The organism is Paenibacillus xinjiangensis, assembly GCF_059686975.1.
Genome location: NZ_JCAALS010000016.1, coordinates 57,672 through 115,342, shown reverse-complemented (window position 1 = coordinate 115,342; position 57,671 = coordinate 57,672). Strand labels below are relative to the sequence as shown.

Genomic DNA, 57,671 nt, shown 5'->3' with positions numbered 1-57,671 from the left:
CCCGACAAATTCCACCTAAAATCATATAAAAATATGCGGTAGCCGCCAGTAGCTATTTTTCATATGATTTTTCTACAAAAAATACGGTATCCGCACGTCCACGCTCGTGCAAATACCGCATTCTCAACCTAATTATTCTATGTTTTTCTTTATTTGACCGGATTGTGCTTGCTGCCTGACTTCATGATTCCTTTGAAGGAGGACGGGGATAAGCCTTTGTACTTCTTGAATTTGCTATGGAAGTAATCCACATTCGCATAACCGACCAGCTCGGACACCTGATGCACCTTGAGACCCTGCTGCAGCAGCTCAATCGCATGCTGAATCCTAACCTGATCGAGATACGTATTGAAATGCTCGCCTGTGAAATTTTTGAACATCTTGCCCAAATAGCCGCTGTTATAGTTGAACAGCTCAGCTAACGTCTCCAGCTTCAAATTCTCCGCATAATGACGCTCAATGAAATCGGTCATTTGCTTGATGACCGTCACATTGCTGGAATTGCCAAGCCGGAATGCCAGCTGCGACAAGCGCTCGCTCAAGTGCAGCATCATATCGCCGTAATGGGTCTGTTTGTATAGGTCAGTAATCATTCGAAGCTCATCCTGCACCGACAGCTGTACGTGAACAGCGGTCAGCTTGTTAATAACGATGGTCAGCATCTGGGCGAAGCTCATCTTAATCCGCTGCTCCGAACGGTTATGCTTGCATATCTGCGTCCCTGCTGCTTGGAGCGTCTGCTGCACGCCCTCCTGACTGCCGATATCCAGCGTATAGAATAGCTTCTGCGCAAGCTCCTCTATCGTCGACTCTCTCGTCACGTCAGCATGCTCGTCATCGCTATCAGAGGATTCCCTAGAGCCCAGATGAATCTCACCAGGAGTCAGCATGAAGCTGTACTTCATGCTCCCGACCGCCGTCTCGAAGCTATGCGGCAGATCAGCTAGAAGGCGGACAGACTCTCCCGCCACAGCTGTAAAGGTTAAGTCCGGCTGAGCCGCTTGCTCCAGCCATTGCTTCAATAGTTCACGCGAGCCACTCTGAACCAAATAATCCTTCAGCAGCACAGCGGTATATGTGGAATAGCTGAACGTCCATCCGATACAGCCATCCTCAACGGATTCGGTCAGCTTGCGCTTCGCTTCGGATATGGCGGCAGTATGCTGCTCATCTGCAAGAGACCACTGGATAAGCAGCAGCTGATAGGTTTTGATCGATTCCCCCAGCAGCCCATTCAATTCCGCTAGCTCGGCTTCATTATTCCCATCCAGCATAACCGTCTGCAGCAGCTCTTCACGGCGCAGCGCATTCGTCTGCCCTTGGCTAAGCTCTTGTACGAATTGCTTATTAATGATCGTACTGATTCGCTGTGCATACTCATACAGCTCATCATCATCGATAGGCTTCAGAATATAACCATCTACACCATGTACAATAGCTTGCTTGGCATAAGAGAAATCAGCGTAGCCGCTTAGAATCAGAAAGTGGCACCTAGCGTCTCTTTTTCGAATTTCCTCAATAACCTGCATCCCATCCATACCGGGCATTCTTATATCCATTAAGATCAGATCTGGAGCCAGAGCTTCGTGCTGAGCTATCGCATCGATCCCGTTAGCCGCCTCGCCTACCCACTCGAAGCCTAGACTGTTCCAATCAATGATCGATTTCAGCCCTTCCCGGATCATCGGCTCATCATCTACTATTAACAGCTTATGCATCCTACAATCCTCCCCCTGGTATTCGGAATGATATCGTCGTCCCAATGCCCTCTGGACCACTCTCGATGAGGAGTCCACAAGCCTCGCCATAGAGCATTACCAGCCGCTGATGAACATTACGAAGTCCAATGCGATATTGCTCTTCTTCCTCCATATCATCCAATGACTTCAGTATTTCAATTAGCTTATTAGGCTCGATACCAACACCGTTATCGGACACCTCAACGAATAGCCAATTACCGGCGAATTCTGTTGTAACGGACACCCTGCCGCCCTCCCCGATATTCTCGAGACCATGCACCACAGCATTCTCAACCAGAGGCTGTATAATGAGCGGAGGAATTTCAATCAGCTGTGCCGCCGGGCTCAATTGCATATCGAAGGTCAGGCGTTCATTCCCATAGCGGAACTGCTGAATTTCCAGATAACAGCGTATAATTTCGAGCTCTTCCTTAAGCGGAATTTGGCGTGCCCCGATCTCCAGATTGCGACGGATCATCTTGCCCAGCATTCGGACGACCGAAGCGATCTCTGTCTGTCCATTAACATGTGCCTTCATCCGAATCGATTCAAGTGCGTTGAAGATGAAATGCGGATTAATCTGGCTTGCCATCATTTTCAACTTAATTTCTTTCTGCCGCAGCTGGAGCTGGCCTTGTACCCTTTGGGACTCCGACACCTCATCCATCAGAGCTCGAATATTGTTCACCATGTTGTTGAACTGCCTTGATAGCATGCCGATCTCATCATTGCCTTTAATTGTGGAGATGACATGAAGATCTCCTCGAGACACTCTGTTCAAGTCTTTGTTCAGCAAGAGCATTCTCTTAGCCAATATGCCGGAGAAAATATAGATAAGCACACATGCAATAATTAGCGCTAAGCCAATTACCGTAAGGCCCAGCCTGCTAATTCGATTAGCTTCGCTTACGATGCTATCAATCGTGAACACGGATACAACTCGAAGGCTATTGCGGCTAGCTGCCGGCTGCAGCTCTTCAATGATGATTTTGGAACGCTCGCCTTCGTAGTCGAACTCATACGTTCCTGCAGGCTTGTGCGTCAGCTCATTCGCGAAATCAATATCTGCTATGTTAAGACCGACACGATCCGTCTGGCTGGCTGCAATAATATTGCCGCCTTCGTCGAAGATCATCGTATCGAAAGGCTCTTGGCTCAATATAGCATTAAGCTCGTCCTGATTGATTGCAATAACGAGCACGCCGCTCGTTCGATAAGATGGGAAGGAAATTTTGCGCACGAGGCTAAGATATTTATTATTGCTCTTCGTCTCATCCGGTGCATAGATCCAGTGGATGCCATCCTCCTGAATCGCTTCTACATACCATGAGGATAAGCTGACCTCATCATTAATGTTAATAAACTCCCAATTGTTGAGCAGAGTCTTATTTGTTGTATAAAAGCGGATGTTATAAATTTCGCTGTACAATCGCATATAATCTTTGAAGTCCCTATAATCCCATAACGCCTTGGTAACCTCAAATGTCGTCTCATACTGCGTATTCACGACTTGTGTCAATCTGCTGTCCACGAGCAGCTTCTCCGATATTTCAATCGGCATGCGGATCGTATCCAGCGTCTGTTTCTTAATCTTCTCCACGTTATTGAGCGTCTGCTCCGTCGCTTGATCGAGTACGTTCTGTCGGTAAGCTGCCGTCAGCAGAAGCCCCACCACGAGCACCGGGACACACGCCACCAGTATAAAAGTAAGAATGAGCTTGTTCTTTATGCGGACATCATTCATTCTCTGCGAGAGGGAAGAAAGCTTAATCATTCGTATGCTGCCACCTTTTGCTATAAGGAAAGCGTTTTCTATTAAATCTAAGCAAGCCTTCGCTTACTCGCTTGCTTGCTGTAAAGACATTGCCACTCATTATAGAACGGTTTATGAACATTCGTAAACAGGTAAGCAGTACCGGTTTCTTCATCCTAGTGAAGCATTTCAACAAGAATGAATAGGATCTTGGTTCATATGGAAAAACCTGCCCCATTAAGCAGAGGCAGGTTCATTACATGCAAATTAGAGATTGAACTTGAAGGTGCTGAGCCTAGCTGTCCCACCCACAACAATATAGACATCCGAAGCTTGCTCGGTATTCATCAGCTCTGCTGTAATAGTCTCCCATTGTTGCTTACCGCTCGACTGCACATCGATAGCAGCGACAGGCTCACTATCGAGTGAACCGATCTTCACCGCAACCGTTCCACCATCAGCACCTCCGCTTACTCGAGCCTCGAATGATTGTGGGCTTCCGCTCCAAGCAATCGTCGAGAACTGAATCCAGCCCTGCACGCCGGCCTCAGCAGGAGTAACGCAAGTACCGCCCTCCTTGCTCTCATCCAGTATAACCGCAGCGTAATCATCGTAATTGTCCGCACGTGTCTGATCCGTCACCACTCGTGCTGGAATCGTCTCCCCTTCAATCGATAATGCTCTCGACAGACGAATATCAGCTGAGCTGCTGCCTGCCATGAAGGTATAGCTGCCTGCTTCCAAGCAGAAGCGGTCACGTGTAACATCCCATAAGGCAAGCTCGGATGCGGATACTTGAAGCTCGGCGGCTATAGTCTCCCCAGGCTCGAGATGTACGCGGACGAATCCGACCAGCTGCTTCGCTGCACGCTTCACTCTGGAGGAATCGACGCGGACATACAGCTGAACAACCTCGTCCCCCGCCTTCGCACCTTTATTCGTTACCTGAATGGTTGCTCTCCACTCTCCAGCACCAGCCGGTGCAAGGTCCAGACTGCCGTATTCGAACTTCGAATACGTAAGACCATGTCCGAACGGATACAATGGCGTCCCTTCGAAGTACATATAGGTCCGGTTGCCTTTAATAATATCGTAATCCATAATATCGCGAAGCTCCTGCTCGCTGTTCCGATACCAAGTCATGTTCAGACGGCCTGCTGGCGCGTAATCTCCGAACAGCACGTCGGCAACCGCATTGCCAAGCTCCTGTCCAGCATGAGACAAATAGAGGACAGCCGGAATATTCTCCTGTATCCAATTAAGCTCCAGCGGATAACTGCCGATAACGACCACGACGGTATTCGGGTTAACCGCGAACACTTCCTTCACCAGACGCTCCTGTGATTCCGCGAGTGTGAGGCCAGGGCGGTCACTGTCCTCTTTGCCGTTAATCATCGGATTATTGCCAACGAATACAATAGCTGTCTCTGCTTCGCGTGCAGCGGCGATCGCTTCGGCAAGACCATCCGCCTTCACATCCACAATGAACTCACCTGCAGCAGCAGTGACACCTTCCTCTGCCACGATTAGCTTGTTATCTGCGGATACCGTAATCGGCTTGCCATCCCATGTACGGAATGCCGTTGTCCCTTCACCTGCTTCTTCAAGCCGCAGAACCTCTTTAACAAACCAGCCGAATGGCTCATCTGCAGCAGCAGCGACATGCTTGTCATCAGCCGTCGTTGCATATTTGCCGCTCGTGGTGCTCTGAAGCGTGAAGCTCCCCCAGCCCCAATCCGTTACCTCGAACAATTGCTCTACACTGTCTGGCTTTCCCTGTAGAACACCGTCTTCGCCAAGTGCAACAGCTGCTCCGCTGGCTGCCAGCTTCAAGGCTGCCAGATCATTACCGCTGTTGAACGATACGTGCTTGCCATCCAGCTTCGCCTGAATCGCTTCGAACGGAGTGACTTTGTAAGGGAAGGAACCCGAATACCAGTCCCGATATACGACATTGCCTAGCGGCCCAATTACAGCTGTATTGGCACATTTATTCTTATCGAGCGGCAGCATGCTGTTCTCATTCTTCAGAAGAACGATCGACTCGCGAGCAGCCCTTAGAGACAGCTCCGCATGCTCAGGTGCGCATAGCTTCGATTCCGGCATATTCGCGTACGGGTTCTGCTCTTCGGTGTCGAATTCCCCAAGACGGAATCTTACGCGGAACGTATTGGTCAGCGCTTGATCCAGATCGGACTCTGCAAGTAAGCCTTCAGCCAGCGCTTCACGGATCGCTTCGCAGGACTTGTCCTTGTCATCGGTTATGCTGTCAATTCCAGCCTTGATGGAATGGGCAACCGCCTCTTTGTAGGTGTCATAATAGTGATGGTCATTGACGATACCAAGCAAATCTCCCGCATCGCTGACAATGAAGCCATTCATCCCCCATTCACCCTTAACGATCTTGTTAACGTCTTCGTGCAGAATCGTTGGAATGCCATTAACGGCATTATAGGAGGTCATCATGGAATAGGCTCCGCCTTTAACGAAGGCAGGCTCGAATGCGCGCTGGTAATATTCCTTCATATTGCGCGGGTCGATGCTCGCAGAACAGCTGCCACGATTAATCTCATTATTATTGCCGATAAAATGCTTAAGCGTCGCAACCGCTTTGTAATACAGCGGATGATCACCTTGAATGCCTTGTACGAGCGAAGCGGTGAGCTCACCGGTCAGCTTCGGATCTTCGCCGTATGCCTCTTCCGTTCTGCCCCAGCGAGGATCGCGCTCCATATCAACGGTTGGTGCCCATAGCGTTAAGCCATTCACTTCCGGATTCTTCTGATAGTAGACACGAGCCTCATCGCCAATAACAGAGCCGATTTGTTTCATTAGTTCCGGATTCCACGTACAGCCAAGTCCGATCGGCTGTGGGAAGGTTGTGGCTTCCCCAAGCCAAGCAATACCATGTGCTGCTTCTGTTCCATGTTTGTAAGGCTTCACACCGAGACGTTCAATGGCCGGCTGGTACTGCACCATGGATTCAATCTTCTCCTCAAGTGTGAACCTTGAGACTAGATCAATCACCCGCTCCTCTAATGGAAGCTTCATATCCTCGAAAGGGTACCTTTTCGTAATCGACATTGTCCTATCACTCCTTCTTATTCAATCTATCTATCTATGTTTTCGTTTACTTGAGCTTAATGCTATACACTTGGCCATTGCGCTGCACATCATAATCGTTCTGCCGATGCAGCCTGCATAGCGCCGTATCATGTGTAGCTGCTATATTAGCTGAGACCAGTTGATGATTGGCCCATTCGATATCTACGATGAAGCCGCCTCTCGCCCGCAGCCCTCTTACATAACCGCTCGGCCAAGCCTTCGGCAGAGCAGGCAGCAGATGAATCTCATCCAGATGGCTCTGCAGCAGAAGCTCAGCAATCCCTGCTGTACCGCCGAAGTTGCCATCAATCTGGAAAGGCGGATGATCGTCGAATAAGTTCGGATGCGTAGATCTGGACAGCAGCGTCTGGATAAAATAATACGCCTGCTCAGGCTCATACAATCGAGCGTACAAATTAATGAGCCAAGCACAGCTCCAGCCCGTATGACCGCCGCCGCTCTCGATTCGGTGCTGAAGCGACAATCTTGCAGCAGCCGTAAGCTCTGGCGTATCTCTATCATTAATAAGGCTGCCAGGATACAGGCTGTACAGATGCGAGACATGACGATGTCCAGGCTCATGCTCCTCATAATCGTCCAGCCACTCTTGAAGGCGTCCGCCAGCCCCGATTAAGAATGGCGGCAGCTTGCTGAGCGCTGTTGTCCACTGCGCGGCTAGGGCTTCATCGATCTCGAGCAGCTTTGCCGCCTGTACTGAGCGGCCAAGCAGCTCCTTGATAAGTGAAATATCCATCGTGGAGGCCTTCGTTACAGAACAAGCTCTTCCGTCAGACAGCTTGAATTGGTTCTCAGGGGAGGTAGACGGCACTGTAATCAGCATGCCGTCAGCTGTCTCTTGGAGCCAATCCAGTGCGAACAATGCCGCACCCTTCATAAGCGGATAAGCCTGTTCCCTTAAATATTGTACATTCAGATTGAATGCGTAATGCTCCCATAAGTGAATAGCCAGCCACACTCCTCCAAGCGGCCAGAAAGCCCAGCTCGGATGACCGGCAGTCGGCGTAGAGGTTCGCCAGAGGTCGACGTTATGATGCGCAACCCAGCCCCGAGCGTTATAATGAATAGCTGCTGTTCGGCTGCCTGTCTCACTCAGTTCATCAATCATATTCAGCAACGGCTCATGACATTCGCCTAACCCGCAAACCTCCGCAGGCCAATAGTTCATTTGCGTATTAATATTCGTCGTATAATCGCTATTCCAAGGCGGCTGCATTCGGTCATTCCATATCCCCTGCAGATTAGCCGGCTGCGTACCAGGGCGCGAACTCGCCATCAGCAGGTAACGTCCATATTGAAAATACAGCGCTTCTAGCTGCGGATCATATTCTCCTTGCTTATATAGCTCCAGCCGCTCATCTGTAGGTAGAGAAGCGTTAGGTGTCTCTCCAAGACTGAGATCAACACGGCGGAATAAATGCTGATGCTCTTCTACATGCCTCCTTCTTAGCTCCTCATAGCCTAATCCCTCTGCCGCCTTCAATTGGATATCGCATCGATTGGATAACTGATCGCCTGGTGGTGTCGGCATCATGTCGAAGCGTTCGAAGTTTGATGCTGCCGCCAGCAGTATCGTAACGGTATGTGCGTCAATAATCTCGAGCTTCGCCTGCTCCCCACTACCAAGCCTTACTTCTCCACCTTCACAAGCAGCAGCAAGTCTAGTCTCGAAGGAAAGGCCGCGGCCATCCTCAAATTGAACAGGTCTCGGATGATCCCCCATGTAATTGTCAGCAATATGTGTCGGGCACATTCCGCGCATCACTAACATTCTCGACCCTTCAACTGTTGACTGATGGCGAAGAGGAGAAGTCAGCGATGCTGAGAGAAAGAGTCTCGCACCTTCGCCAATTGCTGCATATCGGATACACAGCACTTGATCCTTCGCGCTAATGAATGCTTCTCGGTGGTACTCTATAGAGCCAACTCGATAGCTTGTCGTGGTAATGCCCGTGTCCAAGTCAAGCTCTCGCCGATACTGCAGCGCTTCCATCTCTACCGTTGAAGAAAGCTGATGCTCCACATACAAATCACCCATAGGCTGATAGGACTGCGTGTTGCTGCCAAGCATTCTGGCTTCCACCAGCTCCTCTGCCTCGGCATATTGCTCGTTATAGATAAGCTCTCTTGCCCTGCTCAAATATCGCAATGACTCATAATTATTCGTATCACGCGGGAAGCCTGACCACAGCGTGTCTTCATTTAATTGAATATGCTCGCTCCGTACTCCTCCGAATACCATTCCTCCAAGCCGACCGTTCCCAATCGGAAGTGCTTCTTCCCAGTTGTCGGCAGGCTGCTTATACCAGAGCTTCCACGGGTTATTAGGTGCTTCCATTGTCTCATCCTCCTGCACTTCCCGTATTTTCATAGGAGAGCTGCTATGTTACCGCTTACATATAATCATATAGGAGAGCGCTTACTCCGATATACCCTCATTATTACGCACAAAGTCATATATAAATTAGGCACATCGCCAAAAAAAAGAAGCGGCGGTCCAGGATCATTCCTGTACCGCCACTTCTGCCCAATGCTTATTAGAGCAGCCTCATGCTGCTTATTGTTTCTCTACGGTATAGCCTTGCTCCTCCAGCTGCGTTACAATGCCTGTTTCTCCAATCATATGGGCAGCCCCGACAACAACAAAGTACGTTTTATTGTCGCTGCTGTTCAGGTAGCCTTCAATCTTGTCTACCATTCCATCATTGCGATCAGTAATCATCGCCTTGTTCAGCTCATCATTGCCTGCTGCGCTATTAATGATAGCCAGCAGCTTCTCCTCATCACCTGTTACCCACATCTCCGATAGTTCATCGATTCCAGAATCCTCTTGATAATAGTTCGCTATCGATTGCAGCAGCATCTCTTCTTGGAGACTTGCAGAGAAGTTGTCCATCATGCTTAACTGGAACTCCCATGATTCAAGCTCAACAATAGGAAGCTTCTTCTCAATCGCCTGATTCAGGAAAAAAATATCAATGCCAATATCACTCTGATACTCCGACTGCAGCAATTTCAAATAATCAATTGTAGAGGATATGCTCCATACCTTGAAGGTATCAAGTGCTCCGGGCTGAACGCCATTCTCTGTTAGAATCGCATCCAGCTTACTGTATGTATCTGCTGAGATATGGTCCTTCAGAGTCGAGCCATCAGAATAAGTGCTCATGCTTGCGACTAGCTGCTGTACGTCAGGTTCTCCTGATTTCGTAATATCAGCTTCAACAACCAAATAATCCGAAAGATCAAAAGCCTGCTGAATAGCTGGGCGCAGAGGGTACATCGCGCTGCTTGCTACATGGATGGAGCCGAGCAAATAGACAGTGTTGCCGCCTTTTTGCGTTTTCCATAGGAAGCCCTCGCTTGCTACCTTAACTTTGATCGAGATAGCCTGCTTCTTGCCATCCCAATCCACTTCATAACCAGCGGCTTCACTAATGAAGCGAACAGGTACATAAGCAACATCATCGACTAGCCTAGGCGCAGCCAACATCTCTACCTCTTGACCGTTCACCGTAGCTTGCTTGCTGCCGATTTCAAGTGAGAGGGATAGCCCTTCTTTGGATGCGGTCAGTGTCTGGTCATCCCAAGCTGCTGTAAGCTTGAGCTTATCCAGCAAAGGCTCGGCAGGTACAAGTGTTGTACCACGCTCAACAATAGGTGAGCTGTCCTCCAGCTGGACTTGCTCCCCTTCTACCCATAGTGACACCGGCTGTGCTTCTGCATATGCACTAGTCACGAATGACAAGAGTAGAGCTAGGGACAAGAATAAGACTGATACTTGTTTCTTCACAATAATGGCTCCTTTTCTGGTAGATTTCCAATTACCAGCCATTATACGTACTCAAGCTATTAATAGTTTCATAATATTATCCTTTATTGGTTAATTGGACCATTCTATGAAAAAGAAGGCACCGCCTATAGTAGCGATGCCTGCTCTATTATGAGCTATTGTTCCTTGCGCAGCTTTTTTTCCAGCCAGAAGGTTGCGAATGGGATAAAGGATGCAATAAATGCCCCAACAACACGCCAGAAGGACCAGCGTCTAGTAAACCAGACAACGAGAAGCGCAACGATATACATAGTAAACAGTGCTCCATGTGCAGCACCTACGATCGTCACATAGATAGGCAAATCAGCAAAATATTTAAGCGGCATAGCAATTAATAGTAGAATTAGATACGATACTCCCTCAAGAAAAGCAATTCCACGAAACCAACCAACACTCGATTTCAACAAGGCGGCAGCCCACTCCTTCATCATCAATCTATATTCATTCCTATTATATAGGTCAACGAGCACATAGTAAAAAAATGAAGCCAATGTTCACAAAGATGCTATATTCTCAATCCTCAACAAAAGCAGCCATCGTTCATAGGAACGAATGGCTGCCTCGTTAAACCAAAATTCTAGCTGATTTGCTCGTTGTAAGCTCTCAATAGCGTATAGCGGTTCAGACGAATCCGATGTGCTTCTCTCAGACTCCTGTTCAGCAAGTCAGCGTCAATGTCCAGCTGCTCTAATGTCGATGGACCACCAACCTTGTTCAATAAGCCGCGAATCGTCTGTTCATCCGGAATATGTCCAATTTCCTCTTCAATCACTTGACGGTACTGCTCATCTACAGGCAGTAATGCGTCGTCCTTCAACTGATGATAGAGCTTCGATATTTGTGCGCAAGCAACGCCAACCTTAGCTCCATGCAGAATTTGTCTTCTTCCAGTACGGAGAAATTCCATCTCCCAATAATGGGACAAATGATGCTCTGCGCCTGAAGCCGGATGCGATTGTCCGAATAGCAGCATGGCGAAGCCTGACTCCAATAGCGCAGAGGTTAACAGCCGAATTCCTTCCTTGCTGCGGGCAGCGATCGCATCAACATGCTCAACGCATTGCAGCAATGCACTCCTGGTTAGCGATGCCACTTCATCCGAGTAAGGCTCGCCTCCTGCAATGCTGCTGAACCTCCAATCGAATAGCGACGTGTACTTGCCGAGCATATCGCCGAAGCCTGCAGCGACCATAGCAGTCGGGGCTTCTGTCAGGATGTCAAGATCAGCGAATATCGCATTCGGGCCAATAGTCACAATGGTCTGCTTGTCCCCACGCAGAATAAGTGGCGCACCCTTCGAGTTAAATCCATCAACGGACGGTGCAGTCGGAACAGAGATGAACGGAATGCCTACTGCATAAGCAGAGAATCGAGCTGTATCATGCAGTGTACCCGAACCAACGGCAAGAACGACATCCGCGCCTTGAGCTTTCAGATCTAGAATGAGCTGAACGAGCGATGCCTCATCGGCAATGACATCCTCCTGTGCATTCGGTTTAATAATTGTCGTATGAACTGCAATATCTGCTGCCGTAATCGCTTGTTCAACGAGCCGACCTGCTATTTCATACGTTTGATGATCCGCTACAATGCTCACTTGGCGGTAACCCTCTGTGTTCAGATAGGGAGCAATCTGCTGTATCGCTCCTGACTCCAGCACTACTGGTCCCATATCCAATACACTCGTATCGATTCCCATGCGGGATGCTGCTTCTTTCATTCGGTCTATGATATCCGTCATTATGAATCCCCTTTTCTTCTTAATGTCGCGGTACATGCCTAATCGTATGTTAGCCCTATATCGTTATCTCAATAATTACCTTATCTCTATATTCTCTTATCGCTTACCTTCAATTGTCAACCTATGATTACTAACCTCTCCATAAGGCAGCTTGTATCACTATATTAAGCGCGTCTAGTCCCTTGACATAGTCATCCCAATCTTTATCGAGATTTTTGCTGCCTGTTACGAATTGAAGTGTATTCTGATCCATGTAATCCGTAATATTCGTCTTCATCATGCTCGCCTCGTCGGCAGAGGATGGATCTATCCAGATCGCCCAGCTTGGGCAGCTGACCTTCTTGCGAATAAATATAGTTGAAACGATCTTCATGCCATACCTCCTCCCATTGGTAACGCTTACAATTAAATGTTCAAACATCTCCAGCTCTATTCTACTCCACACTCAGCCCCCTCGACTGCTCCTTATCCATTCTCGCCCCTCGATATTCAGTTGGAGTGAGGCCGGTCATCGCCTTGAAGGCACGAGAGAAATAATGAAGCTGCATGCCAATCTCACTTGCAATCTCGGAGATGCTCCGATTGGTTATGAGCAGCGCCTTCGCTCTATCCATTCTACGTTTCATAATATATTGAATAGGAGAGGTGCCTACCATGTTGCGGAAAAACTTAATAAAGTAGTTCGGATGATAATGAACAAGTCTCGCAAGCTGCTCGACCGTTATTTCCTCTGACAAATGAACATCTATATAATGCATGACCGTATCGATTTTCTCAAAAGCAGCAGGAGCCGCGGATAAGCTAATATCCGATTTCGTTCGTTCCATATAGAAGCAGACCAGCTCGATCAGCAGCGATTTCACTCGTAGTGCTGCCGTCCAGCTCTCATGATGCTCCCAAGCAATTAACTGCTCAAAGATCGCTGTTACGTATTTGTCATCCTCTACATCCAAGAATGCTGGCGGACGAATAAGCTTGAATAGACTCGTATCTCCTATAATAGCGGTGAAGTGACACCAGAACTTGGTGAAGGAATTGTCATTAATAACCGCAAAAGCGAGCGGTGTATCGGCTGGCAGCAGGAACAGCTGTCCTGGCTTCGGGTAATAAATCTGATCTTCAATCTGCACCATCCCCTCTCCGTCCTTAATATAGTACAGACGATTGTATGGTGAGCTGAGCTTATCCTTCCAAGTAAGCGGCACTTTCGTATAAGCAGCTACCTGCATGTGGAACTGGGCATTAGCCAACATATTTTGTATAGAATGATTTCTATTCGTCATATGCGTACTCCTTTGTATACAACCAGGTTAATATTGTGCAATTTGTCATTAGTTCTCTTTATTTAAATAGGGAACGCTCCGAGCTAAACTAAACATGCAATCATTCATATTCATATAGGAGGGCCACAATGAGCAGCAGACAGCAAATCTTAATTCTGCATTTGGAACATTCGGATCTAGCATCTCAGGCAGTAGCATGGGCTTTATATGACGGAGCGAGTGAGCAAGAGATGAACACAGGGGACTCGAATACGCCTCCCTACTCTTCCGTATTGTCGGCAATGAGAGATGGCTGGCGTGTATTCCAAATACCTAGATTGCCTTATTACTTCAATGGATATGAGCATCAGACCGAGCATTTGCTCTATGAATATGCGCTTGAGAGGAACGTGATTGTCAATGAGTAATGTTGAACGCAAGCATCTTCTAACTGCTGCACAAATGGCCCGATTCGTCTCTGATGGCTATTTGCTGCTCGACGAAATTGTACCTCAACAATATAACGCAGCTATTAATGAAGAGCAACAGCTTAATGAGAACGCTGGATCTCATTTCTGGGACCAATCGGAGAAGCTTCGCGAAGCCTTCGAGCTGCCTGAGGTGAAGGGTGCCTTGCAGAGCTTTGTCGGAGCTAAGCCTGTCTACGATCATTCCTTCCTGCACATTGTAAGAGCCCAACATCTGAAATCTCAGAATTGGCATGCCGATTCTATCTTGGATACACGGCCACTCGGCTTCGACATTCAGGCCTTCTATTTCTCCCATGATACACCGATTGAGATGGGTCCAACGATTGTGCTTCCAGGCTCGCATCTGCGGAGGACGAATACAACAAGCATAGGCCGTTATAAAAATATCATTGGACAGAAGCAGCTGGCCTGCAAAGCCGGAACAATCGCTATTATGCATCATGGCATCTGGCATGCTGCAATGCCTAACTTCAGCGACCGCACACGCTACGTGTTCAAGCTTCGTCTACGGCCTGGCTGCGAGCAGCGCAATCTGTTCAACACGGACGGTTATGATTCGCAGGAGGTTCAGGATATGATTAGACAAGCCTACCAGCCATGGCAAGGCGACGAGTCTCGCCTCGAGCATGTGCAGCGTGCCAAGCTGTGGCGCTATGTCGTCGGCAACGACTCGGTGGATGTGTCGTTCGAGGGCTCGCTTACTCGGATGGGGATATAGGAAGAGGGGCTGCCCTAATGGGCAGCCCCTCGCCTAATTGCATTTATGAAGAATGATCAAGTGAATAGTGAGCTCGTATAGCATCATATTCGCTTTTAGTTATCGGTATAACCGTTCCATGGCGAGGACTGCTGGGCAGGTCATATTCTGCAGAGACTGTCCATTCTCCCGAGTCCAAGTCTGTCGTTTCGAGCGGTACATAACCTCTTCCCCCAAATTCATCTGCGAACAAATACCATTTGTCTTCCGTATTGGATTTGAATACAGTCGGGCCTTCTACCCCCTTAACGCCACCGATACCTTCTTTAATCATCCGATAAGAAGGATCAAATACGGAGTCCAGCGCCTCCTGAAACACCATTTTGCCGTAAGGAGCTGACAGATTATGCTCCCTCTCGTCTTTCGTGAATCGATAAATTTTTCCTTTATGACCAATCATCGTTGTATCAATAATGGAGTAGCCCAGATCCATATACACCTGCGGTTCCGTAAAAGTATGGAAATCCTGGGTTGTGCTGAACATCATTTTTTGATAAGCATCTCCATTATGGCTCTCATCCGAGAACAGCTTCGAAGCCCAGAACACGACATACTCCCCTGCTGCTTCATCGTAGAAAGCCTCAGGAGCCCAAGTATTGCCTGCTTCCGGAGGAGCAATCTCGACCATTCTTGGCTCAGACCACTTCACAAGATCATCTGATTCCCATACTAGAATGGATCTGCTGCCTTGCCGCTGAGCACGGTCCCAGTTCCAATCTCCGTTAATTCTCAGATCCGTCCCAAGCATGTAAAACTTGTCGCCTTGTGGAGACCGGATTATAAAGGGGTCTCTCACCCCCTGCTCACCCATTGTTGAAGTAAGTACTGGCTTGCCGCCATTAAGCTCCTTCCAATGCAGTGGGTCATTCCCTTCACTAATTGCCAAGTAGATCTGCTCGCCATCCGACGTTCCTTCCCCTGTGAAGTAAGAGAAGAGGTAACCCGCATACTCCTGTTGGATAGAGTCGTCCTCCTTCATCACACTGACTTGCTCGGATTGAACGATCCCCGCTGCTCCTCCTCCCGTCAACGTAACGACGGAGTAAGCTGGCACCACCGCTTCGAACGTTTGATTCTCCTGAACAAGAACGTCCTCTCCTCGAGTAAGATCCTTATTAGCAGACGTTGTATATGACTCCATCAACTGAATGCTGCGATTCGGGTCCACACCGCTCAGTGAAAGCTGAATACGCTTCTCCACCTCGCTGTCATTAACGAATACTGCCGTAACCGTCTGCTCGCCTTCATGCACATAGGCCGATCCCAGCAAGCCGCTACGCGCTTTATTATCCAGCCCCGTCAAGGAGATACGCTCCGCTCCCGGACGTATGAATTTGCTGTAATTGCCCAGTGCCCACATGATTTTGGAGGTCAGAATATTTTGCTCGTCGCCCGCTTCTGTATAATCGGTATAGATTAGTCCGTCCTTGTAATCAACCTTGGATACCGCCGTCCACCACTGCCATGCGGCCGCATTCGCCTCCGTCAGGTCAAAATGAATGGTACGCGCCACCTGTAACGCAGGCTCCATACCAAGATCGCGACCAGGACCGTAATCGCCAAGAATACAATATTCCGTCACCCAATATTTCGCTTCCGCATCGTATTGCTTCAGATTGGCATCCAGCAAATCTCTTAGCTGGCCCAGCCGATCATCACCTGGATTGCTGTAATCGGACCAATAGGAATGCGAGGCTATCTTATTGCCAATCGCTTCCTTAAGCTCGGGATCACCTAGTAAATCTTTAATATACTCACGGTATTTCCCTGTGCCAAGATTGTTCGCCCCGCTCGTATATTGCCCGCCGCCGGCGAAGCTCTGATAATACTCATCGTCCAGCAAGGAGGTAATCTCGACACCGTCGGGAGCACTAATCTGCGCATCCACACCACTGTCCTTCAGCTGGCGGTGCAATTCGAGAATGACGCTCTTCAGATCATCATTGTTATAGCGATTGCCTTCTTGCTGCGACCGGTTCCAATCCCAGGTCGGCTCGTTAATTGGGCTAATATATTGGAACGCCAGCCCTTCCTCTCTAAAGTGCTCCAATACATCGATTAAAAATGCTGCAAATTCATCCTCATAGCCTTCTTTTAGATTGGTAGAGCCGACGCTAGAATCCGGCTGAGCATGGCCGTTCTTCGTCATCCACACTGGTGGACTGTTCACGAATGCAATCAGGGAATCTACTCCACGATCCTTAGCTGCCTGCAGGAACCACTGCTGCCCTGACTGCTTGCTCCAATCGTAATCGCCATCCTCTGACTGCTTGAACGCTTCCGCTCGCCGCCATGGATCAGGAATAATAGACTGATCTGTTTCTGTTGAGCCTGCACCAATATTGAAGCGCCAAGCGGATAACCCGATCCCTTTCTCTCTTGAGAAGAGCAGGTCTGCTACCGTATTTTTATTGTCTTCTGTCCATTCCTTGCCTATAGGGTCCATGGACCAGGCGTCAGATGCCCCAAAGTTATCAATCGTTTGATAGCGAATCGATCCATCAAGCGATACATAGGCATCCGGCGACTTCATCTGCTGCACGGGCGCTTCCTCCTCTTTCCTGCTGTTATAGCTGTCGGAGTTACCCGACGTTAATGCGAAGTACAAGCCTGTAACCGATAGAATGGCAATAAGGACCATAACCGTCCATTTCTTATTCATCCTAACCGACCAACCCAGATCGTTCGACGCTCTCCACAAAATGTCTCTGCACGAACAGATACATAATAATAAGCGGGAGAATAGCCATCAGCACACTCGTGTTCATCATCATAGACATGAAGAACGGATCCTGAACGTACGATGCTGTCTCCGCTTGTCCTCCACCGCTAAGGAACGTCGCGATTGCATAGCCGGAGGAAGCCATCATGGATGACATGACCTTGGGTTCATTCAAATACATATTGGTGAAGAAGGAATCATTCCACTGCCATACGAACGAGAAGAGCATGACTGTCACCATCGAAGGAATTGCGTTCGGCATAATAACCCTCCAGAAGGTTGCAAAGTAGCCAGCTCCGTCGACATAGGCGGCCTCTTCAATTTCTCGCGGAATTCCTTTGAAGAACTGACGAAAAATATAAACATACAGGCCCGTTTTCACACCCATGCCTAGCACTGCGGAAATAATAAACGGCCAGTAGGTATTAATTAGATTAGCTGGCTCCCCCTTAATCAGCTCAAACAATCCGAACAGATCGAAGTTTTTGAAATTCAAATAGAGCGGAATCATAATCGTATGGGATGGTACCAGAATGGTGAAAATGACTCCTGCGAATAAAAATCCGCTTCCTCTGAACTTCACTCTCGCAAATCCATAGCCAGCCAGCACGCAGGTCATTGTCTGCAGCAGCATGACCATGGAAGAGAGAAATAAAGTATTGAGCAGCACGCTTGGGTAATTCATTGCATTGAACACGAGCTTGAAGTTCTCGAGCGTGATCATCTTTGGTACCCAGATGACCGTAGAGTCGTATAGATCATCCATGCTTTTGAACGCAATCGACAGCTTCAATAGAATCGGGTAGATAATAACGAACGCTATGCCAAATATAAGCACGAATCGAATAAAGCTCCACAGCCATTTCTTAGTGAATTCGACCCAATAGGCAGCGGATTTCATCCGATGCAGCCGCTCTACTCGTGTTGAATGCTGCTCTACTACGGATTCCGTCTTCATGTAACTCCTCCTTCAGACCGCTAATCTTGATAAAAGACCTTACGCGACACAATCGCCGTTGTAACCCACAGCACCAGCGCTATGACGGCAAAGTACATCCAAGCCATTGCGGCGCTAAGGCCAAAATCAAAGTTTTTGAATGCCGTATCCACGACTAGACGGCTTGTTTCATCGCTGATGAAGCTGTCGATAATGGTATACACCAGATTCGTCAAGATCAGCGGACTGATCATGGGGAATGTTATTTTCCAAAAAGCCTCATAGCCGGTTGATCCTTCAATCTTGGCAGCCTCGTACAGGGAGGGAGAGATGGATTGAAGCCCTGCAAGGAAAATCAGAATCTGTACACCGGATTGACTGACGATCTCATAGATTCGGCTAACGGCTCCAGTCAAATATTCAACAAGAGTAATATTCATGCCCGACTGGACGAGCATAACGGTCAGCTCCAAGTTCTTCATAATCGATAGACCGCCACCGGTTGTATCGTTCGCGCTTCGAACGACCGACTGCATCAAATCCCCGTTCTCAATGCTGGCGATAATGCCCGACGCCAGAATAACGGGAAGGAAGAAGATCGCCCGGGCAAGCACTCGTCCTCTGAACTTCTGATTCAGAAGCACTGCAAAAAACAAGCTGAATATAATGATCAGCGGTGTGTTAACTCCGATATCTACCACTGATTCCGTCAATATTCGGACGTAAGACTCATGCGACAGCAGTGCTTCCCGGTAATTGGACAGGCCGATAAAGTCCAAGCTGAAGCCATCATTGGTAACCTGTAGATTGCTCAAGCTGTATCGGAACGAGGACAGCAAAGGAACAAGAAACAGGAACAAGAAACCTATAAACCAAGGAAGAATGAAATACAGTCCGTAATATCTGTTTTTTTGTTCAAGCGAAAGCTTCTTGAGCCTCATCACTGTGTGCCACCTCCAGCCCAATAATTCTTCGCATCAACTGTTATTCCGTTCACGTTCACTGCCGCCTCATTATAATTGACGATAACCGTTTTGCCCTGCTCGAATATCGTCTGATACACGCCCTCTGCAAGCTTCTGATGGTCGATGATCGTTTGCGAATGCACCTCATGAAGCACCTCATTCAGCTCGCCATACATCGTTGCCGCTTCATCGATCCATTGCCTGTAATCAGCCGAGTACAAGTCATCGAATTCTGTCATCTTAATGGCAGATGAATCAGCATGGAACCACGTGTAATGCAAAGCGGAGCCTGTCTCTAGTGCCTTCAAGAAGTTGAATGTAGAATCCTGATCATCCGCCATGTTCCAAGCGCTGCCGGCATAGTCAACGTAACCGTGATAGACCAGCTGGAAGAAAGGAATGCTCTCATCGGTCAGATTAAAGCCGCTGCTGGTCATCGGTGCATTCACGATATGTCGTGCATAGCCGGCTGCATAGGCATTGCCGCCCTCCATTAATAGCTCTTCACTCGAGTCGCTCAGCTGCTTCAGCTGCTCATCGGCTATCTCCTTCGCTTCTTCGCGATTGATAACGTGGGAACGGTTGAAGTCGGAATTCAGCTTGCTGCCTAGATCACGCAGAGACAATCCGGTCAGCTGAAGCTTGTCGTAATCGTCTACGAATCCATCTACGATTGTCGTCAGCGAGTTGGGACTCAGCACATAGCCCGGCTCCTGATCATCATCCTGCCTGAAGTTGGCAGCGTAGAACGGGTATAGCTGCGCAGGCTTGCCAGTGATGAACCGCGATGCTTGACTCGACCTTTTGAAGCCATCCGCCTCAGGGTACACCTCAAGAAAGGCTACATCAGGAAACAGCGAAATATCATTCGCGTCAGCATATGCTCGCAGCTCATTTAAGCCTTTTTTTCCACCCAGCTTCTTATCGACACGAATGGATGTAGGAAGATCATGCCGGATACCGTCATTGAACCAGCCTGTATATCGGAGCTTAATGCTGCCGATTCCCAGATCGAGCATTTGGGACAAGATCAACTCAGCCTCATCGAAGGTTGTGAGCGGCTCATAGGCGTTATAAGGGATACCTAGGAAAAACTTCTTTTTCGGTATACCGCCGATAAGCTCCATATAGAACGGAATGTCAGCTTCCTCCGTCAGCCTCGTAATGCCCATCTGCTTAATTAGATAGTCGCGATAATGCGCCGCCATGCCAGAATAGCTGGCTTCCTCAGCACCAAGGAATCCATAGCGGACGGCAATATCACCTTGGAAAGGCTCTGATTGAAATTGCTTGACTGTACTGGAGCGCCATCCGTTCGTCAGAGTAACCTCTTCCAGGTTGTGAATGGTGTAGCTGGAGGATACCGTGTTATAGTCATTCAGCCTGCCGCTTACATCAGCCTCAACCGCAGCAACGGCATCCCCCTTCTCAATGATGGCAACAAATGCTCTGTCCTCGTATTTCATGCCGAATACAGGCAATCGCGCTGCTTCCTCATTCTGAATCTTAATAATCTGACTAATGGCCGCATCTGTACCATAGAGAGCTGTTCTGAACGGGGCGGCGTAAGTCTTCTCATTGTTGAACCGAATCAGTGAGCCTGAGCCGTCCGGGACGAATGTGTAGCCTTCATCCTCACGGTCGCTCGCTCCAAAAAACGGCAGCAAAGAGAGGGATTGAATCTTCATTGTATCCGGATATTCGATCTCGCTACCCGGAATGGTCACGAGCAGATTCTCTCCGTCAAGCTGATAATGCAGCGGGATGCGAACACTGACATTTCCCGTCGCCGCTTCGCCATACGCAGCCTTATCGATTGCCCTCTGCTCCTCGTCATAACCGATTCCATCGAAAATCTCGGTTACCTTCGTAAGCCCGACTCCCTTGAAGGAGGAGTCCCTTCGCTCATAACGCTTATTGTCTTCATCATGCTTGAACCGCTTTTCAACTTCTCTTTTGTCTCCCGCATCCTCGATTTTGTCCAGGATGACCGTTTGAAATCGTTCCTCGCTAATGTATTTGGGAATTGCGTCTATATCGCTCTTAACCTCTCCCAACGTATACACAATGCTCAAGCCGTCACTTTCCTTCTCTATGACGAATTGGCCGTTCTGGACGCTATGTGTGTAATTGTCATATTTCAACGAATTCCCTGCATTGTCGAAATACGTAATCTCAACCTGTACGTTCAGCTTGGACTTGTTATAGCCGGTTGCTATAGAGTCGTCCTCACGGTTAAGCGGATTGGAGTACCAGATCGCTTGGCTGCGCTTATCGCGAACCGCAATTTCCGTCGTTTCTGAGTTGACATACAGCACCAAAAATTCATTCTCGGCCACCATCTCCATGCCATCGGCTGCACTAGGCGCCTCTGTAAGGCTGGCAATCGGCGCAGCTGCTGCCTCTGCTTCAGGTGCGGAACCAGAAGCACTAACCGTCTCGGATATCGCTTCTGAACTTGGTTCTGCAAAATTGGTGCCTTGGGATAGTAGCAAACAACCGATAATGACGATGGTCACTATGCTCGCAAGCTTCCGATTCACCGCTTAGCCCCCTTTCTTATGCTCGCAATGAAAGTTCCTGATAGATTGTATACACAAAATTAACGATCTGCTGGATCAGGCTGAAGAATAGCAGCCCAAGAAAGATGATAACCCCCATAACAACAACGGTTAACAGCATGGTCATGATCGTTTTGGTAACCGTATATTGATGAACCGTCATCGTGCCGATAAACAGCAGCCAGATGAACCATATCGCAGCTACGGATTCGAGCAAATAATAGAACGAAGCCTCGCGCAGCGTTATGACGTTGCTGAGCAGCATATTGGGCAAATAAACCAGAATTATAGGAAGCAGCGCATAGCCCGTGGCGATGACGATCTCCTTGAACTTCCCTTCCCCGTCCATCAATGTGGTCAACGACCAGTTGGCGACACACCACAGCAGGAACGGAAGGACGATATACTTCAATTCATTGATACTGTTCAAATCAAGGGGATAGTTATAGTTGACCACATAGCCGGCATATTGCCGTTTCAATATCATCGTTACCGTAACCGCGAACAAAATAATAAGCGCGATTCGAAGCCTGCCTTTGTTCTCATATTTCAAGTCCCAGAACCCGTCAAAGGGATGGAATGCGACGTGCAGCGAGTATCTAGCCTCCTTGAGAAACCGCATCCTGCTTCATTCCCCCTTTTCTTGACTTCATGCTCCTGCGAATAATGAATATGGCCAGCAGCAGCGCGATGCAAGCTGTCATGTAGGCTCCAAAGTTCTCGCGCATATACTCCCTGCGGTATTTGGTTAACGCTTTGGAGTAATATTCTCTGTCGTTGCCAAGCTTCAGAGACTTCATCGCTTGCTTATATTCACCCTTACGCAGCAATGACTTGCCGATCCCAACATAGGCCATTTCGTAATTCGCATCAAGCCGGAGCACCTCTTCCCAGAGCTTAGCTGCATCATCATGCTTGCCTATGCTGTATAATCCGTTCGCCTCGTTGACCAAGCTGCCGAATTTCGTTGCTGTAAACTCGGTAATTCTCCCCAGATCACGATCAAGCACATAGATTCGATTGCCATGGCTTTCTACTGCAACGGGGTTTTTGAAGGTGCCGATCTGGTTGCCCAGCTGGCCGATAACATATAATAGATTCCCGTCTTCGTTGTAAGTGAATAGGCGTCCCCGAGTCGAATCGAGTGTCCGGTACACGCCATTGCCGCTGACATCGATGTCGACAAAAGCCGATCGATCTCTGGTCAAATCACCCACCGGAGCTACGCTGCCGTTAATGCGCAGGACATCGATGCCGGATGGATTCAGCCTTTTGACAGGGGCCAAGGTTTGTTTGTCCGCCGTAGTCGTGAAGATGAAACCATCCTGATCTACATCCACATTGTTAAATTCAAGCGGAACGAATCGAATCAGCTTCTCCCGCTGTTCCTTTGTCGATATTGTTTTCCAGAACAAATCTACCGGATCGAACTGTACACGGTTCGTGCCCATAAACCCGGTGAAGCCGCCATCGCTGTCGAATTCGATTATGCCTTCGAAGATGCCTCTAGCGACCACATAAATACGGCCAGCCTTATCGACAATAACCTTGCGCGGGAAATATTCGAAATTGTCGCTGAGCACCTCTGACTTCGGAGCAGCGATTACTCTTACGAACGCTCCGTTGTCATCCAATTCAACCACGCGCCTATTCTCCGTATCCGCTACATAGATATGACCTGCTTCGGTCACGAATATGCCTTCCGGCTTATTGAAGCTATCCTGCTCTCCGTTATGCTGGAAGCCCTGAATTTGACTAAGCACCTTCCACTGACTGCTCAGCACTACAATTCGCCCGTTATCTGAATCCAGAACGTACAGATTACCATTGGAGGCTGCAAACATATCGGTAGGAGCTGCCCATGCTCCTATGCCCAGCTCCTGTCCGGTCACCACTCTGGAAGGAAGATACGCAATCGGCGAGCGAACGGCCTCTCCCCAATACGAATAGGTATATCCCTCATACGGCGATGCGTGAGCCGGCTTCGGACTTAGGGCAGCAAGGATCATCACAGCTGCCAGGATCAGTATCGATCGCTTTATTCTCAAACCTATACGCCTCCATCGCTTTAGTCCTTCATGCCGGACGAAGCCATTGTCTGAATCACATTGCTTTGCGACAACACAAACGTCACAATCGGCACGGACATCATAATAACTGCCACTGCTGCCCCGACCCCCGCACGTGCAATACCGCCCTGAATGATCTGACCCATGGCGTAATGCATCGTCTTGAGCTGCTCGCTATAGATAAAGCTGCCGCCATCCGTTCCCCACAGCATCTGCATCATCAGAATGAGCAGCGTCAACCAGGCGGGCTTAACGAGCGGCATCACGACCTGCCAGAATATCCGGTATTCGCTGGCCCCATCAATCTTCGCGGCTTCCAGCAGCGCATCTGGAATCTGCTCCATGAATTGCTTCATTAGATAAATACCAAGCGGATAAGCAAATGCCGGTATGATAACAGCTTGGTACGAATCGATCCATCCAATTGTGGACATGATCATATAATTCGGAATTGCCGTTACATGCGGTGAGAACATTAACGATAGGACAATGATCGAGAAGATCACTTTATGCCCACGGAATTTGTGCTTCGCTAGCGGATATGCCGCCGCCGAGGCAAGCAGAATATGCCCTATTGTGCCAGCCGCAGTAATAAAAAACGTATTAAAAATATACCTGGAGAATGGAACCCATGAATTCTTCATGACTTGGAACAAATCCGCGAAGTTCTCGAGCGTCGCGTTCCTCACGAATAGCGTAGGCGGGAATATGAACAGCTCATCAAGCGGCTTGAATGCATTATTAAGGACATAAATCAAAGGAACCGCCATGAAAGCGCCGAACACGCCAAGGACAAGGAACAGCACAGAATCGACTTGCCAGGATCGGTTCACTCTTTTTTTGAGACGTATAGCTAGTTTCATCCCGCTTATTCCCCCACCCTCTTCAGCAACTTTTGAACGACCAGATTGGTGCCCAGCATGAGAATAAACAGTACAGTGGCGATCGCGGAAGCATACCCCATCTCGAATCGAATCGTTCCATAATCCACCAGATGGGTAACGACCGTATGCGCGCCATACTGTACGCTCGGAAAGCCCGCAAGCGCCATCGCAACGTCGGCAACCGCAAGGGAAGACGTAATCTGGATGACAGCGCCGAACATCAGCTGCGGCCGCATCGAAGGAAGCGTTATGAACCACAGCTCCTGCCAGCGATTCTTCACGCCATCCACAGCTCCTGCCTCATATAGCGTGCGGTCAACCGTCTGCAGACCAGCAATAAACGCCAGGAAGCTTGTTCCGAGACTTAGCCACAATTGAACGATAATAATGATCGTCAGCATATACTCTGGATCTTGCAGCCATTGAATCGGTTCATAGATGAAGCCGATCTTCATCAGGAAACCGTTTATAATCCCGTACGAATCGCTGGAAAAAATAATCTGCCAGATAAAGAAGACATTCCCCGATATGGAAGGTGCGAAAAACACGAGCGTCATAAAGGCTCTAACCTTCGGGTTAAGCTCATTGATGAGCCATGCAAATACAAAACAGGCAATATAGCTCACCGGACCGGTAATGACGGCAAAGATCAGCGTATTCTTAAGTCCAATTAGGAACACATCATCGTTCCAGAGCAGCTTGGAATAGTTCTCCCAGCCGACCCAGCGTGGGAATTCAAGCATATTGAAATGCGTAAAGCTGAAGAAGATCGATATGATGACCGGGAGCACGGTAAACAACAGAAACAGCACCATATAAGGAGCCAGTAGAACAAACAGATGTTTGTCCCGCTTCATATCCTTGACGAACAGCTCCCATTTCCCCTGCAGCCTTGCAGGACGGCCCTTGGGCTGCATCATGATCTCAGCTGCCATTTTCGTTTTCTGCAAAAGAGTCCCTCCCTAGTCCCTTCAGTCCAACTTAAACTCGTCTCTTTTTTGCTCAATTTCATAGTCAATTTCTTGCACATAGTCATATAAAGCATCAGCTGTATTCGTCCCGTTGTTGATGACTTCACGCAGTGCATTATCCAAATGTCTGCCCGTGAAATAGCCGCCGGGAACCTCTGGCACGCCCTGTACCCATTGCCATTGCTCTTCGAGATTGCGATAATCGCGTGCTGGCCAAGGAAGCTCCTTAAGCGCTTCTGTGTTCGCGGTTGGATAACGCGCCGCGGCGCCCATCAGCCCCTCCATCTCTCTGCCAAAGCGTACCTGAGCATCCTTGCCGACCCACCATTTCATGAATTCCCAAGCAGCGTCTTTGTTCTTCGCCTGCTTGAGCATAACTGCGGCCGTCCCCCCGCTGGCAACGTCCCGGCGAATGGTGCCATCAGGCTGCATCGTGCCCGGAACGGGGACGAACTCCCACAAGCCCTTGATCTCTGGCGCTGATACAGTTAAGTAGTTGTAGAAGGTGTAATCCTGGATGCCGACCGGCATTTCACCTGTCCGGAAGCGCATCGGGAAATCAAAGATTAGAGGCAGCTTGTAGCTCGTATAGAAATCGGTCCATTTTTTGAATGCAGCCAGCCCTACCTCTGTATCCAGTCCGCTCTTCGCCCCATCCTTCATATAGAAGGAACCATCCATCTGGTATAAAAGCATAGCATAGGCACGGTTCGCCTCCAGCACGGGGACACCCGTCGCCTGGGCAATCGGCAGCGCCATATCCATATGATGCTTCTGCAGCACAGGGATCATCGCATATACATCTTCCCAGGTTTGCGGCGGCTCCAAATTCAGCTCCTCTAGAATATCTTTCCGGTAGAACAGCATGTTGAAGATTTGCTGCTCAGGCAGAGCAAATACCTTACCGTCGAATCGATACGGGACAAGCGCGCTGTCTCGGAACTGCTGCACAATCGTGTCGTAGCCCGGGAATGGAGTCAAATCCTCCGCTGCGTTCCGCATGCCGAAGTTGACAGGAACATCGTTGCCGACCTGCATAGCAACGTCTGGCCCTTCACCAGCGAGCGATGCGCGAAGCAGCACATCCTGATTGACCAGCTTCAGATTGACCCCAATACCGGTCGACGGTGTGAACGTATCATCGATCATCGCTTTGAGCACCTGCGCCTGGTCGCGCCCTGTTCCAATCCATACCGTTATGGATTGCCCATCATCCGCCGTACTCCCGATCGTATCGTAATCCTCGAAGAAGGAATGGAAGAAAGACGATACCTCGTGAACGACTTTCTTGGCAGCCGAGGCATTCGCTTTGGGCAGCTTTACATCAGGAGAGGCCAGCGCCAAGTAATCGATTTCGAGCGGCTGCTCTCTAACCTGAAGGATCCAGGCGCCTACGCTGCCTACATTAATTTTGAATTGAGCCAGCCGCTTCTGGACCGTTTCCGGCTTCTTCGCCAGGTCTTCCAGCTGATAGGCCGTTTTGTTCAAAATCGCCGTTTTGTCGCTCTTCTCTCCCGTCAGCCGCACCAGCTCCTCCGACACAGCGTACAGAATGTCGCTCTGCTCTTGGAACACGTCAACCATGTCGGGAATTTGTTTATCTAATTGATAATCCCGGTATGGATCGGGAACATTGCCGGTAATCATCAAGATTTTTCGATACATGGCATTGATTTCTAGAACACTTGCCTCTACTTGACGAATGAGCGGTGCAATTGCCCCGAGACTAACCTCAAGCTTAAGCTCGTGTTTCCCTTTGGTTAAATAGAATAAATAAGGCTCTTCCCCGTTGCCGAGTACATTCATCTGCCAATCCGAGTCGTAGTAAAACGGAATTTGCGTCATTTCCTGAAATGGAATTTCTCCATCAATCCAGAGTGAGCGTGTCGAATAAATGCCCCGCAGCAGTTCCTGCCTATTCTTGATTGCAATTCGGTATAATCCGTCCTCAGGCACTTCCATATCCCATGCAATCCATTGCCCCGGCACCCGCCAATTGTTGCCGCCAATCGTGTTCATTCTAATCTTGGATACGTCATAAGGCTCGGTTGATGGACTGGAACGGTCAGAGATTGGATATAACGTTGGCGATGATTTGTAAGAGGCATGCTCGCCTTGCACTTTGATCAGATGCCCACTCGTCTCTGTATACCCCTTGGACTGGTATGCGGGTTCTACCTCTTCATAAGCAGCGGGCGCTTCATAGCGATACAGCTTAATATAGTCGATCGCCATCGGCTCCCGGGAGGATACCAGTGTCAATGTGTGCTTGCCGGAAGAGAAATAGAAGAGATACGGTTCTTCGTAGTAGCCCTCGGTATCTCTCAGCAGAGATTCCTGCCACATCGGCGCCTCAATCTGACGCGGCCGAAGCTCGTTATCCCGGTTATCCAACGCGATTTGATTACTTTCATTGGCCCATACACGGTGAAAAGTCAAGTTTCTGGCGCTGTTGAACGGAAGCTCTCCGTCGATCCATAACTCCCTTTCGATCGAGGAGCTTTTGCCTTCAATTGGATAATAGCGAATACCGATATGATAGAGGCCGGATTGCGGCACCTCCACGGTCCATCCAATCGAGCCGCTCTCACCCGTCTTCACGAAATCGCCTGTCAGACCACCAAGCTCACCTACGATTTCCGGACTCATTTCACTCGCACTTACGTAATCAGCCCCTTGAATCACAACTTCCTCATTGGGCCGTTCTTCATCTGCGTACTGTTCCAAATAATGCTCATAGCTGTTCCCAGCTGCATTCGACAAAGCACTCTCGCTGCTGCTTGCTTCAGCCTCAATCGACGTCGCGACCTGAGCTCCGGCCGCGCCAGATTGCGATATAGGGAAAACCAATATCGAGATCAGCATAGTGATGACAAGCATCCACGTGACTGTCATTCTGGAAAATGCGATTTTCACCTAATTGCCCCCTTCTGCCAACTAGCGAAATCTACTGTGGCGGGCAACCGCCCGGTCTTCCTCCGCTTACCAAAATACCGGGCAGCCCGCTGTACACCTCTATCAAGCTCTACTCTTTCTTCTCCTGCTCACCGCTTAATACTTTCTCTGCAGCCGCCTGTGCTGGGCCGACCACCTGTGCAACCCCAGTTGAAGGCGTAATCTCACCCTTCACGAACTTGCCGGTTACCGTATCAAGCTGATCCTTGATGCCTAGACCTCCGAAGCGTCCACCGAATACACGCTGCACCTTACCATCGTCATTCATAGCGTTCGCGATGGAGGTTTCATCCGGCAGCACATTCTCAAGCGACAATCTTCTGTTATCCTGCCAGTTGTCGAAGTCCTGCAGCTCCTCCCAGATCCTCACGATAACATCTGCATCCTTAACGCCTTTTGGTATCACATAAGCTGCCGTTTGTCCGAGCGGATCGAAGTACGTAGTTGCCTGCGGTCCTTTCGGCATGTACACGTATCCCCATTCATCCTTCATCTTGTCGAGAATACGCCCCTCGATTTCCCACAAGCCGCCCGGATACATAGCAATTGTGCCCTCTGCAAAATATTTCGCCGGATCTTCCCAGTCGTTACCTTCGTTTTCCTTCACGACCTTATGCTCGGTATACAGGCTGTGCTCGAAGTTAAGCGCTTCCATAGCTGCCGGAGAATCAAACGCTACTTTTTTATTGACCTCATCGTAGATAATGCCTCCGTTGCTCGCGATCAACAGCTCAGAGAAAATATAATGTGCGCCAGCCAGACCATATTGGTCAGCTTTCCCGTCACCATTATTGTCTACCGTCAATTGCTTAGCTGCATCAAGCATTGTCGTCCAATTCCAGTTGTCTTCGTCCATTAGCTGCTGTGGATCCTTCAAGCCTGCTTCCTTGAAAATCCGTTTATTGTAGAACATCCCGCTATCGTTAGGGTTGAACCAGCTCTCCAAGCCCACTACATTCTGGCCGCCGAAGCGCATCGATTCAACTACATCCGATGCAATGCGGGTATTCTCCAAATAATCATCCAGCGGAAGCACGAATCCGCCCTGCATCAAGCCCCAGATAAATCCATCAGGTAACCTGACGATTTCGGCGAAAGGATCGTTGGCCAGAACAGAGGAGGACAGCTTCTCTGTAGTGGACCAGTACTCGGTATTCAAATATTTGATTTTGACATTATACTTTTCTTCCACCTTCTTGATTCTTTCGCGGGCCAATTCATCCGCTTCGGAATCTCCTACAGGAGTTGCATCCCACCAATGGGATATCCGGATCTCTCTTCCACCCAGATCGGCGGCTGGCGCTTCTGGCTCCTCGGTTGGTGCCGGCGTTGCCTCTGTTTCAACCGGAGCTTGGGTCACCGGTGTATTCCCCCCGTTATTACTGCTGCAGGCAGACAAAATCATCAATACAGCCGTTAATACAATAAGCAGCATCGGTTTCATCTTTTTCATCTGTTTCATTGTTCAGCACGCTCCCCTAATAAATGATCAAACGAATAAGGCATAATTGCTCAGTGAAACAATCGCCTCTACCCTCCCTGACAGGAAATTTTATATAGTGGCAGCTGCCATTATATAACCATTCAAGATACCCAATACTTCAGAAAAACAGTAAAACTAGGTAACCCGCGATGCAATGTAAGGGCTTTCATGAAACCCATTTCATTATAGCTCGCTTCCTTTTCATGGTCAATATGAAAGTTTATATTTTTCAAAGGTTTTTGTAGCCAGAGCTTTTTTAGATACAAGAAAAAGCAGCAGCCAGAACGATCTGGTTGCTGCTCTACAGAGTACTCACGAACGGATAAGCGGTATTGTTTGGGGATTCATTTAATCGACGTCAGGCTGACTCTGCTGCTGCCTCGTGCTCTGCCTAATCACTAGCTGAGGCTCAAGCGAGGTATGCTTTTTCACCTTTTCTTTGTTGATCATCGCTTGGAGAACTTTAACTGCCGTCCTCCCAAGCTTATTCGCCTGCTGAGAAACGGTCGTTAGCTCGGGGGTGAAATGATGCGCCAATGGAATATCATCGAATCCAACGATGGACATATCGTCGGGAATTTTAAGTCCAGACTCCGTAGCCGCTTTAATTGCACCAATTGCTGTATAATCGTTGACACAGAATACCGCAGTTGGCCGCTCCTTCATAGCAAGCAGCTTCAGCATTTGGCGTTTGCCTGAATCAATAGAGAAGCTGTCCGGCAATATCCAGCGCTCCCGAACCTCAAGCCCCTCATCCTTCATCACTTTGCGGAATGCGCGCAGCTTGATTGTTGTCGTCGTCATGTGGCTTTCCCCGCCAAGAAAGCCGATTTCTGTATGCCCGAGCTCAATTAAATGCCGAACTGCTAGAGCAGTGCCGGCCGATTCGTCGGTGGTGACTCTGATCAGATCCGTGTTGCGCAGGCCTCCATTGAGCAGTACAGTCGGAATAACCGCGGCATGCTGTACGAGCTCCTGCACCAAATGCTCTTCACAGTGCCTCAGATTAATTCTCCCGCCCATAAATAGTATGCCGTCCACACGTTTCTCCCGCATAATACTGAGATATTCTGATTCCCTGACATAATCACCAATGGAATTAGTGAGCAGAAAGGTATATCCCGCCTGCTGTGCCTCCTGCTCCGCCCCGAAGAACACTTCAGGGAAAAAGGGATTGGTCAGGTCAGGCACGATTACGCCGATAATGCCTGTTTCTTTTTTCAGGAGGCTTCTCGCCATTGCATTAGGCTGAAAGTGGTACTTTTGAATAAGCTCCTCAATCTTGGCTCTTGTAGATCCCTTTACCGGAGCGGTATCGTTCAATACCCGGGATACAGTCGCAACCGATACCTTGGCCTCTTTTGCAATGTCATATATAGTGACCTGTCTCAAGCCTAACGCATCCTTCCTGCTATCAATTCTCGTCCCATTATAGCAAAACCAGACATTTTATGAAATGGGTTTCAGAATTCACACATAAACTAGGCAGGCTCGTCTATTCAACGATTGTCCTGCCTGTATCCTCTTGCATGAGTCTGTTACTGAATTCTAGGTCTCAGCCGCAGAGTGCGACTATGGTCCCATCTACATCCATCTTAACCGGCCTACAGCTTGAACTTCACTATTGCTTCCTCTAGCCTAACGCTTCTCTTCTTCAATAACTCCGTTGTGTCGGCTATACGCTTCGCTGCTTCCAATTGATTAATAGTCATCTGTTGAATGGAAAAGGTAATCCCCTCTGCAGCTATTGAGATCTGGGCGATCTGCTCTACTGAAGCGGCAACCTCTTCGGAGCCTGCCAGTACCTCTTCAGCAGCGGCAGAAATCTCTTGGATCTGACTGCTCACATGAATGAACTTATCAATTGTATGGTTGAACAGCGTCTCCGCTTGGTCCGATAACTCAGTCCCTTTCATCATCTCCTCGCTGCCCAGCAGCATCTTCTCATGTATATGAACGGTCTCTTGTTTGATTTGTTGCAGAAGCGATGTAATATGCAACGCAGATACGGAGGAGGTTTCCGCAAGCTTACGGACGGTCTGCGATGCTAGTAATCGAATCAAGCACCGGTTCAATTTCATTCATATAGGTATCCAGAACCCGTACGGAATTCGTTGTCTGCAAGGCAGCTCCCGAGATAGACGCGACTTGTTGAATCTAGTCATGATGCCATGCCCCTTTAGCCCTAATATGTATAAAAGTCTTCTGTTATTCCCTCTATTTTCCTATCTGTTCGACAAGTTTCAGTACTTTTCTTTCTGAACTATATTTTCACCCACCCAGTATTTCCCTCCAAATTAAGTCCATACTAATGCTATCTCTGGCTCAGCATGCTGACGCAGCATTTAGGAGGAGAACGCATCTATGAATAGGAAAATTCTAATTATGTCCGCATTATTAGGGATTGGCTTAATCCTGCTAAGCTGTGGCAATTCGGGGGCACAGCAGCCTATTCCGTCCACACCCCCTACATCAGCAGCAGAAGATCCCATAGCGGAGCAAATAGCCCATATGTCTCTGGAAGAGAAGCTGGGGCAGCTGGTCATTGTTGGAATTGAAGGGACAGCTATCGACTCCCATGCGATCGACATGATTGGGCAGCATCATGTCGGAGGGTTTATTTTTTATAAGGACAATATCACTTCAGCTTCTCAGACGGTCCATTTCATTAATCAATTAAAAGAGGTTAGCCGTACGAGCAGCGATATTCCTCTCTGGCTTAGCTTGGATCAAGAAGGCGGAAGAGTCAGCCGGATGCCGAATGATTTCGTCCAGCTTCCTGCTGCAGCGGCGGTCGGACATCAGGATGATTCCGCATATACACAGCGCATTGGACAAGCATTAGGCATGGAGACGCGAGTCCTTGGCTTCAACATGAATTTCGCGCCTGTTCTCGACATTAACAGCAATCCCAAAAACCCCATAATCGGTGATCGTTCCTTCGGCTCTGAGCCCCAAGCTGTCATCAAGCATGGAATTGAGACGATGAAGGCGATACAAGCTGAGCATGTCGTACCCGTCGTCAAGCATTTCCCCGGTCATGGGGACACCTCTGTCGATTCGCATCTCGAATTGCCTGTTGTGACTAAGAGCGCCAGTGAGCTTCAAGCCTTCGAGCTGCTGCCTTTTGCCGAGGCTGTTAAGCAAGGGGCAGATGCCGTTATGGTAGCGCATATTTTATTCCCCCAAATCGATGCCAGCAGCCCCGCTTCGTTGTCTGGTACAATCATTCATGATATTTTGCGGCAAAAGCTTGGATTCAGCGGTGTTGTTATTACCGATGATATGACGATGGGCGGCATTGTTGACGACAACGATATCGGTGAAGCTGCTGTTCGATCCATACAAGCTGGCAGTGATATCCTGCTCATCGGCCATAATGACGAGGATCAGAAGAAGGTGCTTCAAGCTCTGGCACAGAGTGCCCGAGACGGAGAGCTGTCCATAGAGGAGATCGATGCCTGTACGGCCCGCATCCTGCGGCTCAAAGCCAAATATGGACTGACCGATGCTCCAATTGAGCCAGTCGATGTCAAGTCCATTAATGAACAGCTAAGCGCAGCACTGCATAAATCTTAACCACCAGAATCAGATGCCTATGATAATCGGGGAGGTCATATCCCTTATCGTCTTAACGACGCTCATCGCAACAATATAGCCGGTTTTCGGATTGCGGGCAGAGGGGGTATTCCGGATATGAAGCTGGATCTCCCCGAACCTCCCTTTTGCTTCTATCGTATGCGTATTATGACTGATGCCAGGGTCTACCCACACTTGAACCTTCGTTCTCTCGAAGCCAATGCCCGCCAGACTGAGTGCAGCCGACACATTGACACTCTCGGGGAAAAGCCTAGCGGATTCTCGTGCCGCCCCCTCGAAGAGACAGTACGGCTCACGGAGCTCCGCAAGCTGAACCTGCTGCTCCACCCAAGTTCCATACCATGCCCTTGGAGGCTTTCTTGTTACTAGTGTGACGCTCTCCATCCTTCCAACGCTGGCTGCCGCAATACGATCCAAGCCTCCAACAGCCGCCGAAGGAATATACAGCTTCCGTCCACATCGTGCAGCAGCTTTCGTTAGTCTTCCCAGCAGCTCATCATTGACGAGTGCACCTGCACTCACGACAAGAAGATCAGCGTCGTGAAGCAGTGCCCTCTCTCCATACCTCTCTACCGCCTCGTGTCCAGCACATTCCACCACTAAATCCAGCTTGCGAGAGAAGAATCGCTCTTCATTCTCCAGCCATTCATATTCAGCTGCCTCTATGTAACGGGAGACATCGCGCACGAGTATCGATGTTAGCTGTGCACCGCCAGCTTCCCCCTTCCTTATTGCTTGCGCGACCTCTTCCCCAATCGTTCCGTAACCGATTATTCCAACCTTCAGCATCATTAATAATCTCCTTTCACTTTTGGTATTTGGTATACCATATACCAAATGAGTGTGGTAAAATAAACCTAATCTGAATGGGAGGAATGCCTGTGCCAACTTTGAATTTTCAAACGTCGAGTAAATCTTGTGAGGTAGCTGTAGATACGAATCTGCTTCGTACATCCATTCGTTTCGAAGGAGGTGTTCCTTACAAATGTGGCGGTGGGATCTGCGGAACCTGTACCGTCCTCGTTGTCGAGGGGCATGAACAGCTTAGCAGAGTCATGAAGAAGGAAGTCATTCGGCTAGGTCAGGATAAGCTTAATCAAGGCTTCCGCCTTGCTTGCCAGACCTTCCTTACTGGCGATGTGACTATCGCATGGGGAGAAGACGCGCAGGAGCAATTGAATGCCACAGCCAGCCTGAGCAGAACTGTCGCGGAGTAATCCTTCTTGCGGGCGAATACACAAAAGATGCAGGCTCACACACCGCCCGCACCTCCTCTTGTTCATCCCACTCTAACAATCTTATTATCCTCATCTTGGTCGAGCTCATAGATTTCCTGCTCAACCTCCTCAAGCGTCTCAAACTTCGGGAACACCTTGATCGGAATGCTGTTATCGGGGAACACCTCCGACACACCTTGAATGACAATTCTCGTATCGGTATTCATAATGCGGCAGACCGAGAAGGTCGTCTTTTTTTTGCCAAAAAAATAATATTCGTAGTCTGCCACCTTAGCCAAATTCGGATTGTCGGTTACCGTACGATAGCGCTCGGTCGTTGTCATCATTACGAATTCACTCATAGGATCATCCTCCACCAATTGGATCACTTTGTGTATGCTTGCTTATTACTCCTGACGAAGCTCTATATCAGCTGATATATACAATTGACAGGCTAACCGAAAGCCAGCCTCCAGCTTGCTGCCGAGCATCTTGTTTTCCTTCCAATTCGGCTCCGCCAGCTGCTCACCGCCAGACATGACCTGTACCGTGCACTTCGTGCATTTGCCCATCCCACAGCCATACTTCAGATAAGGAAATTTCTTAACTCCAGCAAGCACGACCAAGTTACTGTTGGCCTGAACCTCCTGCTCATATACTAGACCGCTGTGATGCAAGATTACGCTCGGCATACCAAACCTCCGTCTGCACCATGCTCCTGTTCGTAGAGAATAGTGACTATTCCTTATTCAGCGCTTCTAAAAAAGCCAGCTTCGCGTTCTCAAGATGCAGCTTCGTATACTGCTCTGCCAGCTCCGGCTTGCCGTCACGAACCGCCTCAGCCAGATCACGATGCTCCTCCATCGCTTTCTCCAAGCGCCCTGGCTGCTCATAGCCGAGCTGGACAAAATTGCGTATATATTCCGATAAGCTATCCAGCATTTGCGTAAGACGCGGGCTGTGTGCTGCTCTGCAGATGACATCATTGATTTTGAAATGAAATGCCCAATGCTCCTGTCCCATCTGTGGCTGAGCAAGCGCCTGATCGATCTCCATCATAATATGAGTTAGCTCATCACGCTGGGAGGGATCGGCCTTCTCTGCCGCAAGCCTCATCGCCAAGCTCTCCAGTGAAGATAGAATGGTGAAAATCTCAATCACTTCTTCGGTCGACAGCTTCGATACGACAACCCCTTTGCGCGGAAGCGTTCGAACGAAGCCTTGCGACTCTAGCCGGAATAATGCTTCCCTTATCGGTGTACGGCTTACATTCAATTCGCCTGCCAGTTCACGCTCAATAATCCGATCACCTGATTGGTAGACTCCTTGCACGATAGCTTGTTTAATATAAAGATAGACTTTGTCACGGATGGGGCTTAATTGTTCATCGTTCCATATCGGCTTGTCTGGCATTTGGTATACCTCCGGGTTGTTGTTTCCCCTAGTGTAATCGATGAGAAGCAAGGTTTACAACAACCTGGGGTGAGGTATCCTTCAGCCAGCTTGGCTCCAAACCGTTGTTATTTCTTAATGTCCGCCTCCGTCACAACGTCATAGCCACTGCCGAGATACTGCTTCAGCGCTGTCAGCGCTGCGATGCCAACGGCAATATCCTGCTCGCCATTGCCGCCGCTTATCCCGATTCCACCGACGACCTCTCCATTCACAACGATTGGGAAGCCGCCGACGAAGATCGCGAACTTGCCGGGCATCATCGTATGAATGCCGAATGCTTCACCCGTCGTCGTTGCCGGACCGCCCGGCTGATTGAACAGATGTGTGGAGCGCCTATGCCCACTAGCTGTAAAAGCCTTCGCCATCGCAAGCTCTGGTCCGGTAATACGTGCTCCATTCATCCGCTCCAGCGCGATTACAAAGCCCCCATCATCACTAATACAGATCGTCTCCAGAGCATTCGCTGCTATGGCCGCCTGCTTGGCAGCCTCGATCATCACTCTCGCTTCTTCCAGCTCTAACTTTAACACCGGCTTCATGATCATCCCCCGTTCCTCGGTCTATCCTTTATCTAATTTAATCGGCAGCGCACCGTGATAGACCGTTTTTTCCATCAAATAAAAGGCAACGGCTCCTCGCCCGGATTCTCGGTAGGTAGCCGTGCTGGACATTTTCACGCCACCGAAAGGGGCATTATAGGCATTCCCTGTAGTTGGACGATTCACCTTAACGACACCAGACTGCACATGATTAATAAAATAAGCGGCTCGATCGCTATCAGCTGTGCAGATTGCAGCGGATAGGCCATACTCCACATCATTCGCGATATCGACTGCCTCCTTGAAGCTGCTCACCCGAATAATCGCTAATACCGGTCCGAAAATTTCCTCCTGTGCGATTCTCATTCGTGGAGAGACATCCGTAAAGATAGCTGGCGTTATAAAATAACCATCCGCGTATTCGCCCTCCAGAAGTCTATCCCCCCCGATGATAAGCTTCGCTCCATCCTCTATCCCAAGCTTAATATAGGACAGCACATTCGCTAATTGGCTTGCATTAGCCAGTGGTCCAATCTCTACGCCTGGCATCATACCTCCGCCGATAGTCAACCCTCCTGTCCTCTCAACCAGCCTCTGCACGAACGAATCATGCACTTCATCCATGACGATTATTCTGCTCGTACCTGTGCAGGCTTGACCGGTCAGCTCGAAGCCACCTTTAACCGCCAGATCAGCGGCATGCTCCAGATCAGCGTCTTCGAGCACAATAAGCGGGTTTTTACCACCGAGCTCCAGCTGAATCCGAGTCGACAATCTGACCGAACGGTTAATGCTCTCTCCTGCTGAGGTTGATCCGGTGAAGGTAACTGCTCTGACAGCCGGATGGGTTATGAGCATGGACCCGATCTGCGAGGACGATCCCGTTATGAAGTTGAGCACGCCAGCGGGCAGACCTGCTTCATGCAATGCTTCCACAAGCCGCAAAGCGATCAACGGTGTATCTGATGCGGGCTTGAATACAACTGTATTGCCTGTTGCGAGAGCCGGTGCAATCTTACGAGCAGGAATGGAGATCGGGAAATTCCACGGCGTAATAATCGTAACGACACCTAATGGCTCTTTTTTCGTGTAGACGAAGGTTGAATGGTCATCTGAAGGGAGTGTATCCCCATTCACATTCAGTCCCTCTGAAGCATAATACCGCAGCGTTTGCGCTGACCGCGTCACCTCCATACGGCTGCTGCCCAGCGTCTTACCTTCCTCACGAGTCAGCTCCGCGGCATATTGCTCCAGCTTCGCCTCCAGCAGATCCGCTGCTTTGTATAGAATTTCTGCTCGTTTGCTCGGAGCATGATCCCGCCATGCGGCGAATGCACCGTCAGCAGCCTCAATAGCTCGCCTGGCATCCTCCTCGACAGACGCTTGGAAGTGTCCAATCGTATCCGATACATCCGCCGGATTGGTATTATCGAACGTCTGTCCACTGACGGATAAAGTCCATTGCCCATTAATGAAGTTCCCATAGGTTTGAACTGCTGTCTTAATCGGCATCTTAATCTCCTTTCCTGATAATGAGGTTGTCGATCACTCCGACAATCGATAGTTCTACCGATCACTGTTGTTTCCGGAGGGCTTCTCTAATCCTTCGTTACGAATTCACGGGATATCGCGGCAATGTACATTCTGCGCATCTTAGTTGCTTCCGCTACGATCTCAATGCAGCGCTGCTGCTCCTCTGCTGTACGAGCATATTCAAGCACAATCTGATAGCCCCGCTCCCCATGTATTTCGTCGGATACGATATGCAGATCGAAGAATTCGACTTCCTCATCGGTGAAGCCGTATGCGGAGCGCAGGGTTGGCGTTTGTCTGCGATAGATCGATGGCACCTGCGATTCCAGTCCTACAACAAGCGCCGCTGTAGCGTACAGAAAATTTTCCTTCAGCGCCATTCGATAGCACCAGGATTGCAGGCCGATCGTCTCTGGCAGCAGCTCCTTCATGCCAACGACTCGCTCGCGCGTCGTCCCGCAGGCTTCCCCGAATCGAATGAGGAGATCTGTATGGCGGTCTCCACCCAGCTCCTCCTCCCACATATTCTGGAGCAAGAAATCTCTAGCATCCTCATGCGGACAATTCGCATAGATAGAGGCCAAGTATTCGGCGAATGGGCCTACATAGGCGTAATGCTGCTCCACCCATCTGGCAAAATGCTCTTTCTCCAGTTCTCCATTAGCCCACATCGTTGTAAAGGGAGCCTTGGCGACTGCATTGCCCTCTATGGCTTGCTCCAGAGCAAGGCGGAATTCCTCTTTGTTCATTATTCGAGAAATCGTTTGTGTCATTGTTCATTCTCCTCTCAACATTTCATGAATTAATGGCATATTGTATACCAAATTATATTAAAGGAATGCCGAAGCTGCTGCGAGAATGAAAGACTCACAGCATTTCCAGCACAGCCTTCGTCAATCGTTCAAGAGCAGTCTCGACAATCTCCTGTCCTATCTCTCTGCTAGCCATCGTCGCATCTCCCAAGCATCCATTGCGTGTCATCTCTTCATAATAATAAAAGCCCTGCAAGGGACTGCCCGGACGCAGCTTCTGCCATCGGCCCGATTGCACGATATCCCCTTTCTCCAATCTGTCCTCGCGTACAAGCTCCGGTGCCAGATACAGCGCCTCCGATACCTCTCTATCACAGCTATGTCCATATAGCTTAGAGGAGAGCAGACGATCCATAACATCCTTCGCCGATGCCGTCGTCTTGGCATAATAGAATTCAATGCTGAGCTCTCTCGTCAGCACATCTGCTGCTACACCAAGCGTTGCTTGATTGCCGCCATGAGCGTTAAGCACAAGAAATTTCTGAATTCCATGCGGCCTGAGCGACTTGATCATATCTCTTAACACCGCAATCAGCGTCTCAGGCTCAAGGGAAATCGTTCCTGGAAAATGCAGATGATGAGAGGATATCCCTAGATTCAGGGTAGGCGTCAGCAGCGCATTCGGATAGAGCCTCTCGACAAGGCGTTTGCCCATCTCCTCTGCCAGCACCGCATCACAGCTTTCTACCATATGAGGTCCATGCTGCTCATGGGCACCTAGTGGAATGATTGCGATTCGAACGCTTTTCAGCGCCTCCTGCACCTCCGGCCAAGTCATACTCGCTAATACATAGGATGTCGACATCCTATCGGCACCGTTCTTGCAATCATTCATGATGATATTTTTTCGAAGCAAACCGTCCTAACACATTAACCATGCTGTACAAAATAATAGATAGAAGCGCCAGCATCGCGATGCTCACCATAACAAGATTCATCTGGAACACCTGTCCGCCATATGTGATTAAGTATCCAAGCCCTGCCTTGGAGGATAGGAACTCACCCATAATGACCCCGACGAGCGTCAAGCCTACATTGACCTTTAAGGTAGCAATGAAATTCGGCACACTTGCTGGCAGTAGCACCATCTTAAGCATTTGACCCCGTGTCGCACCTAATGACTGCATCAGCTTGAGCTTCGTTTTGCTTATTTCCTTAAATCCGCTCTCGATCATGATAATCGTGACGATAATCGAGATCGCTACTGCCATCCCATAGATCGAGTAACGATCCCCCAGCCAGATGTAGAAGATCGGTCCGAGTGCTACCTTGGGCAATGCATTCAGCACGACGATGTAAGGCTCAAGCACCTTAGAGGCGAAGGTCGACCACCAGAATCCCACAGCAATCAACGTTCCCAGCAGCATGGAGACGACGATGCCGATGATGCTCTCTAGTCCGGTAATCCATGTATGACGGAATAATTCCCCTTGAAAAGCCAGCTCCACAAAGGAATGATAGATGCTCGTAGGACTGCTAGTAAGCATCGGATTAACCCAATTCCATTGGGCCGCCAGCTCCCATACGGCGAGAAACAGGAGCAGCAACATGAGCTGCGTGATACGGACTATCCGTTGTCTCCGCTTCTGGTTTCTCAGAAACTCGGTATATTGCGGAGTTGCCTGCTTCACCATCATTAATTGCGCTTGCGGCTCAGGTACACGCAGATTGGCACTCATCGTTGACGTTTCTCTAGCCGGCAGAGAAGACATGGCCCTCCAGCTCCCTCCATATGTTGTTGAAATACTGATTATACCGTCCTGCCTCCCGCTTTCTCAGAGGAGAGATTCCCTCCTCAAATTCCATGTTGTATACCGAAGAGATTGTGCTCGGCCTCTTCGACATGACCATGACGCGGTCCGCCATACTTATCGCTTCCGAAATATCATGCGTGACGAGAATGGCTGTCTTGCGCTGATCCTTAATAATAGTGAGAATCTCATCAGACAACGTTAACCTAGTCTGATAATCGAGCGCTGAGAAGGGCTCATCAAGCAGCAGAATATCCGGCTCTGTGACGAGAGTCCGTATGAGAGCTACACGTTGACGCATCCCTCCCGACAGCTGCGCAGGGTTATGATGGGCGAAGCCTCCAAGGCCATATCGCTCCAGCAGCCCGAGCGCCTTTCCCTCCGCTATCCGTCGATCCATCCTGCGAACCTCCGCACCTACGAGCAGATTGCTCAGCACATCCCGCCATTCGAACAAATGATCATGCTGCAGCATATAACCAACCTTGGGGGAAGTGCCTGTCACCTCTTCCCCGTCAATCAGCACCTTCCCCTTCGTAGGCTTATACATGCCTGAGATGATAGACAGCAGCGTGCTCTTACCACAACCGCTAGGCCCTACGATACTAATAAACTCCCCGCGATTTATTCCAATGTTAATATCCCGAAGCGCCTCTGTTTCTTGCTTCAAGGTGAAATAGCTTAAGCCTACCTCATTGAGCTCAATCTGCGGCATCAGTCTGCTCCCTTCCTACTTATTCACAAAGCTCATGTCCACGACATCTGTCATATTCGCAATCTTTTGTTCGGGCTTGAGAACCCCATTATCAATTAATGTCGTCTGAAGCGTCTCGAACAGCTCTGGCGTCAGCTCTGGTGTTGTCGACCATGTGTCTTGAGCCTTATAGCGCTCGATCGATGAAATAATGATTTCTTTGGATGTTCCCTCGAAGAATGGCATTAAGGCCGCCGCAATCTCATCATTCGTCGCTGTACTCAGCCACTTCGTCCCTTTAGTTACCGCGTTCACGAATTTCTGGATAACCTCTGGGTTTTTCTCCAAATAATCAGTCGTTGCTACATAAGAGGTTTCCGGGAATGCGCCGAAGGCTTCACCCATCGATGCGACATCATAAGCAACTCCTTCTTGCACCAATGTGGATGCTACCGGCTCGAACAGCTGGATGAAATCCCCTTTACCGCTGGTGAACGCACCTGCCATCGCTGGTGACGCCAGATTCGTAACGACATCAACATCAGTCACTTTCTCCTTCAGAAGCTGAGAGTTGAACACCATCTGAGGCGCACTGCCCGGTCTCCAGCCGATGACCGTCTTGCCTGAGAGATCACTCCATTCGAACGTATCCAGCTTCTCGCGGGATAATAGCACAGAGCCGTCCTTCATCGTCAGCTGGTGAAAAATCTTAATCTTCTTATCTCCCTCTTGATTGAAAATATAAATCGCTGTCTCAGGTCCCACCAGCGAGATGTCTGCTGTGCCAGCAATCAGAGCTGCCGCTCCTTTATCAGAGCCTTGGGCAGTGTTCATGTCAATCTCGAGGCCCTCTTCCTCGAAGAACCCTTGAGCCATTGCAATGTAATGCGGCGCGTAGAAGATCGACCTTATGACCTCCGAAAATTTCACCTTCACGATCTCTTGCTCAGCTGGCGTTGCTTCCGTCGGCTCTGGGGCTGCCGTCGTTGATGGTGATGGTGCTGCAGATGGTTCAGTAGTCGTTGAAGCAGCAGGTGCGTTGTTCCCGCATGCCGCCGCGAGCACCAACAATAGACTTACTACAAGCAGAGCAGCCGGATTCCTCATCTTCCCCATAGTTTCCCTTCCTCCCTCATATTTCTTCTATTTAGTTTATTTGAAAGGCATGAGACAACCTGGAGACTAAATGCTTATAAGCCATATCCCTGCCGTATTCAACCATCCTGCTATGTCCAACTTCCTTGACAGCAACTGCGGTAATACGTTCCCTGAGCAGGAAAACCTCCGTCTTCGGCAGCAGCTGCTCCAGTGCATATGCAAGCGGCAGGCCATTCTCATAGATCTCTACACAATGCGGATTGCCTACGATAAAGGTAAGTCCTCTCTCTTTCGCTAACGTCACGAATGGATGCTGCTCTCTCACACGACTAATGCTGACGATAATGGTATCGGTCTCTGGATACATCTCGAGCGCCTTCTCTAGATTGTCTAATGAGAACCCCGTATGGGGGAAAAAATGAAGAATGTGCTTCACCTGACTATCCGGCTCTCCACTCAGCAGCTGCGACGGATTCGCCTGCGTCGCCTCTAGGAGTCCAGTCTCTCCACGAATGGCGCGTTCCGCCTCAAGCAGATTCATATCGATTTCAGTTCCCATCCATTCATCGATTCTGTTCAAGATATCGCCAGCTGTTCGGATTCCTTCCAAAGCGATGCCCCGATGGAGCACATTGCCAGGAATGCCGCCGAAGCATATATCCGTACTCAGCTTCTGGTGCCCATGCAGCAGTGTCATGCCAGGATGAAGTCCATGGAACGCCTCGTGCATCTCGATGAGACACAGATCATAGAGAGGCAGATAATCGGCGAATGGCACACCTCCCGAATTAGCGGCATCTGCTACAGGATGATGCACAATAATGAGATCAAGCTTCATTGCAGATGCCATCTCGATCATCGATTCCGTAAGCGTCATCCCGACACCGATTCGTGCAACCGGCTTGCACTTATCTCCGAATATAAGGCCGGGAATTTCAAGCACGCTTTTGCCTGGTATATTCGAGGTTTTCATAACGACATAAGGGTTCGAGCCAGAGGTAATCTGATTCCAATCAGTGACCATCCTCCCCCGCGAAATATGGTTCAGCGCTTCAAGCACATGACCTACATTCGTCTTGCCATTGTCATTCGTCATTGTTCATCCACCCTCTCAAGCAGCGCTGGTTGACCGTTAATAGACAAAAAAACCGCCATCATGAGCATACGGGGTCTGTCTGGACCCAAATATGTCATAATAAGCGGTTGTAAAGCTCTCTACTTAAGAGTTCTTTAGCACCTGCCATATGTAGAGCTGTTGCCCTCTTATACAATGGAGCTCAATCTCTTCAGGAGAAGGATCAAATTCCTTAATACTGGAGGACATCCATCACATGTACCTGACCATCTTTTCACTTATCTATCAAAAACATGTACTATTTGTCATGTAATATAACACACACTTTCCAGAATCGTCAACAAAATAATTAAATTCTATTCATATATAACATTTATGTAACATCTTTTATTATGTACATTCTATCTCACTACCCATTATGATCACTGTTCCCGAGTATTCGGTAGCCGGATCATAGTCTTTCAGAATAAGCTTCACATCAAGCCCTAACATGTTCATCAAATGCTCCTTCAGCATCCTTTTATTCGCTTCCATTAACAGCATATCAACATTCGCAGTTAGCGCACGATGAGATTCATCGAGTATCTTGAGCGCGGGAATACGCTTATGGGTAGCGAATATGAACACCTTGTCCCCTGATATTTCTATCTTTTGCGACCTGATTCCTATTCCGAATATCTCCTGATTAACCGAGTTGTAGATTTTGATAATTTCCTGCTTCAATACCCCTGCTGGATACTGCTTTCCCACAACGCCACGCCCTCTCATAGGTATCATCCGCCATGTCAGAAAACCTCTCTTATCCAACTCTAGTATGAAACTAACCAAATTGCAACGACCGGGACACAATACGGATAAATCTTTGCACAAAAAGAAGCGGATCCGCTGACAATCCACAGATCCACTTCCTCTTCTCACTTCATACCCTTTATTTAACGAGCTCTTTCCTCCAGAAATCTATCACCGTATAATCCGTAAGCTCCATTGAAGCCCAAGATACTTTATACCTGAAGCCATAAGCCTCCATCATCGCAATCGTATTCTTCACCTCAGAGTTCTGCACTCTCAGTTCGATGGACAAACAGCTGCTAATTATAGTCATCAATTCATCATTACGCTCCACTGTGGAAGTCGTCATATTCTAATTATCCCTCCAATAATCCTGCGCTTAAGCTCTAACAAGTAATCAAACTCTATTGTAACCCACACCAACACCTTAGTTCCACGAAGAAAGTTCACCATATTATCCATAAATTCATTAGAGCAGGTACATAATTTACATATTTTTTGCTTATGATCGCATAAAAAAAAAGACCCTTAACGGATGTTAAGGGTCTTTTTTTTAATACTACAGTTTTACAACGTTCTCAGCTTGTGGTCCACGGTTGCCTTGAACAACGTTGAATTCTACGCGTTGACCTTCGTCAAGCGATTTGAATCCGTCGCCTTGGATAGCGGAGAAATGTACGAATACGTCATTTCCACCTTCAACTTCGATAAAACCAAAACCTTTTTCTGCGTTAAACCATTTCACTGTACCTTGTTCCATAATTGTGTAGCCTCCAATAATTTTATTTAACATGTTTATTTCTTAAGAAAACGAAAAATCACACATTGAAAAAAGTACCATTAACAAATGATTACCCTTTTCAATAAGTGATTAAGGTTTAATCTGTTTGTTTCATTTGCTGTTTGTTTCGCTTGTAGAGTTATTGTAGCACACTAAATAAAATAACACAACTAAGATATTCGGGCGCCTCAATTTAGCAAGTAATCCGGTCTAATCACAGCATACCCAGTAAGCATGAATGTTATACAAATTTTTTCAAAAGAATGGGTAAATGCCGCTTCAAGCCTTGGTTCACATTCGCAATCGCCTTCCTCCAGCCCGCTTCGTGCCTGGTTGCTGCAAGCTTAGCTGTCTCAAGAAGTGGATAGTCATACAGCCGACCTTCATACATGACTTCAAATTGGTTATGCACCAAGAAATGATGCGGTGTTACTTGTGTGGATGGGCAATCCCAGAGCTGCAGGCCTCCGTTCTTCAAGGCCTCAGCAACAAATTGCGAGCAGAAATAAGCATTCGCCGGCCGAAGATCGAGCTTCAGCAGCACGCCAACTAGTCCAATCAGATTGTAACGATACTTATACTGTTGCTGCTGGAATTCACGAATGACTTGAACGACAGCTGCCTGCTGCTCCCCAGTAACTGCAAGACGCAGCAAGATACTTCTCGTACCCGGAAAATGGCTGAATGTCCCCTCATACACATCCTCTTGCACAAATCCTGCAACTAATGGATTGTTCGCTGCTTTGCGGCCGAAGCTGAATACTTCCTTCAATTCCTCATCGAGCACTAGCGATGCGTGATTATAAGGCGCGTTGGTGAATCCTTTGATCAATCTCGTGAACACGGTGCCGGTATCGGTAAGGAGTACATACACATGACTATTTGCTTTGTTAGCTTGTCTAGTATCCACCATAACCGCCACCTCGCCATAATTATTTTTTCTATTCTATTCCGCTATCTACTAGAGGTCGAATAGGTTCAGAAAGGGATGAACAAGTATTACTTAAAATATACCAGCAGAAGCTGCTATCGAATAGTACCAATTCTATGTAGTACTGCGATTCTTATATTTTTTGAGCCTGACGGTTTGTTGGTTGATCCCAAGGCGGATACACACGTATCCCCTCTTGCCGCCTTTGCCTTCACGTGTATCTTTATCTTGTGTCTTAGCTGCAAGCAGTTCGCTGTGGATGCTATGATTCAATTTCCTCTATTCTGCTTTTACTAATCCACTCTAACTTCGAATATAGCAATCTTTCGTTGCCGAGCGTGTAACCCAAGAGCGTACCACAAAAAAAACCATACAATAAAGGATGACTTAGTATCCTACATTGTATGGTTCGCTTGTCTATCATCATGCAGATAGGCTATTACTTCAGTCCGACCGGACACCTTCAGTTTCATTATATTGCTGCTCCAGATCCATCAATTAAATTCCCCCATGATCATCTGATCCAGGGTTGTACCTCCAAGCACCATGGGATATACATTCTCATCCGCGGCAATATCGAACTCTACCAGTACAGGCCCCGGCGTATGCAAGGCTTCGTTCCACATCCGAGCAGCCTCCTCCTTGTTACTAGCACGCAGCCCCTTGATCCCATAAGCTTCGGCCAGCTTAACGAAATCAGGACTTCCCTCGAGATTAATCTGACTGTATCGCTTCGTGTACATGATTTCCTGTTGCTGTCTAACCATGCCAAGCACATGATTGTTGAGAACAACGATTTTGACAGGAAGCTGAAGAATGGCGCATACTGCCAGCTCCTGCGCGCACATCTGCATGCCTCCGTCCCCGTTAATGGATATAACCAGTCGATCCGGATTGCCAATCTGCGCCCCTATGGCAGAAGGAAAGCCGAATCCCATCGTTCCAAGGCCTCCAGAGGTCAAGAGCGAGCGTGGATGATTGAACTTATAGAATTGAGCAGCCCACATCTGGTGCTGTCCTACATCTGTCGTAATGATCGCATCGCCTTGCGATGTCTCATTGATTAGCTCGATTACATATTGCGGCTTGAGCTTTGTTTCTGAATCTGTATATCGCAGTGGATGCATAGAGCGATTTTTCTTTATTTCACTAAGCCAGCCGTCCGGTTGTGCAGCAATAGATTGTGTACGGGCATAAGCCAGAACCGCTTTTATATCACCTACAACACCAATATCCGTTTTTACGTTTTTGCCAATTTCCGCAGGATCAATATCAATATGAGCTATTAACTTCGCATTCGGGGCAAAACCATCTACCTTCATCGTCAGCCTGTCATCAAACCGTGCTCCGATCGAAATAACGAGATCAGCTTGCTGAATAGCCATATTTGCAGCATAGCAGCCATGATGCCCTGGCATACCAATCCACTGCTCATGCGCACTTGGGAACCCAGTCAAGCCGAGCAAGGTAGTCACAACTGGAATTTTTGTATGATCTATGAATGCAATCAGCTCCTCCGATGCATTCGAATGAACTACCCCGCCGCCTGCAATAATGATCGGCTTCTTTGACTCAGCAATAGCCTGAAGGAGTACATGAATTGGCTTATGATCAAGAACCGGATTTCCCTCGTAACCGCGAATATAGAGCTCCTGACAAGGTTCGTACAACAATTGGGCATTCGAAATATCCTTCGGAATATCGATTAGAACTGGACCCTTTCTGCCTGTGCTTGCAATATGGAACGCTTCATGCAGAATTCGTGGGATATCTTGGGCATCCTGTACAGCATAGCTGTGTTTGGTAATCGGCATCGTAATGCTAATGATATCCGCTTCTTGAAAAGCATCCGTTCCGATCAAGTGGGTCGGTACATTCGCCGTAATAATAACCATCGGTATAGAATCCATATAAGCTGTTGCGATTCCTGTTACAAGGTTCGTCGCACCCGGCCCGGAAGTGGCGATACATACACCAACCTTGCCTGTCGATCTGGCATAACCATCAGCAGCATGAACAGCGCCTTGCTCATGGCGAGTTAGAATATGCTTGAAATCCGAGTTCTGGGTCATAGCATCATAGATATATAGAGCATTACCTCCTGGATAACCGAATACTGTATCCACACCCTCTTCTAGCAATCCATGTAGCAGCGCCTCTGAGCCGGTAATCCGATGCTGTGCTGCTTGAGGTGATTCTAGCGCCAATAATGAGTTCATTGTTTTCAATTCGATGGCCTCCCCTAATTAAAATACCCCCTTTCATCCTCAGGCCACACAGCTGCACGCTGATCTGCCTTAAGGGACGAAAAGGGGTTATTTTCGCGGTACCACCCTGATTTGCTAGCATCTTGCGATTCCAGCCTCATGAGGTAAGGTTGCCCTTACCTGCAGCACGATAACGTGTGCGATTCCGGTTGAACCTACTCTATCGCATCCACCACAAACGAACAACGCAAGTGGATTCGAATTTCGATCAACAGCTCGGAGATGACCGCGTGCATCGCTTAAGGCAAAGGTCTCAGCATTTCCCTTGCTCTCTGGGCATTAGCTAATGCAGCTATTTCTCTTCATTGCTTGATATGAGATATTTGAACTGTATATAAACAACAAAAAACCCTTTCATCCCAAGGCCACAGCTGCACAGCTGATCTGCCTTAAGGGACGAAAGGGGTTAACTTTCGCGGTACCACCCTGATTTGCCGGTTATCTTACGATACGACCAGCCTCAAGAGGTAAGATGTTCTTACCTGCAGCACAATAACGTGTGCGATTCCGGTTGAGCCTACGCAACCGATCCATCATACATGGGTTCGGCCTTCGATCAACAGCTCCGAGCTGACTACATACATCGCTTAAGGCAAAGGTTGCAGCGTTCCCTTTGCTCTCTGAGCATAAGCAGACTTGTATGCTTTTCTCTTCAACGCTTTATAATGTTTTTCATAATAGCATAAGCATAATGGGGTTTCAATCATTTTTTAGAATAAGCGATAGTCAGTCAATGCCTTTGATTCTGAATATAGTGACGGAGTACATTGGGAATTCATAGTCAAACCGATCCCCATTAATGCTCATTGTACTTTCCTTAGGCTTGATTAGATCAGGCTGCTCGAAGCTATTCTCATCCTCAAGCGCATAGCCCGACAATTCGAATAGGTCTGCCTCATACATTCCGCTTGGCAGATCCAGTAATTCCACTGTTGTCTCAACGGCGCTATCCTGCATGTTAACGACCTTGACGATGACATCGCCTGTAGCGTCTTCAACGCTGGCATAATGAATTAATATTATTATTAATTGTAAACTAATATTGTTAACTCAACTTTAATATTAAATTGTAAATTAATCAACAACAAAAAGACTGCTCTTTGTGCGCGAGCAGTCCACCATTTAAATAGAATGATTCCCGAAATATCAGCGGTTAGTCCATTATGCTGAACCAACCGCTGCAGTCTGAGCTTGTGCATCAACCAAGCTCTGATACAATCCTCGCCTGAGCATCAGCTCGTCGTGTGTTCCCTGTTCAATCACTCGGCCTTTATCCAGAACAAATATGAGATCTGCGTCAACGACAGTAGACAAGCGATGGGCAATAACAATCGTCGTCTTCCCACGGCGCAGCTCGGCCAAATTACGCTGAACCTCACGTTCCGTCTCCATATCGAGCGCAGAGGTCGCCTCATCCAGAATAAGCACAGCTGGGTTATGCAGCACCGCTCTTGCCAATGCCAGCCGCTGGCGCTGCCCACCAGACAGCATCATCCCGCGCTCTCCGATTACCGTATCATAACCTTCAGGAAGCTTATCCAGAACATCGTTTAACTGCATGGCCCTGCATACCTCAAGTAGCCGCTTCTCTTCCACAGTAGAATGTCCTAGCGTTAGATTTAACCGAATGGAGCCGGGGAACAGATAGGGCTCTTGAAAGACAATCGCTGCCCGCTTCGTCCAGTCATCACGCTGAATCGTATTAAGTGGAATCCCGTCTACCTTAACGCTGCCCGCAGTGGGCTCATAGAATCGAACAAGCATACCTGCAATCGTCGATTTGCCGCCGCCGCTCGTCCCAACGAAAGCAACCTTCTTGCCTGCCGGAATTCGCAGCGTAAGGTTATTCAATACATTGAAAACTCCGGTCTCCCCATCATAAGCAAAATCGACATTCTCAAAGCATATTTCCTGCTTAATCGAAGGGAGTGCTGTCCTACCGTCAGGCTCGTCAGGCTGCTGCATCATCATCCGCACTCTCTCCACATTGCCCATATACTCGGATAGACGCATGAACTGCTCGAACAACGATTGACATAAATCCATGCATTTCTGGGTTAGTGAGAAAATAATAACGAACGTTCCCAGAGAGATCTCATCTTGCATCACCAAATAGCCGCCTGCGCCAAGAACGAGCAGCTGCCCTCCATAGCGGAGCGGTTCACTCGCGAACAGCTGACGATTCACCAGCTTCCCTTGTTCCATGACCTTGTCATAATAACGACTGAACCGTCTCGCATAACGCGTCTCTTCCCAGCTCATGCGATGATTGGCGAGCACCTCCCGGGTCGAGGATAGTCCCTCTTCGATAATAACGAGCACACTATCCTTGCGATCCTGCACTGCTCTGCTCATACTCTGCATGGTCGGGTGATAGAGTTTCATTAGGAAGCTATAGCTGATGCTAACAGCAAGAATGATGGCGATTAAGATCATGCTGCTGCCTATCGCAGTCACGAGGAAGAGCATAACCAATACGTTGGCCACAAATTGCGGCAGTATCCTTGCTGCGAATTCGCTTATACTTGGTATGTCCTCGGTCATGTGTCGTACGTATGCAGCCGTCCTGCCTTGCTGGAACGTTTGAACAGGAATACGCTGCAGCCTATGGAATAGCTGACCACTCATACGAGCTGCTATACGCTTGTAAGGCCTTGTATATGCGAAGCCCCCTAGGGTATGAAAGCCGACATTGATGAGGCATATCACACCGAACCACAGCAGCGTCTCAGTAAGCTTGCCGAAATCTCCAGGGATAAACACATCATCAATTAACAGCTTCTGGATATAGACTGTTCCAAGCTCCGTTAACGAAATTGCGATGTACACGACCATCATAAGAGCAATCGACAGCTTTTCTTCCTTCAAATAACGCCACAGCCACTTGACCCCGCTCAAATTGCGTCAGCCCTCCCTTCAACCATTCGGAAAAAGACCTTTCGCCGCTTCATGAGCTCATCATAGCTGCCAATCTCCGCAATGCGGCCTTGTGCCATAACGACGATCCGATCATAATGGCGAATCGTGGACAGGCGATGAGCAATCGTGATGATTGTCTTCTCTCGCAGCAGGCCATCTAATGACTTCATCACTTCACGTTCGCTCTCATTGTCCAGTGCAGAGGTGGCTTCATCCAAGACGATAATCGGCGGGTTCTTCAAATACAGGCGAGCAATCGCAAGACGCTGTTTTTGCCCTCCCGACAGCTTGTATCCCCGTTCACCAACCTGAGTGTCATAACCGTCAGGTAGCCGCTCGATGAACGTATGGGCATAAGCCGCTTTGACCGCTTCAACAACTCTATCATCGGAGGCATCTGGACAAGCAAACCGGATATTATCCCGAATTGTCGTACCGAATAGGTACGTCTCCTGAAAGACGAATCCAATCGCCTCTCTTAGCTGCTGAATAGAGAGGTCACGGTACGGAACGCCATCCAGCACAATCGCTCCCTTATAGGGATCATAGAAGCGGCCAATCAGCTTGAGTAGTGTCGATTTGCCGCCTCCGCTCTCACCTACAATGGCTATCCTCTCGCCGCTTTCTATGTCCAATGTGAAGTCGGTAATCATGTCATTGCTGCCAGACGGATAACGAAAGGAGACTTCTTCGAAGCTTAGCCTGCCACTCACCTGCGGCAGCTTAATCGGCCGCTCTGCCTCGACTAGCTGCGGCTTCAGCTGATCCAGCTTGTACAACCTCTCCGCTTGTGCAATCAATGCTCGAGCTTCCGCCGCTATCGTAATCATCAGCGTCATGTTAAAGATCATAATCGTGTAATAAAGGGCAAACGCAATAAACTCGCCAATTGTCAGTACGCTATCTCTTACCAATATCGCTCCATAGGCATACATGGTCAGCGTACTTCCATAGACAATTATTCTTCGCGGAACACCTCTTAGCCATATATAAATCGTCATTTGCCGCCATAGGCTGAGGTACCCTCCGAGAAGCTCCAGCAAGCGTTGCCGATCCCATTCCCTGCGTCCATGCGCTCTAATCTCTAGCTGGGCTGACATGCTGTCATAGACATGTCGGTTATAGTCGATTCTGGCTTCTGTCGCCTCGCGTACCGTCTGCATCGTCTTTTTCTCCAGCATTGGCCCAATTACGGCATACACAATAAACCATGGAAGACTCCACAGCACTAATGGAACATGGATCAAGCTTACAGCAATGATGATTACCCCGACATATAGCATGCATTTGAGCCATTCTGGAAAATGCCGATGATACAGCCGCTGAACCGCATTAACCTCCGTGTTCATTAGAGAGAGCGACTCCCCAATAGTATGCTGCTCATAATAATGGAAGCCTAGCTCCCTTAGCTTGCGGAATACAGTCAATTGCAGATCCCGTGCCGCCTTCTCTCGAATGACACGCTCCAATAGGTTCCTGCCCGCGCGAATACCGACTAAGGCGGCAATAATCACAAGCAATACCAAGAGCAAGGTCAAGAACAAGGACTCGTCGCGCTCAGGCAGAACGTCATCAACGAACCATTGAATAATCGTCGGAATAATCATTTCACAGCAAGCCAGTAATAGTCCTAATCCAATATGCAGCAGCAGAAGCCAGCCGTATGGTCTCAGGAAGGCTAATGTCCAGCCCCATACGCGGAGGCTTTCTCGTCGACTGCCTGCTATGTGGTTATCTGCTCCGCTGCTCATGAACCGGCTGCGAATCGTTTGCCGACGATTGGCGCAAGCATTTGCAAATCCAGCATAAGCTTCTCCCAACGTTCCGCGAAGAGGATTAAGGCAGGCTTGTTGTCCCCTTGAACGGCTGGCAGATCAAATCCGATGAATACGCCGTTTGCCCCTGCTGCTACAGCTGCTCTCGTAAGCGGCTCTATCATCTCTGTGCGTCCGGAAGCATGAGTAGCATCCACTATAACGGGAAGATGACTAAGTGTCTGGAGGGCCGGAATCGCACCAATATCTAGTGTCTGGCTCGTATATGGCTCGAAGGTTCGGATGCCTCTTTCCATCAGAATAACGTTAGCGTTACCTCGCGCTACAATATTTTCTGCACTACCTAGGAATTCATCGTACGTTGCGCTTATGCTTCGTCTAAGAATAACGGGCTTGCCACAATCGCCAAGCTCCCTGTGCAAGTCCCGATTCTGCATATTGCGAACGCCCGCGGCAATGATATCTACATATTGCCCGGTCATTGCCACGTGGGCAGGACCTGGAACTGTCGTCATCGTCAGCAGTCCGAATTCAGAGGCTGCCTCTTGGAATGCCTGCAGCCCCTCCAGATCCATCCCCTCCTCATTACCCAAGACGAACTCGCCCCGCATAATCTGAACACCGGATGACCGCAATGCTTGCGCAACCGCTCGCCATTGCTCCCTTGTCTTTGCTGTGCCCGGCCCTGCAATAACAGCTAGCTGCTCAGCTCCAATTGTCACCCCCCCGGCAGTAATAACTGTGTTATGAGGTTGAAATTGCCTGCTGGCTAGCGGATATGACTTCTTGAAGGGAATAACCTGTTCGACGTCCTCCAAACCTAAGATACGGTCTGCCAGCTCCGGGTTTCCTTTGCCATACACGCCTACTGCAACGTAGTCCTCATTGTGTGACACTCTGGTTTTGAATCCATCATCCGCAATAAACCTATCTATTTCTGAGAGACGGTTATCCGATACATTTTTCGATAATAAGACTATCAATGACTTCGTCCTCCTTCACCTGTAACGAAATGTTTAATTCTCTTGCAACGCACCCGTCATTCTTAAAACCTCATCCACTATCAGCTGCCTTCCAATAGGATTCCAGCTCATTCGGAGCCAATGCGGCACATGCAGCACGCGATTACTTTTCACTGCCTCCATGTCATTCCAGGCATCTGTCTTCACCATTCTCTCGAATATTTGATCGCTGCCTGCGCGAGGATTCTTCTTGAGAACAAACAAATAATCGGCTTCCACAGGTGGCAGCCATTCCGGCTGAAGCTCCAGCATCTTGATATGCTGCGGTACATTGCCTCCAGGCTTAAGGCCGAGCTCTCGGAACAGCAGCTCGTTGAGCGGATGATCCACCGTTCCTTGAATACGAATGCCAAGATGATTGATTTGCATGACGCTAACCGTCTTATCATCCATATACTGCTGAAGCCTCTGCCTAGCATCTGTTACTTGCCGTTCCAACTGATGGATGGCCTGCTCCGCTTCCTTCTGTCGTCCCAGCATGTCAGCTAGCTTACGATAGTTCATTAACCAATCCCGATCCTGCGCCAGCATCACGGTCGGTGCAATCTCACTGAATTTGTCTTCATATAGCTGATGGTACTTGTCTCCAATAATCAAATCCGGCTTGGCATTGATCAAATCCTTCCATTGGCTGGAGAGAATATGCTCATACTCCGTATCGCCCATTCCAGGATATCTACAGCAATTAACGGCAGCTACGGGCTGTATGCCAAGCGAGGATAAGCTGTCTTGGAACTTCAGGCAGGAGGCGACCGCAACCTTCATTCGGTTTCTCTTCATATAGAAGGTTGGCGATACGCCTACCGTACGATGAAAGATGCGGCTGAAATAAAATTCATCATCATAGCCTACAGCTGCTGATACCTCTTTTATTCGACAGCCTTGCTGAGAGAGCAGCTCCTTCGCGCTCTCGATTCGCAGCCTGGTCAAATATTCAATCGGAGGCTCACCCATTATTTTTTTGAAGGAGCGGGAGAAAGAACTCGCCGTGAGCTGGGCCATGGATGATAGTGTGCTCATATCGAGCTTCTCTTGAAAATGTGTTTTCATATAGGAAATGGTTCGTTGAATGCTAGGAGTAGAAGTTTCTTGGATCATGAGGGATGGGGAGTTGTGCATAATCGTATAGAGTAATTCCTGGAATTGTAATTGCAGCTTATCAGATTGAGGCTCGTTACAGCTGTATGCCTCGATCTGCTCGATCCGATGCAGAATGTGCTGAGGCTTGCAGCCGAGCTCGACATAACCGGTCTGCAGCACCGGCTTATTTGAACTGTGCAATTGAATGCTGTCCCGATTCGGTGTGAATGTACGACCCGTGTAATGCTGGAAGGATAATATATACATCTCCAAGCTCTCCGATAGTCGAGTTAGGTTCACCGGGGTGTCTGCACTCAAATATAGCAGCTGCATGGGCCGTATATCGATAACCGTATCCTTCATTAGCAGCCTGCCATTGCCCTCTACAACAAAGCACAGCAGGTGTGCCGTTTCAGATTGTATAGGCTGTTCTATCGTATATTTATGTTTGCGGACATCGCTAATAACAAAAACCGAAGTGTTGGATTCGCTCATCTTATTCTCCATTTCGTCAAGCTTTTTGTTTTAACAATAACGATAACGATTCTCATTATCATTAAAACAAATATACCCTTTTTTGTCAATTGAGCTAATAGTCCTGCAATCCCCTTCTTCTAACGAACATACCGCCTGGAGAAGAGCAAATAGATGAAAAATGGTGCACCGATCGCAGACGTAAATACGCCTACCGGAATATCTAGGGGCATCAGAATCGTGCGTCCAACGAGGTCCGCGAGCATGACGATTATGCCTCCCAGCATAGCAGATGCAGGCAGCACCTTGTTGAAGTTCGAGCCTACCAGCTTGCGCGCCATGTGCGGCGCAACTAAACCGATAAAACCAACCCCACCTGCCACAGAAACAGCCGATCCTGCAAGAGCGACGCTGACTCCCAGTATGATGATCCGATTGCGCTGCACCTTGCTCCCCACCCCTAATGCGATGTCGTCGCCAAGTTGACCAATATCGATATGACGGGAAAACCCGTAAGCAATCGGCAGCAGCACGATCGTCCAAGGCAGTATCGTCAGGACATTCTCCCAGTTGGAGCCATAGACAGACCCGGTTAGCCAGAGATAGGCTTGGCCTGGATCATTCTTCGGACTGAAAATAATCATCATGGTAGTCATTGCCGTCATGAGCGAAGCCATACCGATCCCGACGAGAATGAGGCGAAAGGGCGATATCCCTTTTTTCCAAGCCAATACATACAATAGGAAAGATACTAGAATCGCACCGGCCATCGCAGCCACAGGCAGCCACCGAATACTTAATGCATCCGAGAAATAGGTAATGAAGATAACGGCTGCAACGGATGCTCCCCCGGTAACACCTAATATATCAGGCGAAGCCATCGGATTACGGATCACGCCTTGCAGTACAGCTCCCGCAGCTGCAAGCGATGCTCCCGCCAGCAAGGCTACTACAATCCGGGGAAGGCGCAATTGTCTGATGACCATCGTATGATCCTCTTGCCCTATTCCAAGAGCTCCTCGAATCACCTCTATGGGGGTAAGTACCATCTCTCCCAAGGCTGTGCTCAAGATGACTGCCAGCACACCGAAGAACAGAATGGTCATCATAGTGATCGTCGATTTTGTCATTTGGCCAGTCTCCTTCGAGCGATGTACATAAAGAATGGAACGCCGATAATAGCAGTCATAACGCCGACCGGAATCTCCTCCGGTATCATAATAAATCTCGCAATTAGATCAGCCAATACAAGCAGAATAGCCCCAAGCATCATACAGTATGGCAGCACCCAGCGATTATCCGTGCCAACGAAGAACCGAGAGATATGAGGAATAACGATGCCGATGAAGCCAATAGGACCTGCTACAGACACCGATGCGCCTGCTAGAATAATGACGATAATACCACCCAATATACGAACAACAGCGGTACGCTGACCGAGCCCTTTGGCCGTATCCTCATCCATCATCAGCACATTCATATCTTTGGCAAGCAGCATAGCAACCAGCCAGCTTAGTAGAACATACGGAAATACAGTAATCAGCATATTAGGCGAACGGCCCGCAATCGACCCCGTTAACCAGAACAGCACACTGTTGAGCCCTTCTTTATTAA

The 57,671-nt window shown here is 48.7% G+C and carries 49 protein-coding genes (1 of these 49 only partly in view); 4 read left to right on the top strand and 45 right to left on the bottom strand.

What is annotated here, in order from left to right:
- Nucleotides 1-149 precede the first annotated feature (149 nt).
- The 9 genes from AC6ESP_RS17100 to AC6ESP_RS17060 all read right to left on the bottom strand — a co-directional run bounded on the left by AC6ESP_RS17100 (nucleotide 150) and on the right by AC6ESP_RS17060 (nucleotide 13,471).
- Complete coding sequence (locus AC6ESP_RS17100; RefSeq protein ID WP_497097933.1) at nucleotides 150-1,718, bottom strand: response regulator transcription factor; 1,569 nt, start codon at nucleotides 1,716-1,718, stop codon at nucleotides 150-152.
- A gap of 1 nt (nucleotide 1,719) precedes the next feature.
- On the bottom strand, nucleotides 1,720-3,513 hold the full coding sequence (locus tag AC6ESP_RS17095; protein WP_497097932.1) for a sensor histidine kinase: 1,794 nt from the start codon (nucleotides 3,511-3,513) through the stop codon (nucleotides 1,720-1,722).
- Nucleotides 3,514-3,759: 246 nt separating this feature from the next.
- The gene (locus tag AC6ESP_RS17090; RefSeq protein WP_497097931.1) at nucleotides 3,760-6,576 is read right to left on the bottom strand and encodes a glycoside hydrolase family 3 C-terminal domain-containing protein; all 2,817 of its coding nucleotides are present in this window, start codon (nucleotides 6,574-6,576) and stop codon (nucleotides 3,760-3,762) included.
- A 46-nt stretch (nucleotides 6,577-6,622) separates the two neighbouring features.
- On the bottom strand, nucleotides 6,623-8,953 hold the full coding sequence (locus AC6ESP_RS17085) for a glycoside hydrolase family 95 protein (RefSeq protein ID WP_497097930.1): 2,331 nt from the start codon (nucleotides 8,951-8,953) through the stop codon (nucleotides 6,623-6,625).
- 219 nt (nucleotides 8,954-9,172) lie between these two features.
- The gene (locus AC6ESP_RS17080; protein ID WP_497097929.1) at nucleotides 9,173-10,408 is read right to left on the bottom strand and encodes a TraB/GumN family protein; all 1,236 of its coding nucleotides are present in this window, start codon (nucleotides 10,406-10,408) and stop codon (nucleotides 9,173-9,175) included.
- Between the two features lie 155 nt (nucleotides 10,409-10,563).
- Nucleotides 10,564-10,854, bottom strand: coding sequence for a DUF3817 domain-containing protein (locus AC6ESP_RS17075; protein ID WP_497097976.1), 291 nt, complete (start codon nucleotides 10,852-10,854; stop codon nucleotides 10,564-10,566).
- A 170-nt stretch (nucleotides 10,855-11,024) separates the two neighbouring features.
- Nucleotides 11,025-12,188 carry a sn-glycerol-1-phosphate dehydrogenase gene (locus AC6ESP_RS17070; protein ID WP_497097928.1) on the bottom strand — a complete coding sequence of 388 codons (1,164 nt, stop codon included), beginning with the start codon at nucleotides 12,186-12,188 and terminating at the stop codon, nucleotides 11,025-11,027.
- A gap of 130 nt (nucleotides 12,189-12,318) precedes the next feature.
- Nucleotides 12,319-12,561 (bottom strand): hypothetical protein, encoded by a 243-nt coding sequence (locus AC6ESP_RS17065; RefSeq protein WP_497097927.1) that lies wholly within the window; start codon nucleotides 12,559-12,561, stop codon nucleotides 12,319-12,321.
- Nucleotides 12,562-12,622: 61 nt separating this feature from the next.
- Entirely contained in the window at nucleotides 12,623-13,471 is an 849-nt protein-coding gene (locus tag AC6ESP_RS17060; RefSeq protein WP_497097926.1) for an AraC family transcriptional regulator, read from the bottom strand.
- A 128-nt stretch (nucleotides 13,472-13,599) separates the two neighbouring features.
- Here AC6ESP_RS17060 and AC6ESP_RS17055 point away from each other — a divergent pair, with 128 nt between their 5' ends.
- Both AC6ESP_RS17055 and AC6ESP_RS17050 read left to right on the top strand, forming a co-directional pair.
- Nucleotides 13,600-13,878: a hypothetical protein gene (locus tag AC6ESP_RS17055; RefSeq protein WP_497097925.1), complete on the top strand. Its 279-nt coding sequence runs from the start codon at nucleotides 13,600-13,602 to the stop codon at nucleotides 13,876-13,878.
- Nucleotides 13,871-14,659: a phytanoyl-CoA dioxygenase family protein gene (locus AC6ESP_RS17050; protein WP_497097924.1), complete on the top strand. Its 789-nt coding sequence runs from the start codon at nucleotides 13,871-13,873 to the stop codon at nucleotides 14,657-14,659. The genes AC6ESP_RS17055 and AC6ESP_RS17050 overlap by 8 nt, the downstream gene beginning before the upstream one ends.
- A gap of 43 nt (nucleotides 14,660-14,702) precedes the next feature.
- On the opposite strand, the gene AC6ESP_RS17045 is transcribed toward AC6ESP_RS17050, so the two are convergent.
- The 12 genes from AC6ESP_RS17045 to AC6ESP_RS16990 form a co-directional block, all read right to left on the bottom strand.
- On the bottom strand, nucleotides 14,703-17,360 hold the full coding sequence (locus AC6ESP_RS17045; RefSeq protein ID WP_497097923.1) for a glycoside hydrolase: 2,658 nt from the start codon (nucleotides 17,358-17,360) through the stop codon (nucleotides 14,703-14,705).
- A 1-nt stretch (nucleotide 17,361) separates the two neighbouring features.
- Nucleotides 17,362-18,378 carry a carbohydrate ABC transporter permease gene (locus tag AC6ESP_RS17040; protein WP_497097922.1) on the bottom strand — a complete coding sequence of 339 codons (1,017 nt, stop codon included), beginning with the start codon at nucleotides 18,376-18,378 and terminating at the stop codon, nucleotides 17,362-17,364.
- A gap of 20 nt (nucleotides 18,379-18,398) precedes the next feature.
- Entirely contained in the window at nucleotides 18,399-19,298 is a 900-nt protein-coding gene (locus AC6ESP_RS17035; protein WP_497097975.1) for a carbohydrate ABC transporter permease, read from the bottom strand.
- On the bottom strand, nucleotides 19,298-21,865 hold the full coding sequence (locus AC6ESP_RS17030) for a DUF5696 domain-containing protein (protein ID WP_497097921.1): 2,568 nt from the start codon (nucleotides 21,863-21,865) through the stop codon (nucleotides 19,298-19,300). The genes AC6ESP_RS17035 and AC6ESP_RS17030 overlap by 1 nt, the downstream gene beginning before the upstream one ends.
- Nucleotides 21,866-21,881: 16 nt before the next feature.
- Complete coding sequence (locus tag AC6ESP_RS17025) at nucleotides 21,882-22,505, bottom strand: Yip1 family protein (RefSeq protein ID WP_497097920.1); 624 nt, start codon at nucleotides 22,503-22,505, stop codon at nucleotides 21,882-21,884.
- A complete protein-coding gene (locus AC6ESP_RS17020) occupies nucleotides 22,483-23,931 on the bottom strand; it encodes a gluconolactonase (protein ID WP_497097919.1) in 1,449 nt (482 codons plus the stop codon). Before AC6ESP_RS17020 ends, AC6ESP_RS17025 begins: the two co-directional genes overlap by 23 nt.
- A gap of 20 nt (nucleotides 23,932-23,951) precedes the next feature.
- Entirely contained in the window at nucleotides 23,952-24,815 is an 864-nt protein-coding gene (locus AC6ESP_RS17015) for a carbohydrate ABC transporter permease (RefSeq protein WP_497097918.1), read from the bottom strand.
- Nucleotides 24,816-24,820: 5 nt separating this feature from the next.
- A complete protein-coding gene (locus AC6ESP_RS17010) occupies nucleotides 24,821-25,693 on the bottom strand; it encodes a carbohydrate ABC transporter permease (RefSeq protein WP_497097974.1) in 873 nt (290 codons plus the stop codon).
- A 114-nt stretch (nucleotides 25,694-25,807) separates the two neighbouring features.
- Nucleotides 25,808-28,702 carry an extracellular solute-binding protein gene (locus AC6ESP_RS17005; protein WP_497097973.1) on the bottom strand — a complete coding sequence of 965 codons (2,895 nt, stop codon included), beginning with the start codon at nucleotides 28,700-28,702 and terminating at the stop codon, nucleotides 25,808-25,810.
- 130 nt (nucleotides 28,703-28,832) lie between these two features.
- Nucleotides 28,833-30,224, bottom strand: coding sequence for an ABC transporter substrate-binding protein (locus tag AC6ESP_RS17000; protein ID WP_497097917.1), 1,392 nt, complete (start codon nucleotides 30,222-30,224; stop codon nucleotides 28,833-28,835).
- Nucleotides 30,225-30,593: 369 nt separating this feature from the next.
- Nucleotides 30,594-31,637 (bottom strand): LacI family DNA-binding transcriptional regulator, encoded by a 1,044-nt coding sequence (locus AC6ESP_RS16995; protein ID WP_497097916.1) that lies wholly within the window; start codon nucleotides 31,635-31,637, stop codon nucleotides 30,594-30,596.
- 212 nt (nucleotides 31,638-31,849) lie between these two features.
- Complete coding sequence (locus AC6ESP_RS16990) at nucleotides 31,850-32,326, bottom strand: methyl-accepting chemotaxis protein (protein WP_497097915.1); 477 nt, start codon at nucleotides 32,324-32,326, stop codon at nucleotides 31,850-31,852.
- A 283-nt stretch (nucleotides 32,327-32,609) separates the two neighbouring features.
- Between AC6ESP_RS16990 and nagZ the strand changes: the two genes are divergently transcribed.
- Entirely contained in the window at nucleotides 32,610-33,824 is a 1,215-nt protein-coding gene (nagZ, locus tag AC6ESP_RS16985; protein WP_497097914.1) for a beta-N-acetylhexosaminidase, read from the top strand.
- A gap of 9 nt (nucleotides 33,825-33,833) precedes the next feature.
- On the opposite strand, the gene nadX is transcribed toward nagZ, so the two are convergent.
- The gene (gene nadX / locus AC6ESP_RS16980) at nucleotides 33,834-34,637 is read right to left on the bottom strand and encodes an aspartate dehydrogenase (protein ID WP_497097913.1); all 804 of its coding nucleotides are present in this window, start codon (nucleotides 34,635-34,637) and stop codon (nucleotides 33,834-33,836) included.
- Between the two features lie 89 nt (nucleotides 34,638-34,726).
- Between nadX and AC6ESP_RS16975 the strand changes: the two genes are divergently transcribed.
- Nucleotides 34,727-35,062: a 2Fe-2S iron-sulfur cluster-binding protein gene (locus AC6ESP_RS16975; protein WP_497097912.1), complete on the top strand. Its 336-nt coding sequence runs from the start codon at nucleotides 34,727-34,729 to the stop codon at nucleotides 35,060-35,062.
- A gap of 62 nt (nucleotides 35,063-35,124) precedes the next feature.
- On the opposite strand, the gene AC6ESP_RS16970 is transcribed toward AC6ESP_RS16975, so the two are convergent.
- From AC6ESP_RS16970 to AC6ESP_RS16860, 23 genes are all read right to left on the bottom strand, one after another.
- Complete coding sequence (locus AC6ESP_RS16970; RefSeq protein WP_497097911.1) at nucleotides 35,125-35,424, bottom strand: hypothetical protein; 300 nt, start codon at nucleotides 35,422-35,424, stop codon at nucleotides 35,125-35,127.
- Nucleotides 35,425-35,469: 45 nt separating this feature from the next.
- Nucleotides 35,470-35,754, bottom strand: a complete 285-nt coding sequence (locus tag AC6ESP_RS16965; RefSeq protein ID WP_497097910.1) for a 2Fe-2S iron-sulfur cluster-binding protein — start codon at nucleotides 35,752-35,754, stop codon at nucleotides 35,470-35,472.
- Nucleotides 35,755-35,800: 46 nt separating this feature from the next.
- A complete protein-coding gene (locus AC6ESP_RS16960) occupies nucleotides 35,801-36,475 on the bottom strand; it encodes a GntR family transcriptional regulator (RefSeq protein ID WP_497097909.1) in 675 nt (224 codons plus the stop codon).
- Between the two features lie 107 nt (nucleotides 36,476-36,582).
- Complete coding sequence (locus tag AC6ESP_RS16955) at nucleotides 36,583-37,056, bottom strand: GlcG/HbpS family heme-binding protein (RefSeq protein WP_497097908.1); 474 nt, start codon at nucleotides 37,054-37,056, stop codon at nucleotides 36,583-36,585.
- Nucleotides 37,057-37,077: 21 nt separating this feature from the next.
- Nucleotides 37,078-38,568 (bottom strand): aldehyde dehydrogenase family protein, encoded by a 1,491-nt coding sequence (locus tag AC6ESP_RS16950; protein ID WP_497097907.1) that lies wholly within the window; start codon nucleotides 38,566-38,568, stop codon nucleotides 37,078-37,080.
- 86 nt (nucleotides 38,569-38,654) lie between these two features.
- Nucleotides 38,655-39,362: an iron-containing redox enzyme family protein gene (locus AC6ESP_RS16945; RefSeq protein ID WP_497097906.1), complete on the bottom strand. Its 708-nt coding sequence runs from the start codon at nucleotides 39,360-39,362 to the stop codon at nucleotides 38,655-38,657.
- 94 nt (nucleotides 39,363-39,456) lie between these two features.
- A complete protein-coding gene (locus AC6ESP_RS16940) occupies nucleotides 39,457-40,236 on the bottom strand; it encodes a creatininase family protein (protein WP_497097905.1) in 780 nt (259 codons plus the stop codon).
- A complete protein-coding gene (locus tag AC6ESP_RS16935; RefSeq protein ID WP_497097904.1) occupies nucleotides 40,229-41,113 on the bottom strand; it encodes an ABC transporter permease in 885 nt (294 codons plus the stop codon). The genes AC6ESP_RS16940 and AC6ESP_RS16935 overlap by 8 nt, the downstream gene beginning before the upstream one ends.
- A complete protein-coding gene (locus AC6ESP_RS16930; protein WP_497097903.1) occupies nucleotides 41,094-41,867 on the bottom strand; it encodes an ABC transporter ATP-binding protein in 774 nt (257 codons plus the stop codon). Before AC6ESP_RS16930 ends, AC6ESP_RS16935 begins: the two co-directional genes overlap by 20 nt.
- A 15-nt stretch (nucleotides 41,868-41,882) precedes the next feature.
- On the bottom strand, nucleotides 41,883-42,962 hold the full coding sequence (locus AC6ESP_RS16925) for an ABC transporter substrate-binding protein (RefSeq protein ID WP_497097902.1): 1,080 nt from the start codon (nucleotides 42,960-42,962) through the stop codon (nucleotides 41,883-41,885).
- A gap of 31 nt (nucleotides 42,963-42,993) precedes the next feature.
- Nucleotides 42,994-44,040, bottom strand: a complete 1,047-nt coding sequence (locus tag AC6ESP_RS16920) for a Nif3-like dinuclear metal center hexameric protein (RefSeq protein WP_497097901.1) — start codon at nucleotides 44,038-44,040, stop codon at nucleotides 42,994-42,996.
- Between the two features lie 369 nt (nucleotides 44,041-44,409).
- Nucleotides 44,410-44,769: a Na-translocating system protein MpsC family protein gene (locus AC6ESP_RS16915; RefSeq protein WP_497097900.1), complete on the bottom strand. Its 360-nt coding sequence runs from the start codon at nucleotides 44,767-44,769 to the stop codon at nucleotides 44,410-44,412.
- A gap of 178 nt (nucleotides 44,770-44,947) precedes the next feature.
- Entirely contained in the window at nucleotides 44,948-45,157 is a 210-nt protein-coding gene (locus tag AC6ESP_RS16910; RefSeq protein ID WP_497097899.1) for a hypothetical protein, read from the bottom strand.
- Nucleotides 45,158-45,367: 210 nt separating this feature from the next.
- On the bottom strand, nucleotides 45,368-45,568 hold the full coding sequence (locus AC6ESP_RS16905) for a cold-shock protein (protein ID WP_497097898.1): 201 nt from the start codon (nucleotides 45,566-45,568) through the stop codon (nucleotides 45,368-45,370).
- 262 nt (nucleotides 45,569-45,830) lie between these two features.
- Nucleotides 45,831-46,499, bottom strand: coding sequence for a hypothetical protein (locus tag AC6ESP_RS16900; protein WP_497097897.1), 669 nt, complete (start codon nucleotides 46,497-46,499; stop codon nucleotides 45,831-45,833).
- Between the two features lie 515 nt (nucleotides 46,500-47,014).
- Nucleotides 47,015-48,739, bottom strand: a complete 1,725-nt coding sequence (gene ilvB / locus AC6ESP_RS16895) for a biosynthetic-type acetolactate synthase large subunit (RefSeq protein ID WP_497097972.1) — start codon at nucleotides 48,737-48,739, stop codon at nucleotides 47,015-47,017.
- 774 nt (nucleotides 48,740-49,513) lie between these two features.
- Nucleotides 49,514-49,762 (bottom strand): alpha-L-arabinofuranosidase C-terminal domain-containing protein, encoded by a 249-nt coding sequence (locus tag AC6ESP_RS16890; protein WP_497097971.1) that lies wholly within the window; start codon nucleotides 49,760-49,762, stop codon nucleotides 49,514-49,516.
- Between the two features lie 186 nt (nucleotides 49,763-49,948).
- Entirely contained in the window at nucleotides 49,949-51,685 is a 1,737-nt protein-coding gene (locus AC6ESP_RS16885) for an ABC transporter ATP-binding protein (RefSeq protein ID WP_497097896.1), read from the bottom strand.
- Nucleotides 51,682-53,526 carry an ABC transporter ATP-binding protein gene (locus AC6ESP_RS16880; protein ID WP_497097895.1) on the bottom strand — a complete coding sequence of 615 codons (1,845 nt, stop codon included), beginning with the start codon at nucleotides 53,524-53,526 and terminating at the stop codon, nucleotides 51,682-51,684. Before AC6ESP_RS16880 ends, AC6ESP_RS16885 begins: the two co-directional genes overlap by 4 nt.
- Entirely contained in the window at nucleotides 53,454-54,464 is a 1,011-nt protein-coding gene (locus AC6ESP_RS16875; protein ID WP_497097894.1) for a 3-deoxy-7-phosphoheptulonate synthase, read from the bottom strand. Before AC6ESP_RS16875 ends, AC6ESP_RS16880 begins: the two co-directional genes overlap by 73 nt.
- A gap of 33 nt (nucleotides 54,465-54,497) precedes the next feature.
- The gene (locus tag AC6ESP_RS16870) at nucleotides 54,498-56,078 is read right to left on the bottom strand and encodes an ABC transporter substrate-binding protein (RefSeq protein ID WP_497097893.1); all 1,581 of its coding nucleotides are present in this window, start codon (nucleotides 56,076-56,078) and stop codon (nucleotides 54,498-54,500) included.
- Between the two features lie 119 nt (nucleotides 56,079-56,197).
- A complete protein-coding gene (locus AC6ESP_RS16865) occupies nucleotides 56,198-57,187 on the bottom strand; it encodes a FecCD family ABC transporter permease (protein WP_497097892.1) in 990 nt (329 codons plus the stop codon).
- Nucleotides 57,184-57,671, bottom strand: the end of a protein-coding gene (locus AC6ESP_RS16860; protein ID WP_497097891.1) for a FecCD family ABC transporter permease. It continues 520 nt past the right edge of the window; 488 of the gene's 1,008 nt are visible here — the last part of the coding sequence; its start codon lies off the right edge, out of view; the stop codon is at nucleotides 57,184-57,186. The genes AC6ESP_RS16865 and AC6ESP_RS16860 overlap by 4 nt, the downstream gene beginning before the upstream one ends.

What these genes read in the sequence shown, in the direction of transcription:
- AC6ESP_RS17100 (WP_497097933.1), bottom strand. Translation starts at nt 1,718, where the DNA reads ATGCATAAGCTGTTAATAGTAGATGATGAGCCGATGATCCGGGAAGGG.
- AC6ESP_RS17095 (WP_497097932.1), bottom strand. Translation starts at nt 3,513, where the DNA reads ATGATTAAGCTTTCTTCCCTCTCGCAGAGAATGAATGATGTCCGCATA.
- AC6ESP_RS17090 (WP_497097931.1), bottom strand. Translation starts at nt 6,576, where the DNA reads ATGTCGATTACGAAAAGGTACCCTTTCGAGGATATGAAGCTTCCATTA.
- AC6ESP_RS17085 (WP_497097930.1), bottom strand. Translation starts at nt 8,953, where the DNA reads ATGGAAGCACCTAATAACCCGTGGAAGCTCTGGTATAAGCAGCCTGCC.
- AC6ESP_RS17070 (WP_497097928.1), bottom strand. Translation starts at nt 12,188, where the DNA reads ATGACGGATATCATAGACCGAATGAAAGAAGCAGCATCCCGCATGGGA.
- AC6ESP_RS17065 (WP_497097927.1), bottom strand. Translation starts at nt 12,561, where the DNA reads ATGAAGATCGTTTCAACTATATTTATTCGCAAGAAGGTCAGCTGCCCA.
- AC6ESP_RS17060 (WP_497097926.1), bottom strand. Translation starts at nt 13,471, where the DNA reads ATGACGAATAGAAATCATTCTATACAAAATATGTTGGCTAATGCCCAG.
- AC6ESP_RS17055 (WP_497097925.1), top strand. Translation starts at nt 13,600, where the DNA reads ATGAGCAGCAGACAGCAAATCTTAATTCTGCATTTGGAACATTCGGAT.
- AC6ESP_RS17050 (WP_497097924.1), top strand. Translation starts at nt 13,871, where the DNA reads ATGAGTAATGTTGAACGCAAGCATCTTCTAACTGCTGCACAAATGGCC.
- AC6ESP_RS17045 (WP_497097923.1), bottom strand. Translation starts at nt 17,360, where the DNA reads ATGAATAAGAAATGGACGGTTATGGTCCTTATTGCCATTCTATCGGTT.
- AC6ESP_RS17040 (WP_497097922.1), bottom strand. Translation starts at nt 18,378, where the DNA reads ATGAAGACGGAATCCGTAGTAGAGCAGCATTCAACACGAGTAGAGCGG.
- AC6ESP_RS17035 (WP_497097975.1), bottom strand. Translation starts at nt 19,298, where the DNA reads ATGAGGCTCAAGAAGCTTTCGCTTGAACAAAAAAACAGATATTACGGA.
- AC6ESP_RS17025 (WP_497097920.1), bottom strand. Translation starts at nt 22,505, where the DNA reads ATGCGGTTTCTCAAGGAGGCTAGATACTCGCTGCACGTCGCATTCCAT.
- AC6ESP_RS17015 (WP_497097918.1), bottom strand. Translation starts at nt 24,815, where the DNA reads ATGAAACTAGCTATACGTCTCAAAAAAAGAGTGAACCGATCCTGGCAA.
- AC6ESP_RS17010 (WP_497097974.1), bottom strand. Translation starts at nt 25,693, where the DNA reads ATGAAGCGGGACAAACATCTGTTTGTTCTACTGGCTCCTTATATGGTG.
- AC6ESP_RS17005 (WP_497097973.1), bottom strand. Translation starts at nt 28,702, where the DNA reads ATGACAGTCACGTGGATGCTTGTCATCACTATGCTGATCTCGATATTG.
- AC6ESP_RS17000 (WP_497097917.1), bottom strand. Translation starts at nt 30,224, where the DNA reads ATGAAACAGATGAAAAAGATGAAACCGATGCTGCTTATTGTATTAACG.
- AC6ESP_RS16990 (WP_497097915.1), bottom strand. Translation starts at nt 32,326, where the DNA reads ATGAAATTGAACCGGTGCTTGATTCGATTACTAGCATCGCAGACCGTC.
- nagZ (WP_497097914.1), top strand. Translation starts at nt 32,610, where the DNA reads ATGAATAGGAAAATTCTAATTATGTCCGCATTATTAGGGATTGGCTTA.
- nadX (WP_497097913.1), bottom strand. Translation starts at nt 34,637, where the DNA reads ATGATGCTGAAGGTTGGAATAATCGGTTACGGAACGATTGGGGAAGAG.
- AC6ESP_RS16970 (WP_497097911.1), bottom strand. Translation starts at nt 35,424, where the DNA reads ATGAGTGAATTCGTAATGATGACAACGACCGAGCGCTATCGTACGGTA.
- AC6ESP_RS16965 (WP_497097910.1), bottom strand. Translation starts at nt 35,754, where the DNA reads ATGCCGAGCGTAATCTTGCATCACAGCGGTCTAGTATATGAGCAGGAG.
- AC6ESP_RS16960 (WP_497097909.1), bottom strand. Translation starts at nt 36,475, where the DNA reads ATGCCAGACAAGCCGATATGGAACGATGAACAATTAAGCCCCATCCGT.
- AC6ESP_RS16955 (WP_497097908.1), bottom strand. Translation starts at nt 37,056, where the DNA reads ATGAAGCCGGTGTTAAAGTTAGAGCTGGAAGAAGCGAGAGTGATGATC.
- AC6ESP_RS16950 (WP_497097907.1), bottom strand. Translation starts at nt 38,568, where the DNA reads ATGCCGATTAAGACAGCAGTTCAAACCTATGGGAACTTCATTAATGGG.
- AC6ESP_RS16945 (WP_497097906.1), bottom strand. Translation starts at nt 39,362, where the DNA reads ATGACACAAACGATTTCTCGAATAATGAACAAAGAGGAATTCCGCCTT.
- AC6ESP_RS16940 (WP_497097905.1), bottom strand. Translation starts at nt 40,236, where the DNA reads ATGAATGATTGCAAGAACGGTGCCGATAGGATGTCGACATCCTATGTA.
- AC6ESP_RS16935 (WP_497097904.1), bottom strand. Translation starts at nt 41,113, where the DNA reads ATGTCTTCTCTGCCGGCTAGAGAAACGTCAACGATGAGTGCCAATCTG.
- AC6ESP_RS16930 (WP_497097903.1), bottom strand. Translation starts at nt 41,867, where the DNA reads ATGCCGCAGATTGAGCTCAATGAGGTAGGCTTAAGCTATTTCACCTTG.
- AC6ESP_RS16925 (WP_497097902.1), bottom strand. Translation starts at nt 42,962, where the DNA reads ATGGGGAAGATGAGGAATCCGGCTGCTCTGCTTGTAGTAAGTCTATTG.
- AC6ESP_RS16920 (WP_497097901.1), bottom strand. Translation starts at nt 44,040, where the DNA reads ATGACGAATGACAATGGCAAGACGAATGTAGGTCATGTGCTTGAAGCG.
- AC6ESP_RS16910 (WP_497097899.1), bottom strand. Translation starts at nt 45,157, where the DNA reads ATGACGACTTCCACAGTGGAGCGTAATGATGAATTGATGACTATAATT.
- AC6ESP_RS16905 (WP_497097898.1), bottom strand. Translation starts at nt 45,568, where the DNA reads ATGGAACAAGGTACAGTGAAATGGTTTAACGCAGAAAAAGGTTTTGGT.
- ilvB (WP_497097972.1), bottom strand. Translation starts at nt 48,739, where the DNA reads ATGAACTCATTATTGGCGCTAGAATCACCTCAAGCAGCACAGCATCGG.
- AC6ESP_RS16870 (WP_497097893.1), bottom strand. Translation starts at nt 56,078, where the DNA reads ATGAGCGAATCCAACACTTCGGTTTTTGTTATTAGCGATGTCCGCAAA.
- AC6ESP_RS16865 (WP_497097892.1), bottom strand. Translation starts at nt 57,187, where the DNA reads ATGACAAAATCGACGATCACTATGATGACCATTCTGTTCTTCGGTGTG.